Source organism: Ferrimonas sp., assembly GCF_048263965.1.
GTDB lineage: Bacteria > Pseudomonadota > Gammaproteobacteria > Enterobacterales > Shewanellaceae > Ferrimonas.
In genome coordinates this window covers 1-41,527 of sequence record NZ_JBLXDO010000030.1, presented here as the reverse complement: position 1 = coordinate 41,527, position 41,527 = coordinate 1, and the positions used below count along the sequence as shown (strand labels likewise).

General features: G+C 56.1%; 40 protein-coding genes. 28 read left to right on the top strand and 12 right to left on the bottom strand.

Translation table 11 applies throughout. The features are described 5' to 3' along the window. Positions 1 to 489 precede the first annotated feature (489 nt). Together ACN0RV_RS18470 and ACN0RV_RS18465 are read left to right on the top strand one after the other, a co-directional pair. Positions 490 to 792 carry a hypothetical protein gene (locus tag ACN0RV_RS18470; RefSeq protein ID WP_417349955.1) on the top strand — a complete coding sequence of 101 codons (303 nt, stop codon included), beginning with the start codon at positions 490 to 492 and terminating at the stop codon, positions 790 to 792. A 222-nt stretch (positions 793 to 1,014) separates the two neighbouring features. After that, a complete protein-coding gene (locus tag ACN0RV_RS18465; protein WP_417349953.1) occupies positions 1,015 to 1,287 on the top strand; it encodes a hypothetical protein in 273 nt (90 codons plus the stop codon). 368 nt (positions 1,288 to 1,655) lie between these two features. Here the strand turns inward: ACN0RV_RS18465 and ACN0RV_RS18460 are convergent, their stop codons facing one another. Next, positions 1,656 to 2,783, bottom strand: a complete 1,128-nt coding sequence (locus tag ACN0RV_RS18460; RefSeq protein WP_417349952.1) for an IS110 family transposase — start codon at positions 2,781 to 2,783, stop codon at positions 1,656 to 1,658. 529 nt (positions 2,784 to 3,312) lie between these two features. Between ACN0RV_RS18460 and ACN0RV_RS18455 the strand changes: the two genes are divergently transcribed. From ACN0RV_RS18455 to ACN0RV_RS18380, 16 genes are all read left to right on the top strand, one after another. Continuing rightward, positions 3,313 to 3,807: a hypothetical protein gene (locus tag ACN0RV_RS18455; RefSeq protein WP_417349951.1), complete on the top strand. Its 495-nt coding sequence runs from the start codon at positions 3,313 to 3,315 to the stop codon at positions 3,805 to 3,807. A 643-nt stretch (positions 3,808 to 4,450) separates the two neighbouring features. Continuing rightward, the gene (locus ACN0RV_RS18450) at positions 4,451 to 4,654 is read left to right on the top strand and encodes a hypothetical protein (protein ID WP_417349949.1); all 204 of its coding nucleotides are present in this window, start codon (positions 4,451 to 4,453) and stop codon (positions 4,652 to 4,654) included. 109 nt (positions 4,655 to 4,763) lie between these two features. Beyond that, positions 4,764 to 5,141: a hypothetical protein gene (locus tag ACN0RV_RS18445; RefSeq protein ID WP_417349947.1), complete on the top strand. Its 378-nt coding sequence runs from the start codon at positions 4,764 to 4,766 to the stop codon at positions 5,139 to 5,141. Positions 5,142 to 5,667: 526 nt separating this feature from the next. After that, positions 5,668 to 6,108 carry a hypothetical protein gene (locus tag ACN0RV_RS18440; protein WP_417349946.1) on the top strand — a complete coding sequence of 147 codons (441 nt, stop codon included), beginning with the start codon at positions 5,668 to 5,670 and terminating at the stop codon, positions 6,106 to 6,108. Between the two features lie 105 nt (positions 6,109 to 6,213). Continuing rightward, positions 6,214 to 6,846, top strand: a complete 633-nt coding sequence (locus tag ACN0RV_RS18435; RefSeq protein WP_417349944.1) for a hypothetical protein — start codon at positions 6,214 to 6,216, stop codon at positions 6,844 to 6,846. Between the two features lie 39 nt (positions 6,847 to 6,885). Beyond that, positions 6,886 to 7,176, top strand: a complete 291-nt coding sequence (locus ACN0RV_RS18430; protein WP_417349943.1) for a low molecular weight protein tyrosine phosphatase family protein — start codon at positions 6,886 to 6,888, stop codon at positions 7,174 to 7,176. 421 nt (positions 7,177 to 7,597) lie between these two features. Next, positions 7,598 to 7,936, top strand: a complete 339-nt coding sequence (locus tag ACN0RV_RS18425) for a hypothetical protein (protein WP_417349942.1) — start codon at positions 7,598 to 7,600, stop codon at positions 7,934 to 7,936. Positions 7,937 to 8,049: 113 nt separating this feature from the next. Then, positions 8,050 to 8,352 carry a hypothetical protein gene (locus ACN0RV_RS18420; protein WP_417349940.1) on the top strand — a complete coding sequence of 101 codons (303 nt, stop codon included), beginning with the start codon at positions 8,050 to 8,052 and terminating at the stop codon, positions 8,350 to 8,352. Positions 8,353 to 8,433: 81 nt separating this feature from the next. Then, entirely contained in the window at positions 8,434 to 8,886 is a 453-nt protein-coding gene (locus ACN0RV_RS18415) for an energy transducer TonB (RefSeq protein ID WP_417349938.1), read from the top strand. 437 nt (positions 8,887 to 9,323) lie between these two features. Further along, positions 9,324 to 9,707 (top strand): hypothetical protein, encoded by a 384-nt coding sequence (locus tag ACN0RV_RS18410; RefSeq protein ID WP_417349937.1) that lies wholly within the window; start codon positions 9,324 to 9,326, stop codon positions 9,705 to 9,707. A 34-nt stretch (positions 9,708 to 9,741) separates the two neighbouring features. Next, on the top strand, positions 9,742 to 10,212 hold the full coding sequence (locus ACN0RV_RS18405; protein ID WP_417349935.1) for a GNAT family N-acetyltransferase: 471 nt from the start codon (positions 9,742 to 9,744) through the stop codon (positions 10,210 to 10,212). A 232-nt stretch (positions 10,213 to 10,444) separates the two neighbouring features. Then, positions 10,445 to 10,660: a hypothetical protein gene (locus tag ACN0RV_RS18400; protein WP_417349933.1), complete on the top strand. Its 216-nt coding sequence runs from the start codon at positions 10,445 to 10,447 to the stop codon at positions 10,658 to 10,660. A gap of 135 nt (positions 10,661 to 10,795) precedes the next feature. Further along, positions 10,796 to 11,431 carry a hypothetical protein gene (locus ACN0RV_RS18395; RefSeq protein WP_028109124.1) on the top strand — a complete coding sequence of 212 codons (636 nt, stop codon included), beginning with the start codon at positions 10,796 to 10,798 and terminating at the stop codon, positions 11,429 to 11,431. Between the two features lie 115 nt (positions 11,432 to 11,546). Further along, positions 11,547 to 12,476, top strand: coding sequence for a serine hydrolase domain-containing protein (locus ACN0RV_RS18390; protein WP_417349930.1), 930 nt, complete (start codon positions 11,547 to 11,549; stop codon positions 12,474 to 12,476). Between the two features lie 61 nt (positions 12,477 to 12,537). After that, positions 12,538 to 12,897, top strand: coding sequence for a hypothetical protein (locus ACN0RV_RS18385; protein WP_417349928.1), 360 nt, complete (start codon positions 12,538 to 12,540; stop codon positions 12,895 to 12,897). After that, the gene (locus tag ACN0RV_RS18380; RefSeq protein WP_417349926.1) at positions 12,884 to 13,408 is read left to right on the top strand and encodes a GrpB family protein; all 525 of its coding nucleotides are present in this window, start codon (positions 12,884 to 12,886) and stop codon (positions 13,406 to 13,408) included. The genes ACN0RV_RS18385 and ACN0RV_RS18380 overlap by 14 nt, the downstream gene beginning before the upstream one ends. 19 nt (positions 13,409 to 13,427) lie before the next feature. Here the strand turns inward: ACN0RV_RS18380 and ppk2 are convergent, their stop codons facing one another. Then, the gene (gene ppk2, locus ACN0RV_RS18375; RefSeq protein ID WP_417349924.1) at positions 13,428 to 14,255 is read right to left on the bottom strand and encodes a polyphosphate kinase 2; all 828 of its coding nucleotides are present in this window, start codon (positions 14,253 to 14,255) and stop codon (positions 13,428 to 13,430) included. A 163-nt stretch (positions 14,256 to 14,418) separates the two neighbouring features. On the opposite strand from ppk2, the gene ACN0RV_RS18370 reads away from it, so the two are divergent. Next, positions 14,419 to 15,177 carry a TIGR01458 family HAD-type hydrolase gene (locus tag ACN0RV_RS18370; protein ID WP_417349922.1) on the top strand — a complete coding sequence of 253 codons (759 nt, stop codon included), beginning with the start codon at positions 14,419 to 14,421 and terminating at the stop codon, positions 15,175 to 15,177. A gap of 55 nt (positions 15,178 to 15,232) precedes the next feature. Here the strand turns inward: ACN0RV_RS18370 and ACN0RV_RS18365 are convergent, their stop codons facing one another. Then, complete coding sequence (locus tag ACN0RV_RS18365; protein WP_028109118.1) at positions 15,233 to 15,718, bottom strand: DUF1097 domain-containing protein; 486 nt, start codon at positions 15,716 to 15,718, stop codon at positions 15,233 to 15,235. 303 nt (positions 15,719 to 16,021) lie between these two features. Here ACN0RV_RS18365 and ACN0RV_RS18360 point away from each other — a divergent pair, with 303 nt between their 5' ends. Genes ACN0RV_RS18360 through ACN0RV_RS18350 form a run of 3 tightly spaced genes read left to right on the top strand, consistent with a single transcriptional unit; the run spans position 16,022 to position 17,865 of the window. Beyond that, positions 16,022 to 17,050: a hypothetical protein gene (locus tag ACN0RV_RS18360; protein WP_417349920.1), complete on the top strand. Its 1,029-nt coding sequence runs from the start codon at positions 16,022 to 16,024 to the stop codon at positions 17,048 to 17,050. A 16-nt stretch (positions 17,051 to 17,066) separates the two neighbouring features. Continuing rightward, on the top strand, positions 17,067 to 17,474 hold the full coding sequence (locus ACN0RV_RS18355) for a hypothetical protein (RefSeq protein WP_417349919.1): 408 nt from the start codon (positions 17,067 to 17,069) through the stop codon (positions 17,472 to 17,474). Further along, on the top strand, positions 17,464 to 17,865 hold the full coding sequence (locus ACN0RV_RS18350; RefSeq protein WP_417349917.1) for a hypothetical protein: 402 nt from the start codon (positions 17,464 to 17,466) through the stop codon (positions 17,863 to 17,865). The genes ACN0RV_RS18355 and ACN0RV_RS18350 overlap by 11 nt, the downstream gene beginning before the upstream one ends. Here the strand turns inward: ACN0RV_RS18350 and ACN0RV_RS18345 are convergent. Further along, the gene (locus ACN0RV_RS18345) at positions 17,862 to 18,563 is read right to left on the bottom strand and encodes a pseudouridine synthase (protein ID WP_417349915.1); all 702 of its coding nucleotides are present in this window, start codon (positions 18,561 to 18,563) and stop codon (positions 17,862 to 17,864) included. The genes ACN0RV_RS18350 and ACN0RV_RS18345 overlap by 4 nt on opposite strands. Before the next feature lie 155 nt (positions 18,564 to 18,718). On the opposite strand from ACN0RV_RS18345, the gene ACN0RV_RS18340 reads away from it, so the two are divergent. Continuing rightward, positions 18,719 to 20,260, top strand: coding sequence for a hypothetical protein (locus ACN0RV_RS18340; protein WP_417349914.1), 1,542 nt, complete (start codon positions 18,719 to 18,721; stop codon positions 20,258 to 20,260). 97 nt (positions 20,261 to 20,357) lie between these two features. Here the strand turns inward: ACN0RV_RS18340 and ACN0RV_RS18335 are convergent, their stop codons facing one another. The 6 genes from ACN0RV_RS18335 to ACN0RV_RS18310 all read right to left on the bottom strand — a co-directional run bounded on the left by ACN0RV_RS18335 (position 20,358) and on the right by ACN0RV_RS18310 (position 28,003). Further along, entirely contained in the window at positions 20,358 to 20,870 is a 513-nt protein-coding gene (locus ACN0RV_RS18335) for a GNAT family N-acetyltransferase (protein WP_417349912.1), read from the bottom strand. A gap of 87 nt (positions 20,871 to 20,957) precedes the next feature. Then, positions 20,958 to 21,683: a helix-turn-helix transcriptional regulator gene (locus ACN0RV_RS18330; protein ID WP_417349910.1), complete on the bottom strand. Its 726-nt coding sequence runs from the start codon at positions 21,681 to 21,683 to the stop codon at positions 20,958 to 20,960. Positions 21,684 to 21,818: 135 nt separating this feature from the next. Continuing rightward, positions 21,819 to 24,998: an efflux RND transporter permease subunit gene (locus ACN0RV_RS18325; protein WP_417349908.1), complete on the bottom strand. Its 3,180-nt coding sequence runs from the start codon at positions 24,996 to 24,998 to the stop codon at positions 21,819 to 21,821. Between the two features lie 11 nt (positions 24,999 to 25,009). Further along, complete coding sequence (locus ACN0RV_RS18320) at positions 25,010 to 26,254, bottom strand: efflux RND transporter periplasmic adaptor subunit (RefSeq protein WP_417349906.1); 1,245 nt, start codon at positions 26,252 to 26,254, stop codon at positions 25,010 to 25,012. A 17-nt stretch (positions 26,255 to 26,271) separates the two neighbouring features. Next, positions 26,272 to 27,495, bottom strand: coding sequence for a TolC family protein (locus tag ACN0RV_RS18315; protein ID WP_417349904.1), 1,224 nt, complete (start codon positions 27,493 to 27,495; stop codon positions 26,272 to 26,274). 169 nt (positions 27,496 to 27,664) lie between these two features. Continuing rightward, positions 27,665 to 28,003: a hypothetical protein gene (locus tag ACN0RV_RS18310; protein WP_417349902.1), complete on the bottom strand. Its 339-nt coding sequence runs from the start codon at positions 28,001 to 28,003 to the stop codon at positions 27,665 to 27,667. A 188-nt stretch (positions 28,004 to 28,191) separates the two neighbouring features. On the opposite strand from ACN0RV_RS18310, the gene ACN0RV_RS18305 reads away from it, so the two are divergent. The 5 genes from ACN0RV_RS18305 to ACN0RV_RS18285 all read left to right on the top strand — a co-directional run bounded on the left by ACN0RV_RS18305 (position 28,192) and on the right by ACN0RV_RS18285 (position 38,927). Then, positions 28,192 to 28,977 carry an efflux RND transporter periplasmic adaptor subunit gene (locus tag ACN0RV_RS18305; RefSeq protein ID WP_417349900.1) on the top strand — a complete coding sequence of 262 codons (786 nt, stop codon included), beginning with the start codon at positions 28,192 to 28,194 and terminating at the stop codon, positions 28,975 to 28,977. Further along, on the top strand, positions 28,974 to 31,958 hold the full coding sequence (locus tag ACN0RV_RS18300; RefSeq protein WP_417349899.1) for an efflux RND transporter permease subunit: 2,985 nt from the start codon (positions 28,974 to 28,976) through the stop codon (positions 31,956 to 31,958). Before ACN0RV_RS18305 ends, ACN0RV_RS18300 begins: the two co-directional genes overlap by 4 nt. Positions 31,959 to 32,184: 226 nt before the next feature. Next, entirely contained in the window at positions 32,185 to 33,210 is a 1,026-nt protein-coding gene (locus tag ACN0RV_RS18295) for a DUF2860 family protein (RefSeq protein WP_417349897.1), read from the top strand. A gap of 8 nt (positions 33,211 to 33,218) precedes the next feature. Beyond that, entirely contained in the window at positions 33,219 to 37,910 is a 4,692-nt protein-coding gene (locus tag ACN0RV_RS18290) for a response regulator (RefSeq protein WP_417349896.1), read from the top strand. Further along, positions 37,911 to 38,927: a response regulator gene (locus ACN0RV_RS18285; RefSeq protein WP_417349895.1), complete on the top strand. Its 1,017-nt coding sequence runs from the start codon at positions 37,911 to 37,913 to the stop codon at positions 38,925 to 38,927. A 98-nt stretch (positions 38,928 to 39,025) separates the two neighbouring features. Here ACN0RV_RS18285 and ACN0RV_RS18280 read toward each other — a convergent pair whose 3' ends face one another. Continuing rightward, positions 39,026 to 39,670: a TorF family putative porin gene (locus ACN0RV_RS18280; RefSeq protein WP_417349893.1), complete on the bottom strand. Its 645-nt coding sequence runs from the start codon at positions 39,668 to 39,670 to the stop codon at positions 39,026 to 39,028. A 463-nt stretch (positions 39,671 to 40,133) separates the two neighbouring features. Further along, positions 40,134 to 41,078 (bottom strand): LysR family transcriptional regulator, encoded by a 945-nt coding sequence (locus ACN0RV_RS18275; RefSeq protein ID WP_417349892.1) that lies wholly within the window; start codon positions 41,076 to 41,078, stop codon positions 40,134 to 40,136. Between the last annotated feature and the right edge of the window lie 449 nt (positions 41,079 to 41,527).

Here is a 41,527-nt window from a genome sequence, read left to right as displayed (position 1 = left end):
CCTTCAGTCTGAAGAAGAAAAATACAGCTAAAACATAACAAGGCACTGTAGGCGGATTTCAGCCAGCCCGGCTGCGCTCGTGCCTCGCGGAGTATAGCCGGGCAGCCCGCTCCCGCTAAGTGGGGCGTTATATACACAAGGATGGTTCAATGAGCATTAATGCCACCTTCATGGGGCAAGTGATCTTCATTTGTATGATTGTCATAGGATTACTGAGTTACTTACTCGGCCGAAAGAAGACGACAACGCCAGTTCTCACAGGTGTGATTGGATCTCTTCTAGGCTTTATTCCGCCAGTAGGGATGATTTTTCTCTGCATTCTAGTTTTGAAAAATGATGTAAATCCAATTAGTCCAAACAGTTAATGTGTATATAACAAGGCACTGTAGGCGGATTTCAGCCAGCCCGGCTGCGCTCGTGCCTCGCGAAGTATAGCCGGGCAGTCTGCTCCCGCTAAGTGGAGCGTTAGCAGTACACAGGATGTTGAACATGGATGCGTATAAAAGGCTTCTGAAGTATAAAGACTCTGATTTCACTTACAAATCACAATTTAAAAGGCATATACCCTTAATTCTATTTCGTTTATTTGCTTTGGTTCTATTAGTCATTTTCTGGAAGCCTATAGGTGTAGCTACTTATGCAACTAAGTTTATTTTTGTTGGCGTGCTAATTGGAGCTCAAACTCAAGAGCTAATTTGGATCAAAAAGCATTGTGATACATGGGGATTGTTAGTTAAAACAACTGATTGGGGTAAAGTTAATACCCTAGCAAACAGTACTGCTAACAAGTAATTAAACAAGGACAAAAAGCAGTTGGTTTTGCTCCTTCGTCGCTAATTTTAACCAACTGTTTTTTGCCTGTTAATTAGGCGTTAAATGCCATTGGTGAATATGCATAACCTTTCTAAATCAGACATAAGTCAATTCATAGCGCCATACATAGGAAAAGTGGTTCGAGAAGTTCGCAGAGGGCATGGGAGCGCTATTTTCCTAGAGGTCGAAGATCTAACTATCATGATCGAGTGGAGCTGGAGAGTTGAGAAAGGCAAAGAAATTTACTTTGGTAGTTGGTCCGATGACAGTGATATCAGCTCAAAACTTGCAGGATTAAATGGACTGATTGTCTCCGGTGTCACATTTCAAGCTAGGCTTCCTGAAATACAAGTGGAGCTGAGTGGTGATACTTGGGTGTGTTCATTTTCCACGGTTGAAGGTGATCCTGAATGGGCAATGATTACTCCCCAGCGAACCTTAATTTCTCAAAAAGGTCATTTAAGATTTGAGTAGTTAGCACTTAACAAGCCACTGTAGGCGGATTTCAGCCAGCCCGGCTGCGCTCGTACCTCGCGGAGTATAGCCGGGCAGTCTTCTCCCGCTAAGTGGAGCGTTGATATGATTCCCCCTGTCAATAGGCGCAGATCTGTCCATGCCGGGCCGTATAAGGCCGGCTTGGACACCCTGGTGAGAGACCTTAGGCAAGTCAATGTTCGGCGGTTGACCTTGCTGATATTCGCGGGTTTGGTTATCCGCATTACTTGTTTGCGCCGCTGGAGCCTTGCCTCATTCTATGTGCGCGCGTGTAAACGCCTAACGCTCTCGAGGGTTGCTCTCACCGCTGCCGCCGGTCTGCATCACCAGGATGGTTTTCCAAATTGTCAGCCTATGTGGACACGTCGATCCGGTTCAAAACGCTGAGCGATGTCCCACAGGTAGCCCGTGAGCTCTCTGGCCACGGCGGTGACCACTTTGTTGTACTCCTTGCCTCGTGCTTGCAACCGCCGGAAGCGGGCACACAAGCGCAGTTGTACCTCCCAGGAGCGTTGTTGCAGTTTGGGAGAATGGTGCTGCTGACGTATCTGCATTTCTCGGGAGACTTTGGGGCTAAAGCGATAGGCCCAGGCGGCTTCAATGAGGATGCGCCGAGCGTGGGTATTGCCACATTTGGTGATGTTCCCGCGCCTTTCCCTAGTACCACTTGAACGTTCACTGGGGGTTAGCCCTACGAAGTTCATGAGCTGCCTGGGGTTGGTGAAACGCCGCAGGTCCCCCAGTTCCGCCATCAGGGTGATGGCCGACAGGAAGCGGATGCCTCGCAGCGCCGTGAGTTGCTGTACCAAGGGATACCAGCGCCAGGATTCGGCCAGGGTCTCCATTTCGAGTTCGAGGCGTTGCAGGCGCTCGTAACGCTCGGTGACGGTGTGAATATAGTCCTGAAAGGTTATCTTCTGTGCTGGCTCGGAGAAGTGGATGTCAGCCAGGTGGCGCTTATAGGCGTCGGTCCAGTTTTGTCGACCGCTACAGGGGTGGCCATTGCGTAGTAGAAACGACTTGAGCCGCTGACGAGCTTGGCGCAGGTCCAGCATGGCGTCCTCGCGACAGCGAATGAGATCGCGAATGGCCTCGTCTCTGGCGTCAGGTATGTATATGGGGGCAATGTCCCCCGAGCGAGCCAGACGTGCCAAGGTGCACGCGTCGCGTTTGTCGGTCTTCACTTTATCGCCAGGAGCTCTTGGGATGAGAGCAGGTGCAATGACCCAGCAGTCGATATCGCGCTTATTGAGATGGCGGTAGAGCCAGAAGCCGCAAGGGCCGGCTTCATAGACAACACAGAGTTTATTGGCCTTGGTCGCCTGCTGTTTCAGCAGCTTGTCGAAGGCCCTAATGTTGGTGGGAACGGTGCCGTAGTAGCGAACGGTGTCACCCATCGAATCGGAAATCAAAGCGACATCCGTGGTTTCCTTGTGCACATCCAGTCCGACAAAAAGTGTGTTAGCTTTAATCATGTCGACCTCCTGTTGTGTTTGATTGCGTGATACAACAAACAGTGTGGCTCTGGTTTTACTAACCCACGATAAAACGCAGGAGGTCGACCTTTGCACAGGGAATCATGATGTCTAAGTTCCTATGAAGATAAGTCTCAGTCAACAATGCCGCGCAATAATTAAGCAGAGGAACCTCGCTTTGATTGTGTTTTTTGCGACAATCCCAATGACGATCATTGTTGGGGTATCACTAGGTGCTCTATTCGGTGAGATAGTAACGTTAGTGTGTTTTGGCGTAGGTGTGGTGAGCGCTTTTGCCATAAATGTCAATTTAGCGCTATACAAACGGTGTCCTAAATGTGATTGGCCAGAGTTTCTGGGTTGGTCGAGTTTTTATTGGCCGTTAGACGTCAAGTGTAAGCATTGTGACCTCAATCTCAGCGACCAAGCTAATAAGTGATGTCGGAACTTAACAAGGCACTGTAGGCGGGTTTTTAGCCAGCCAAGTTGCTCCCCTAAAGTAGAGCGTTAGAAATTAATGGGAATCCCAATGTTGAAAAGAATATTAATTGCTTCATTATTCATGTTTTCATTTAGTTCTATGGGGAACGAACAGCAACATTTCGAGGCAGCTCTTGATACTGTTGCAATTCCTCAAGGCGAAGAGCTCGACCAGATGATAAACGGGCTTTTAACAGCTCAAATTCAAAGCAATCCTAACATTGCTATGCTTAGAGGGGCTTTTGAGACATTTTATAGAGAGACATTCCAGTCGGAAGAGTTTATACATGGCTGCGCTAGAATTCAGATGGAATTATTCACATATGAAGAATTGGTTGAAATCAAGGAAATGATGGATTTACCAATTTTTAAGAAATATCAAAAACAAACGCCTCTTTTCATACAGCGGAATATGGAATTGGGGAGTCAGGTTGTTGAATCTAGAAAAGAACGCCTAATATTCTTGATCGAAAAAGAAAGAGCACGGATAGAAGAGCTTAAGGAATTGGATGAGCAGTTGAACTTGACGGGATCGGATAATTGATTCTTAACAAGTAGACTAATAATCGAATGCAAAGCGCTTGGTTTTGCTTGTGCTTGGCTAATTTTAGCTAAATACTGTTTTTAGCCGCTAAGTGGACTGTTAGCCATCCAAGGGTTTTAATATGAATAAGTATAAGCTCAGGCTTATTGTGATATTGCTCGTTCAAGTGACTATTACAGTGGTCCACAGGTACAAGACCAGCACTTTTGATGATTCAAACTTCTATTATCTGTCCAATTGGTCCTACTGGTTAGGGATGTCCTGGGGTATATTTGTTATGCTGTATGCACTTAGATTGGGTTGTTCTAAATGTGGTGCTAGACAGGTAATGCGTGGGTTGTTATTAACTTCTTGGCGATGGCCTGAGGACAATTGTCATAATTGCGGCTCAAAAATAGAATAGCTTGATTATAACTGCTCACTTCAATCAAATATATCGGCACTAAGTTCTTACGGGCATGTAGTGAAATCATTTAAGAAGCTCTACTTTTATTATCCTAGGTATGTTTTCTTAGCATACTTGGTTTTCCAATTAGTACAGGTACATCATTCTCCAGAGTACGACCTGAATTTTGGAGGAGTGCTTCTGGCCCTCACATTTCCGATGGTGCCGGTTTGGTACTCATTTAAGTTCGCGAGAAAGATGTCGAATGATATTGAAGGGTCCTATTTAAATGTCATTAATTATTTGGCTCCTATTATTGTTGTGTCTGGCGAGGTGTATGCTTTTCACTATATAGAAAACTTGGGGCTGGCGTTTGTTGGTGCTTTTTTTGCTGGTGGTTTTCTTTTTCCTGCCGTACTGTGCATAAACCTGACAATTGCATTGTTTGCTAAAGACACATAAGCGGTGCTGTTACTGAACGGTGATACGGTGACAACAATGGGGCGCTTAGACTTTAGCGAGGTAGTTGGTAGATGGGACAGAAATTTTTAGCTTTCAAGGAGTGTCGTTTATGTTGGTGATTCTTAGTATCCTAGCAATAATCCTGGCTTATTTTGTGGCCTGCAAGAGAGTTGAGAAGGTTGAGTCGGATCCCGAGTCGACGGAAAACACTTACCTTTGGTGCCCTTGGTTTGGCTATATTGTACGAATTCAGGGAGCGCTAACCGTGGCATTTGCGGCATACGAACTTATTGTAAAGGGTTACGATTTGGTTCAGGTCGTTACTGCGGTAATTGGTTTTGGACTGGTTATTTTATCAATTCCTGTATTGAATAAGAGTAAGATCGGATGGTTTGTGGCTACGGCAATTACTTTTAATCCATTGTATTGGATTGTGAATACCGTGTATTACTTCAAAAATAAGGATTGCTTTTCTAAAGCAGCATAGCTTAACAATTGACTTAGGCACCGATAGACGTCTCCTTTTATCAAAGTAAGTTTCTAGTCGCTTGGTTAATCGCTGCGGCTAGCCGTCAAGATTTTTAATGTAGAGTTTGTGTTTTGCGTTCACCTACTTATGAAAATGATCACTACGTCCTGGATGATGCGGAGGAGCGTCATAAGGAACACCCAGAGACCTTTTGGGTTCCTGATAAGGGTGTCAGAGAATCACTGAAGATAGGAAGCCTGGTTAAGTTAGTTTTCAGTATGGAAGTGGAAGCGGGCTCGGACGAAGTCTCAGTTGAGCGAATGTGGGTAGAAGTGACACAGGTTAAGGCTGATCACTATGTCGGCCGCTTAGATAACACCCCTTATGGGTCCTCATGCGTACATTGCGACCAGCCCGTTTACTTCCAGTCCTGTCATATTATCGATGTATACGAAGATGAGATTTAGACAGGTCATCTATGTGAAGCCGCTCGGAGGGCGGTTGATCATCATATGTTGTTCGTTATTAGGAAAATGGAGTTTCAATGAGATATCTGCTGACCATTTTAATCGTTCTAACGTTGGCTGGCTGTAATCCAGGTGATGAGGCTCAAACTGCCAAGTCCCTAGCGGGTGGGGAGAAAGTTTGGGTTTTCGCTCAGTTTAACGTACGCGAGGAGACTGATGATCTGGAGTCGTACTATTACTATGCCCAGATCTCCAAGTCCCTGTATGAAGCGATGGCCAACAACGAAGTAAGCAGTGGGTTCATCTATCTCGAGAGTGTACGCTATTGGGGAGAAGACGATCTTGTTCATGAGTACAGGGACAGTCAGAACTCAGGAGAGATCATCTTTCGTATCGAAAACGCCGTAAAGATCGACTTGGTGACGGCAGAGCCCATTGCTGGCCAAGGTCTGGAGCAGTTTGAAGAGCCCGCCTCAAAGAAAGAACAACAAGCAGAACTCGAGGCAACTAAAGTCTGAGAAGTTTTGGGTTTTTGACTGTTCTCCAATCACAATTTTGGTATGTGCCGTTAGTCAGAGAGTTGGCTCTGAGCTAGCGCTGCAGTCGTAGTCAGTAATTGTTCTATGAGTAAGTTAGCAACTGTTTGTTTGGCGCTTTGGCTTGTGCCTTTTGTCGGCGCGAAGATGATGCCTGAAGTGTTTTGCGCCTGGTATGTGTATTGGCCGTTGTTCTGCGCCCTCTGTTTTTTGCTGCCCTATGGTTTTGCTAAGAGCCTGGGTAATCATTTAAACAGAGCGTATTCCAGTCTGTTTTTGGCGGTTTTCCTGGTAGTGATTTTCGCTAACGCCTTGGTGGTTGTCGGTGCCAGTGGGATTGGGAGAGTGGTGACCATACCCACTCAAGGTGTGCCTGAAAACCTATCTGTAGAAGCGGTGCGTAACGACAGCCCTATGGTGCGTCTTCAAGTCGCCCAGTCAATCTACGTTGAGTACGGTCAGTCCATTACCTATCTGGATGCTGACAATACGCTTAAGTTGTACGTTCCAAGTGAAGAAGACAAAGAACGTTTCCAAGAGAAAGTATCTCTTAGCGAACAGGCAAGAGAGGTTAATAAGGTCGTCAACAGCAGAGTTCAGAATTCGGTTGTTGCTTTGGGATTGGCCTGTGCTTCGTTTTTTGTCGTGTTCTTTTGCATTTTCGGTCGAGAAAGTCGACGCCTTAGCAGGCGTCATAAGAGCCAGGAGTCTAACCCGTGAGGTGGTATGAATCTGCTGTTCGTTTGTAGTGAGAATCGGTTGAGAAGTCCTACCGGAGAGGAAGTGTTCTGTACCTATGATGGTGTGGACGCCATTGGTGCCGGGACCAACTCTGACGCTGATACCGTTGTCAGTGGCGATCTGATTGAGTGGGCCGACATCGTCTTTGTGATGGAGCGGATGCATAAGAGCAAGGTGTCCAGGAAGTTTAAGGCGTTGCTGAAAGGGAAAAAGCTCGTTTGTCTGGATATTCCTGACAACTACCAGCGAATGGACCCTGAACTTATCAGGTTGCTGAAGGCCAAGGTGTCTCAGCATGTGCAACTGTAATAGAGACTAGGTTGCCGAGTGATGCCGCTGTTGATGTCTGAGCATAAGAGAAGGGAATGTATGGAAAAACTGTCAGAGGGCGTAATCAAGGGACTGCTTTGGTTCGTTAGGGCCGTTATTATCGAAGGCTTTTGTGAACGCCTTTGTTTCTGGATTGGGTTTGGTACGCTCCGGCTCATGACTCTGGGAGCCTACCCTAAGGATAGAAAGTTGGCAGATCACGAAACTTTCATTGTGCTCTTTGGCTTGGTTGTTGCCTTGGTATCAGTTATCGGAACCGGAGTATATCTAAGCTAGCGACAATACTCAGTCGAATGGTTGCAGCCGGACCATAGTGGTCGTTTAACGCCTGCTTGCAGTAATTGATGGAGCACTTTCTAACGCGATGCATGAGGAAACCAAACGAGTACTGGACAGAGAGATGGCAACAGTGACGCGACATAAGTATGGCGTGCTGCTGCTGGTTGTTTTGATGCTCGGTTTCGGTGTGTGGTCTGTGTTTCACACCAAGGTTCAAGACACAGAGATTCTGACCGGTGTGGTTGATGGTCATCACGTGTTTTTGCATGACGAAGGGCATACACGCTATCTGCTGGTCCGAGTGCCTGATAGGGAAAGGTTGGTTCGGGTTGTACTACCGCAACGCTCGCCGTTTTTGGAGGGAGCTCGGGTGGAGCTTTATCGCAACCATGCTTCGGACTCCTCTAACGAGCGCTATCTTTTCAAAGGCTATTTGAATCAGTCCAACGAACAGAAGTGAAGGTGGGTTGATATCTAGAGCGGCAAAGTACAGCCACATTTTTATGGCGTCTAGAGTTCTTGAAGGGCGCCAGTTTATCTAAGTATTGCAGTCATTCTTTTAAGGAGTATGGAATGAGAAAAGAGTTTAACTTCAAGGTGAAGGGCCACGATGTCAGGGTCACCAACTCATGGTTACGCGGGGCCAAGCTCTATGTGGATGGAGACCTGAGAGATTTCGATAAGAGCTTTATTGCTACCGGCAAGACTGCCCTGATGTCGGCGAATCTGGAAGATGAAGGGGTTTTGGAGATCTTCCCACTTTCAGGGCTGTTCTCTGTGGAGCTGGATGCGTATCTGACAAAGCAGGAGGTCAGGCAGCAGGTATACAGCTCTCATGAACGCCTTAGCCTGAAAGAGAAGCGGCTGGCTCAATAACCAAATAATAATCAAATGGAAAGCGAATTTCGCTACTGATGGACGTCTTTGACCTTTTGGTGATTGGCATGATGTTTTGACATGGAGGTGTTTGTGAAATTAGTACCGATGGCCTTGGCGGCAGTAATGAGCTTTGGCGCCAGTGCGACAAATAAGCAAGTGTACCTGGATGTTCAGGTGTCTGATTTGGCGCCTGCCCAGGGCGCCAAATGGAAGCGGAACGCGGAAGAGGAAGTGCTGTTCCCCATCGAGCTGGCACGCCTAAAGGGGCGGGGCTGTACTGTGCTCTCTTTTGATATTTCAGATGAGGGGAAAACCGAGAACGTAGAGATTGTCGAATCGATTCCAAAGCGGGAGCTGGGAATCTACGGCAGGAAGATGGTGCGCAACTGGGATTGGGTTCCTGTCTCGGCGACCGATAAAACCGCTGAACAGAAGAGGCTGGTAAGACTGGACTTCTGTATGGGTGCAGAGTCGGCAGAACAGGTTGAGCAGTACTGTAAACAACAGGCCCAGCTTGGTTGCCGCCTTTAAGTCTGCGTGGAAACCGCTTATGAGCAGCTCGTAATCGTGCCGAGCGGTATCACTTTCCGAGATTCTCCGGAACCACAGTCTTGGTGGTGGAGCAGGGCTGCTATTCAGTCCGTGTTGTTCGCCAATTTTTCTGTTTATAGAGGTGTTATGTGGGATAAAACCATTCCCAAGCGAGCGCTCAGAATTTCATGTCTGTTCACAGTGCTCGTCTCATTGATTGCGTTGACCAGAGCAGTCATTGGCCCATCCGTCGAGCCTGCCACTGAGCTGATCACCCGGTTTGCTGTGTTGGTGCCGTCGCTGCTTCTGATATTCTGGGCCTTCTTTTGTATCTATCTCTACTTGAGTCCCGAGGCGGATGGCTTTTTGAACCGCCGTGGACACCATTAGGCTGCTCTGAGGCATGGGAACTATGGGGCGTCGAGTGAGGAGTCGTCATGATCAAACTCTATTCCTACTATTTTGAAACCCTGCTGTTTAAGTTCTCATTTGGGCCTGAACAGGGGGCGGACACCCCCGCCTGGGCAGAGGAGGCACCGTTTCCGCCACTTGCCCCCAGGGCGGCGATAGCGGCTTCCAGCGAAGCGTTGGCTGAGATGCTCGCTGATTATCCCTGCGCCGAGCCAAGCTTCGATGCCTGTGCCCTGAAGCGCTCCGGCCCCAATGGCTGGTGGTATTACCATGTCAGCTGGATGGTGTGGCCACCAGAGTGCGACGGCGGTGATCGCAGCGAGATTCACCTTCCCGTGATGCTCAACGGCCAGGTTCCGCCCTATCAGGTGTTTGATTTTGAAAACCGGTTTGAAGCATGGTCAGATTGAATTTCTGCCCGTTATCAACGAGGTATCCGTTGAAATGAGTAAATTGGATTTGCAGTTCAGGCCCGCCGAGAAGGGCGACCTGGAGGCGCTGGTCGCTCTGCTGGCCGATGATGCCCTGGGGCAACAACGAGAGCACAATGTACATCCCCTGCCTGAGAGTTACCTCAAGGCATTTGATGCGATAGAGAGGGATGACAAGAACCTGCTTCTGGTGGCCACCTGCCAGGGACAGTTGGTGGGGATGTTGCAGCTCACCTTTATTCCCTATCTGACGCATCGGGGCAGTTGGCGCTGTCTGGTGGAGGGGGTGCGCATCGCCTCTGAGTATCGGGGCAAAGGCTGCGGCGAGCAGATGTTTGAACACGCCATCGAGCTGGCGCGTCGGCAGGGATGCTCTATGGTGCAGTTGACCAGTGATAAGCAGCGCCCGGATGCCATCCGCTTCTACGAGAAGTTGGGTTTTGTCGCCAGTCACGAAGGCTTTAAGCTCTCTATCTTGGATTAAGAGAACCGTGAAACGGAGGGGCAAAACCAAGACTGCAGGCTCTTTCAGGTACTGCCACTGGGGCTATATTGCCCTGTTGCCGCGTACTCATGCCGCAGCCGGGCAGGCCGGTGGCTGATGATAGGGGTAATGGGGCTGAAGATTGGAGTTACTGGCAATGCTTGGCTACAGTCACTGATATGATCAAGGTTACTGCGGCCTCGCTTCAACTAATTGAATTCAGGATGAATCAATGAAATATCTAGTGCTGTTGCCCAGTCTGTTGTTGGTGGGATGTTCCTCTCAGCCTTTTGAACAGCAAACCCAGGATATGTTGTTGGAGATGGTGACCGGCAAGTCATACTCTCGCAATGCTGGCAGCTGTCAGATCATCAAACATGAGTGTGGAGAGGGTAACTACACCGAGTGGGTGCAGGAAAATGGTCAACTGGCCTGTGCCTGCAACTGAATCGTGCTCTGTGACTCCGCTGCAGAGGTAAGCGCTTTGACAGGAAGCTGGAATGACATCAGTAGTTTGGTTCTGGCTAAGAGGCTGCCACAATGACCCTAACCAAAGGTGATATCCAAGGAACAGGAGAGAAAAGTGAAGGCAATCATTACTTACAGCTCCCTTAAGGAAGCCCTGGCGGACCTGGATAACGGTGGCCGCTTCTACAACATCCTTACCGAGGCCGATGATGGGGTGGTGGAGCAGGCCGAGCTGGCTAAGGTGGCCGGGGTGTTCAGCGATTCCCAGACCATGTTTCTCTATCTGGACATGGCGCTCTCCGAACTGGCACCGGAGGAGGTGGTTGCACTGCGCCGCAGTCTCAGTGAGGAGCTGCAGCAAGACTATCAGACGCATAAACCCCATAAATATACTCCGGTGCAGGCCAAAGTGGAGGGTCGGGCCGGAGAGCCCGCCATCATCGGCGGCGTACCCAGGCTGGTGAAGTCCATGGAGAATTTCGGCGGCATGATTCTGGTGCCCATTGCCGCCGGTACGGTGAACACCTTTACCATGATCCCCATAGTCGACCAGTACGATGTTTATCAGGTTCGGGATACTCAGAGTGAGCGAGAGTTCGTAGTGGCTCATGCTCACAGTGAAGAGAAATTGCCGGAAACTTACACCCTGTTCGGTGGCATTCTCAAAGAGATGCACAACGAAGAGGGCAATAGCGACTCCCTATTCCTGGAAGCGGTCTATTTTGCCAACCACCAAACCCTGAGTGCCTGATGTGTTAATTGCTCGACTCCGATATTGGGCCAGGCGCTTGTCCTGGCTTTTGCTGCTGGTGACCGCCGGCAGCCATGCCTCACCCTGGCTGAGCAGCCGGCCTTTTCATCTAGTGATGCAAACTGAGATTGTGCGCCCCTTTGCTGCCGAAGTGCTGATCAGCCCCACAGACGCAACTGCCCTGATGTTTGCCTCTTCCAACAACGCCAGCCAGCAATTTGTCATCGGTTCATTGAGCAAGCAGATCACCGCCGCCCTGTTGCTGCGTCAGGTGGAGCAGGGCAGGGTAAGCCTGACCGATCGCCCAGAGCAGTACCTGCCTGAGCTGCCCGAAGAGTGGCAGGGACGCATTACCCTGGCACAGATGCTCAATCACACCAGTGGCATTGTCGCCCTGAGCAAGCCCTTGGCCGAGCAGCCCGGACAGTTCCGTTATTCCAACCTGGGTTACGATCTGCTGGGGCAGATCATCGAGAAAGTTGGCAAGCGCCCCTATTCCGAGCAGGTGATGGCGCTGTTTCGTCTGTGTGAGATGAGCCACAGCTTTGCGCCGGATCAGCGGCGCCCGCTGAGCAGTGCTGCCAACCTGGCGCCCGGACAGACAGAGCGACAGGATGGCACCCTGGTGGTGGTGGCGCAGTCACTGCCACAGGCGTCGGTGCCCAGTGGCGGCATCGTTTCCAGTGCGCCAGACCTGGCGGCCTGGAATCGCTGCCTGTATCAGTCGGACAGGGTGCTGGCAGACAACGGCCGCATGCTGATTCCCACTTCCACCCGCCAGCACCGCTGGGGCAAGCTTGGCTATGCAGCCGGGCTGCAGGTGGCTGAGACCGACGCGGGCCTCGAGTACAGCCACAGTGGCTATGTGCCAGGGTACATCGCCACCATGAGTTACTACCCGCAGCATCAGGTGACCCTGGTGATCCTGGAGAATGTCTCCTGGTACCCGGGAAACATGCTGCGGGTCTTCGGTATTCATGACCGGCTTCGCAACGAGCTGATTCGTCAGCTGGCCAATAAATTCATATCTGAGGAGCAGGGCTGAGGCAATTGAGTGCTTTAGACACCCCCTGTACCGAGATTTTCCCCTTGGAGCATTAGTATCTATGAGTCGTCTCTATCGAGTGGCTGAAGCGCTGCTCTGTGGTCAAGGCTATCTGCTGGTAGCATGGCTCTATCTGCATATCGTGCTTTCGCCCACGCTGTTATGCCTTCTTCTGTTGCTGCTCGGTGCCTCTGTGGTCGAGCAGTTTCCCTCTATGACCCTGGTGTATGGGGTGGGCGGCGCCGGTGCCTTGGCGGGGTTGTTTTGGGCCGAGCGTATTCGGCGGACTCTGGGCATCATCAACTTTCATGCCTATCTGCTTTCTACTCCGGAGATCGATGGTTGGCGTGATGGTCAGGGACGGAAACTGACCCGGTCATCTTGGTCAGATCGCGCTAAGGGGCAGCATGGCCAGCCGTGAGATCATCGTCGTGCCCTATTGCCGGGCCTGGCCGGTGCAGTTTCAGCAGGAAGCTGACAGCATCACCGCGCTTCTGAGGTTGGGTGGGGCCAGGTTGCACCACATTGGCAGTACGGCCGTCCCCGCACTGGCGGCCAAGCCGGTGATCGACATGCTGATGCAGGTACCCTCTCTTACCGAGCTGGATGAAGTCAGCCACAGGCTGGAGGCGTTGGGGTATCTGGCGAAAGGGGAGTTTGGCATTAGCGGACGACGCTACTTTCAGAAGGGCGGAGCACAGCGCAGTCACCACCTGCACTGCTATCAAGTCGGCAGCCCCGACATTGGTCGTCACCTGGCGTTTCGGGACTACCTGCGGGCTCACCCGGATGTGGCCAGAGCGTATGGTGACATCAAGTTAGAGGCGGCGGCGATGTGCCAATACGACATCCAGCGTTACATGAGCCATAAGAACGACTTTATCCAGCGTCATGAAGCTCTGGCGCTCATCTGGTATGGCTCGGCCAGCTGAGGCTCCCCAGGCTTGATCGTCAGAACGGCTCCTTGATGAAGGGGTAGTCGGCAATGGATGCCTTATCGTCATACTCTCCGTTGAGTAAGCGTTTACCCAGTTTCACCTTGTCTCTGTCCACCTCTTCATAGGGGAACTGGCTGAGGAAGTGGGAGATGCAGTTGAGCCGGGCGCGTTTCTTATCGTCCGAACGAACGATGTGCCAGGGGGCGTGCTTGTTGTGGGTGGCGGCGAACATGGCGTCGCGGGCTCGGGAGTACTCATACCAGCGATGGTAGGACTCCAGGTCCATCGGGCTCAGCTTCCAGGTTTTTCTGGGGTCCTTGATGCGGGCCTTAAAGCGGCGCTCCTGCTCCTCCATGCTGATCTCAAACCAGTATTTGATGAGGATGATCCCCGAGTCGGCGATGGCGCGCTCGAAGATGGGGGTGTACTTCAGGAAGGTCTCGTATTGCTCCTGGGTGCAGAACTCCATCACCCGCTCCACCCCGGCCCGGTTGTACCAGCTGCGGTCAAACAGCACCACCTCGCCGGCGGCGGGGAAGTGAGGAACATAGCGCTGGGCAAACCACTCGCTCTTCTCCCGCTCGGTGGGGGCGGGCAGGGCCACCACCCTGAATACCCTGGGGCTGACCCTGTCGGTGAAGCGTTTGATCGCTCCGCCTTTGCCTGCCGCGTCGCGCCCCTCAAACACCACCACCACCTTAAGCCCCTTCTCCTTAATCCAGTACTGAAGCTTCACCAGCTCGGCGTGCAACTGGTACAGCTCCTCTTCGTACTCCTCCCGGCTCATCTTGGGTTTGGGCTCATCATTCGAGGCTTTGCTGGTCGCTTTCTCTGTGGCCATGCTTGCTATCCTTTTCCTGTCTGGGCACTCGCAGCGCTTTCCTGCGCCAACCTATTGAGATTAAACCTTAATCAGTTCATTTTTCCACCCTTCTCCGTTTTTGCTTCTGGCCGGTGCTTATACTCATAGAAGGATTTACCGAGGTAGCTCCGGGGAGGAGTTCATGGTTAGGGGGCTGTTTTTTGACATCAGCGGCGTGCTGTACGACGGCCATCAGGCCATCGACGGTGCCGTGGCGGCGGTGGCCCGGGCTCAGGCCAGCAGCCTGGAGGTGCGCTTTCTCACCAACACCTCTCGCAAGACCCGGATGAAGGTGTTTGACGACCTGACCAAGCTGGGCTTCGACCTGACGCTGAATCAGATCATTACCGCCCCTTCAGCCGCCAAGGCGATGATTCTGGACAGGGGCTGGCGGCCTTTGTGTCTGGTTCACGAGCGGGTGATGGAAGAGTTCAGTGACCTGCCTCAAGATGATCCCAACGCCGTACTGCTGGCGGACGCGGCAGAGGGGTTCACCTATCAGGCCCTGAACCGGGCGTTTCGCCTGTGTCTCGAGGGCGCCCCGCTTATTGGTATAGGCATGAACCGCTATTTCAAACTCGATGGTCAGATGCATCTGGATGCGGGACCCTTTATACGAGCCCTGGAGTATGCGGCGGGCACCCAGGCCCTGATTGTCGGTAAACCTGCGCCCGCCTTCTTCTTGCAAGGGGTCTCGGAGACTGGGTTGTTGCCCGGGGAGGTGATGATGGTGGGAGACGATGTTCAGGGCGATGTGGAGGGGGCCATGGGGGCGGGCCTGTTGGCTTGCCTGGTTCAGACCGGCAAGTACCGCGACGGCGATGAAGCCCGCTCTGATCTGACTTTTCCCTGTGTCCCTTCTGTGGTCGACGCGGTGAATCTGGCACTCAAGCCGGCATAACAAAAAAAGAGGCCGCACGGGGCGGCCTGAAGATGAGAGTCAGGAGAGTTTATAGTTATTTGGATTCTGCTGTTTCGAGTTCAGCACGGCCCTGGTTCACTTTCTGGTGTAACCAGAGGCCAGTAGATTTCATCAGGAAGCCAAACAGGCCGCCGACCAGCAGGGCGGGCACCACGGCCATCCAGTCGCCGCCAGCGGCAAAGGTGGCGCAGCAGCCGACAAAGGTGCCGGGGATGTAACCCAACCAGCTCTGCTTGGCTTGAACACACATCAGGGTGGCAACCACACCAGTAATCACATAACCCACCACTTCGGCTCCTGCGATTGTGGAGAGCTGAATGATCACCATGGCCCAGAACACACCACTCATATTGGTGATCATGCTGGTTGCCAGCCCTTTGACGCCATCCTGGGGGGAGGCGAAGTAGCTGGTACAGCCAAGAAAGCCAGCCCAGGTCAGCAGACCCAGGGTCACGGATACCCAGCCCCACAGGGCAGACAGGATCCCGGTTGTGATTGCGATGGCCACCAATACAGACATGAAAGTTCACTACCTTTGTCTAGGAAAGGTAACGCAGTGTAGCGAACCAGGCTCCATTTGCTAGTGATCGTGATCACATTAAGCCGCCTTTGTAGCGTTTTTTTGATCCAAGTATTGGTGCTTGTGTGACCTTGGTGAAAAAAAATTACATGGGACGCAGAGGCTTATGAAGTGGCGCCATCTCAATCAGGCCGCGGAATTCTGAAGCCGGTGGAGAGCGCCGATGTGTGAAGCCGGATCGGAAACAAAATCCCCGCCAATGTTAAAATGCTGTTAGTTAATCAAGGGGTTAAAGAGGAATCTATGAGGCTACTTTTGACATTGCTGTTGTCTCTGTTGGTCACCGGCATGGCAGGAACTGCGTCGGCCGCCGATGATGGCATGGCGCCCTTGGAGAAGCCGACTACTCAGGTGTTTAACAACAAGCGGCGGTCCAACGAGCCACAGGTCTTGTACAACAACAAGTTCTGGCGCTGCAGCCGCTATCGTTCTGACGGCAGCTGCGTGTCGGTGGAGGAGGTGCCCGAGGACGAGGTGACCCTGTTTGATGGTTTGGTAAAACCCAAAGATAAGGCTCCAAAGAAATCCCGGAAAATCGGTGAACCCAGTGATACTCCCTGCGCCTGTGTCTTCAACAATAAGCGGATGTGGAACCCTGAGAAGGTTCTCTGGAATGACCAGCATTGGCGTTGTACCCACTATCGGGATGATGGCACCTGCAGCGGCGTGGAAGTGATTCCTCCGAAAGAGCTGGAGTTGATGAAGCAGGAGGAGGAAGCCAAGAAAGCCAAGGAGCTGGCCAGCCAGGACAAGCCCACCCCCGGCGTATTCCATAAGAAGAACAGTATGTGGACGCCCGAGAAGGTGAGGTTTAAAGACAAGGAGTGGCAGTGTGCCTCCTACAGTGATGACGGTCTCTGCCTTGGAGTGGAGGAGGTGGTGGAGCAGCCTGAACCGGAATCCGTCTCTTTAGAGTTTGATGGCATCGATTTTGCCAAGTTAAGCCCCTTTTTTAGCTGTGAGGCGTTTGGAGAGCGTCAGATGCGTGAAAAATTAACCCTGGCTGAGTTCGACCGGTTCCTGGCGATGGCCAAAGAGCGCGAGATGTGGAATGAGACTGACATCCAGGCGATCCGGTCAGACAAGATCATGATAGGGATGAGCCCCTGCGGTGTCATGTCCCTGATGGGGTACCCCAAAATGGCGGGTGGTGATGCGATGGGGGGATATGCAGAGGGCTGGTCAGAGTATCACTATAAGGGCGACGTGATGATTGTGAACTTTCTCGATTACCTGGTTACCGAATTTCGGGATGTGGGGGATGTGCAGTGATTGAAAGGGCATTGTTGTGAGCCATCGAGTGGTGGCCAGGGCTCTGGTGCCGTGTGATTGCGGCAACGACGGGTTGATTCGGGTGGACCTGCTGGATCATGGGGTGAGTCTGGATTGCTACTGCCTGGGCAGCGAAGAGCAGATAAGCCGCGCCTTTCCCCTGGAGCAGGAGCGCCGCGCCCGGCTGACTCTGTGGCACGGTGAGGTGCTTCCCACAGAGGAGCGGGAACGCGCCCTTGGGCCGCGCATCACCGGGGTCTATTTGGGTGCCAGGCTGAACAGTGACGGCGATGTGGAGTACCTCATCGATTCCGTCATACCGGTAAAAACCGACAACGAGCTGGGTGATTTCCAGATCCCCGCCGCCGAAGGGGACTGGGTTCAGTGTCGGGGTCAGTGGGTGATCGATCTCTGTGAATATTGAATCGGTAAGAAGCGCCGTGCTTGGCCTGGCTTTGTTGAGTTCGCCGTCGGTGCTGGCGGACTGGTCCTGCTCCAATGACTTTGAGTCCAGCTGCAGCGGTGACGGTTGTGTACTGCTCCAGGGAGAGGATTTTACCCCCCTTAGCATCAGTGTGTCGGATGCCGGTGAACTGACTGTGTGCGCCTACACCGGTTGCTGGCAGGGGCAGGGCAGGGTGCTGGCGCGCTCTCCTTTTCTGGTGGTGTTGGGGGAACAGCTCGAGTGGAACCATCCTGGTCAGGATAATCCGGTGGATCTGTTGCTCAGCATCAATCTTGTTAAGAGCACCGGGGCGCTGAGCTCCCCTCATTTTGATCAACCCCTTTACTGCAAGGGCCGCCCTGGTCCCTAGACCCCCTCTATCTCCTGTCGGGACAGGGGCCGGCACTGGCCCTCGGCCAGTTGCGGCTCCAGGGCGATGTTGCCCATCTGCTCCCGGTGCAGGGCCACCACAGGGTTGTGGTACAGGGCGAACATGCGCTTCACCTGGTGGTGCATCCCCTCGTAGATGGTCAGCCTGGCCTGGTTGCTTGAGAGCTGTTGCAGCTGGGCCGGCGCCGTCGTCACGCCCTCTTTCTCAAACCAGACTCCCTTGGCAAAGCGGTCCCTGGCCTCATTGGCGATGGGCTGCTCCGTGGTCACCAGATAGGTTTTGGGGATCTTCTGCTCCGGACGGGTTAACGCCTTGGACCAGGCGCCGTCGTTGGTCAGCAGCAGCAGGCCGGTGGTGGCCCGGTCCAGGCGTCCCGCCAGGTGAACATCGCTGGTGTCCAGTTGGGGATATTGGGCCTTAACCAGGTCGATGGCGGTGGTGTGCTCCCTGTCCTTGGTGGCACTGAGCACGCCGGCCGGTTTGTGCATCAGCAGGTAGAGCGGGGTGTCGTGGGGCAGCAGCTTGCCGTCAACCTGGATGCGGCTGAAGCGGTTGATCACAACCTCCCCCTGAGCGCAGGGGCTATTGTCCAGGGCAACCTGGCCACTCTCTAGCCAGAGTTTCACCTGCTTGTTGCTAACTCTCAGGGCTTTACTGAGGTATCTGTCCAGTCGCATCGTTGACTCCAAATCGGGGTGGACAATGGTACACCCAAGGGAAAAAACGCCCAAATGGATTGATCGGGATCAGGGTTGATTGACCTATCCCCCGGACGGGGGATGAACCTGTTTTTCCTTGCGAGTATCAATGGGGTGACTAGCAGGAGGTAAGTATGAAAAAACAACATGGATTCAACCAATTTCTGATACTGGCCGCCGCCGCAGCCCTGATGGGCGGATGTGGCAGCGATTCCGATTCCGACCCCAAGCCCCCGATTGAGCCCGATGTGCTGACCGGTGTGTTTGTGGACAGCCCGGTTGGCGGGCTGACCTTTGCCACCGACACTCAGGGCGGTACCACCAATGCTGCCGGTGAGTTCCTGTACGTTGCCGGGGAGCAGGTGCAGTTCAGCCTGGGGGGAACCCAGTTCCCGGCGGTGGCCGGTGGCGAGCAGGTGACCCCATTGGACCTGTTTGATACGGACGACCCCACCACCCAGGCGGTGGTGAATACCCTGAGGTTACTGCAATCTCTGGATGAAGACGGCAACCCGGACAACGGCATCAGCATCCCAGCAGCGGTGGTCACCGCCCTGGGTGAGGTGACCATTGATGTCACCGGTGACCAGTTTGAGACTCAGATGACCGGCGCCATGGAGACGGCGGGCCTGGACGTTGAAGATCTGGTCAGCGAAGAGGAGGCCCTCGACCACTTCGATGAGACCGTCAACCCGGGCTTTAGCGACATGGACCTGAACGGCAAGTGGGTCTCCATGGAGTGGCTGACACCCAGATATGGTTTCTACAACGCCGACTACATGGACTACCGCCTGGCCAATTGGGCCATAGCCGACGCCACCCTGACCGTGGATGAGTTTACCTTGAGCGGTGAGCAGTACGATCCGGAGAGCTACGCCGTTGCCATTGATGCCCAGGGTAAGGTTCAGTTTGAGGACGATGAAGAGCTGGCCCAGATGGACACCGGTGAGCAGATGCTGCTCTGGTATGCCGGCGAAGAGGAGCGCCAGCGCATTGCGGTCGCACTGAAGCAGGCTGAGTCCTATGAACTGGCTGACCTTCAGGGCGAATGGTTCGTCGGTAGCCTGTATACCCCGGCCCACAAGGTGGGGGACCCTGCCCAGTATGGCTTCGGTGTTTATCACCTGGACATCGACGACAAGGGCGCGGTGAATTTCCGGGACATTGGTGGCACCGACAATGACGCGACCGACCAGTTCCCCATGGGGCTGGATGCCACCGGCCGAGTCCTGGATGAGGAGGAGGGCTACATCCAGCTGTCCGCCAACAAGGACGTCATCATGCAGGTGGCGGTTTGGGACGGCGTTGAGCAGGAACTGATGCTGGGCGTGAAGCAGCCTGACGAGCTGGGACTGGCGGGTCTGGAAGGCCGTTGGTACAGCGTAACCATCACTGTTCCTGCGTCAGAGAACGACGCCTACGCCTTCAACTACAGCCTGGACGAGGTGGTGTTTGACGCCGAGGGCAACAGCAGCTGGCATCAGAAGGCTACGGACGATCCCGAAGCGGACCTGGAGATTGTCGACACCATGAAACTGACCCTGGCTGACGGCATGATCAAGGATGAGTACAACGGCTACTGGCTGGTTAACGCCTCCTATGATGTGGCCATCAACCTCTACCCCGAGGATGACGGTGCCTATGTGTATGCCCTGCTGGTGCGTATGGAAAAATAGTTGCGTAGTCTGCTAGTACCAAAGGGCGTCGGGCCTTGTGCCCCTCGCCCTTTTTTTACCTCTGACAGTGGTGAATCAGTCTGAGACACTGAGCTTGCTACCGCTTAACGTCCGGGGCGAAAAGCTCGTACTTGACCCAGTTGACCCCATCCTCGGCAAACGCGCCGCAGCGGGTCATGCCCAGTTTGTTGATCACGGCGTGGGAGGCCTGGTTGTCCTCCATGGCGCGGGCAACGACCCTGTCCAGTTGATATCGTTCGAAGGCAAGCTTTAGAGTCGCGAGGGAGGACTCCAACGCGTAGCCCTTGCGCCAGTGCTTGCGCATAAACCGGAAACCGATGTCCACTTCACCACCGGGCTCCGCCCTTCGAAGGCCACAAAACCCCAGGTATTCCCCGGTCTCTTTCAGGTACACCGACCAGCGGCCAAAGCCGTTTAACTGATACTGGGTGTAGTCGTTGATAAAGGCCGCAACTTGGCCTCTGTCTTTAAAGGGCTTATCGCCGGTGTACTTCAGTACAACCGGGTCGTTATTCAGCTCAAAAAAGCCGTCCACATCCTCCAAGCAAAACCGCTTGAGGGTCAGCCTCTCTGTTTCCAACTCGATCACTGCCGTCTTTCCTGCGAGACCCTATCCCAAAGAGACCACTAAAGCGCAACTGGGGGGCAGATTCAAGGCAAAGGGAGAATGCCGAGTTCAGGCGAAGCATGTTTCCCGCAACTGGCTGAGGAGGTGGTTCTGGTGGCGGCTGTCGGTTTTGTGGAGCAGGGACTTAATCTGGCTTTTCACCGTCTCCTTGCTGACGCCCCGGTGACGGGCGATTTCGCTGCCGTCCATCCCCTGAGCCAACAGTTGCAGCACCTGGCATTCGGCGTGGGTGAGCCCTTCCGGCAGAGCGGGGAAGCTCAGCTGAGGATTGAGCTTGGGGGCCAGCCTCAGTTGTGCCCAGGGCAGCAGGGCGGCGCCCACACACTGCAGGGTGTGCTCAATCCCCTTGGGAAACGGTGTACGCCGGCGATGACAGGAGAGACCCAGTTGACGGCCGTTGACCAGCGGCAGCAGCAGGCCCATGGAGTAGAGATAATCAAAGTGAGGGGCGAAGCGATCCAGGAAGCCGTCCTCCTCCGCCTTGGGGCGGGGCAACAGTTCCTGCAGGCAGACCGCATGACCGAACTGGTTCTGCTCGATGTAGGTATGCAGGTAGCGGTCCTCCTTGCTGTGACTGGCCATAAAGGCCAATGAGCGCTGGGATAGACCGGCGGCAAAGCTTTGTGGTTGCCCGGTCTGGGGATCCACCAGAAACAGCAGGCTGCTGTCCGCCTGAAGAAGGTGAGTCAGCTTGTCCAGGGCGTGACACAGGGCGTCATCGCTGTCTGCCTGACACAGTTCGTTGATCCAGTAGTAGAGGGGCTGCCAATCCATAGATTCTCCTTATCACATAAAGTGTAAAGGACGGAAACTGCTCGGATTTTGACCTGGGTCAGGGTGTTAACCAATTGTTGCGAGCGGAGGGGTGAAGACGCCTCCCGAAGGAGGCGCCTGAATGGGTGAGTCCGGTTAGTGCTGCTTAGGGGCGAACCTCTGGTAGAGGGTGGGCAGTACCAGCAGGGTCAGGGCGGTAGAGCTGACCAGGCCGCCGATGATCACCATGGCCAGGGGACGCTGGACCTCGGAACCGATGCCGGTGGAGAGGATCACCGGCAGCAGTCCCAGGGCCGAGGTCAGGGCGGTCATCAGCACCGGCCGCAGCCGGCTGATTGCCCCTTCGAAAGCGGCTTGGGCCACGCTCTCGCCAGCGGCCACCCTCTGATTGATGGCGTCCACCAGCACCACACCGTTGAGCACCGCCACCCCAAACAGGGTGATGAAGCCGATGGAGCTGGGGACCGACAGGTAGGTGCCGCTGAGATAGAGCGCCAGCACCCCGCCAATCAGTGCCAGGGGCACATTGGCCATGATCAGCAGTGCCTGACTGATGGAGCCGAAGCTGAAGTAGAGCAGCAGGGCGATCAGGGCCACCGACAGCGGCACGACGATGGCCAGTCGCTGCTGGGCCCGTTGCTGGCTCTCATACTGGCCACCGACCTTGACCCCGTAACCGGCGGGCAGCTGGGCGTTGTCGGCGACGGTCTGGTAGATGTCGGTCACCACCGAGCCCATGTCCCGGCCCGAGACGTTGGCCTGAATGACGACTCGTCTTTGTACATCATCACGGCGGATGTTGGGCGGGGCACTCTCCATGCCAATCTCGGCCACATCACCCAGGCGCACCTGGCTGCCATCCGGGGCGTAGATCAGCAGGTCGGCCAGCTTCTCCGGGCTGCTGCGATACTGCTCGGCGAAGCGCAGCTGGATGTCGTAGCGGGCGTTGCCGTCGATCACCTGGCCCGCCTCTCGGCCGCCGATGCCGTCGGACACCAGTTGCAACACGCTGTCGACGCTGATGCCATAACGGGCCAGTTTGGCCCGATCAGGGCGCACCACCAACTGCAGCTCACCCTGGATCTGCTCCATGGCCACACCCACGGCACCGTCCACCTGCTTCACCAGCTCCTCAATCTGCTTACCTTTGCTGGCCAGCACCTCCAGGTCCGGGCCAAACAGCTTGATGGCCAACTGGGCACGAACACCGGAGAGCAGCTCATCCACCCGGGTGGCGATGGGCTGGCTGAAGGTAAACAGCAGTCCGGGGAACAGGGAGAGTTTCTCCTCCATCTTCTGTTGCAGTTCGAAGCGGTCGCCGGCGGAGGTCCACTGGTCGATGGGTTTCAGGCCCACATAGATCTCGATGTTGCTGATGGGCTCGGGGTCGCCGCCGAGCTCGGCGGCGCCGATGCGGCTGAGGGCATACTCCACTTCGGGGAACTGAAGCAGGATCTGCTCCAGCTTGGGGGCCACCGCCAGGCTGGTCTCCAGGTTGGCGGTGGGGGCCAGGGTCACCCGGATGTTGATGGTGCCCTCCTCAAGCTCAGGCACAAACTCGGTGCCCAGTTCAGGCACCAGGCTGAGGGTGGCTATCAGGGCCAGCAGGGCTGAGATGATCACCGCCTTGGGCCGGTGGATGATCTTGCCAAGCAGGGTGCGGTAGCCCTTCTCCAGTGGCGTCACCAGGGGGCTGGGACGGAAGCTGACGCCCCGTCTGAAGGCGAGGGTGGCTAGGGCGGGCACCACAAAAAGCGCCACCACCAGGGCGGCCAGCATCGCCAGGATGATGCTCACTGCCATGGGCTGGAACATCTTGCCCTCCACCCCTTGCAGGGTGAACAGCGGGGCAAACACTACGATGATGATGCTGGTGGCAAAAAACACCGGGCTGGCGACCTCCTGGGCGGCGGCCTTGATGCGCATGGCAATGCCCTGATGGTCGTCACTGGCATGATGAGGATCGGCCTCATCGCTGCGGGCCTGCGCCTCGCCCAGGTGGCGGCGATCCGGCTGACTCAGGTGTTTGAAGATGTTCTCCACCATCACCACCGAGCCGTCCACCAGCATGCCGATGGCCACTGCCAGACCGCCCAGGGACATCAGGTTGGCCGACAGGTTGAAGTAGGCCATGATCATCAGGGCGATGCCGATGGCCACCGGAATGGAGAGCAGCACCAGCACCGTGGCGCGCAGATTCAGCAGGAACAGCGCCAAGATGACGATGATCAGCGCAAAGGCGATCAGCAGGGCATCGGTTACCGTTTTCACCGCCTTGGCCACCAGATCGGCGTTGTCGTAGTAGGGCTCGAAGGTCACGCCCTCGGGCAGGGCCTGTTGGATCAGGGGCTCACGCAGTTTGATGTCGTCGATGGTGGCCTTGGTGTTGGCCCCCATCCGCTTGAGCACCACTCCGGAGACCACTTCGCCCAGGGGCTGGGGCACGCCCTGAGCATCCCGGCGGGTCATGGAGACCGCACCGACGCGGATCTCCGAGCCATAGCCGACCTCGGCGATGTCGCCGATGGTCACCGGGGTGCCATCGATGGCTTTGAGTGGCAGCAGCCGAATCGCCTGAAGCCCTGCATCCCCGGCGGGGATAAAGCCGTAGCCACGGACCACGAACTGCTCCTGTCCCCGTGGCATAAACCAGCCGCCGGTATTGCGGTTGTTGGCCTCCAGAGTCTGCTGGACATCCTCCAGGGTCAGCTCATAGGACTGCATCTTGTTGGGATTCAGCTGCACCTGATACTGGCGCACTTCGCCGCCGAAGGAGAGCACCGAGGTGACCCCGTCCACCGGCATCAGCATCAGCTTCACCAGATAGTCGTTAAGGCCACGCAGCGCCATGGCATCGAAGCCGCTGCCGGGCTCGGCGCGCAGCAGGTACTGATACACCTGGCCCAGACCCGAGGTGTTGGGGCCCATCTCTGGTGTGCCGACGCCCTGGGGAATGTTCTCCTGGGCCGCCTGCAACTGCTCAAACACCTGCTGGCGGGCAAAGTAGATGTCGGTTCCCTCCTCGAACACCACAGTCACTATGGAGAGGCCGGTGCGTGACAGGGAGCGCACTTCGGTGACGCCGGGCAGGGAGTACATGGAGGCTTCGATGGGGTAGGTGATCAGCTGCTCCACCTCTTCCGAGGCCAGGCCCTCCGCCTGGGTGTTCACCGTGACCTGGACGTTGGTGACGTCCGGGAAGGCATCCAGGTTGAGCCTGGGTAGCATAAAGGCTGCCGCCACCAGGGTGGTCAGCAGCAGTATTAAAACAATCAGCCGGTTACGAACCGCTGATGCGATCAATGAGTTCAGCATACGCGGTCCTGTTAGTGGTTGTGGATCTCAAAGCCAGACTTGGCCTGTTCAGAGGCGAGGAAGAAAGCGCCTTGCACCGCCACCTGACTGCCGGGCTGGATGCCGCTGACCAGGTTCATCCCCTCCAGGGTGCTGAGTACCTGCACCTCGGTGGCGCGGTAGCGTTCGCCGTCATAGAGGTAGACCATCCAGTCACCGTCCGGGCTGCGCGCCAGAGCAGTATCCGGCAACACGATGCCGCGGCGCTGGCTCTGACTGAGGTAGGCGGTGGCAAACTGGCCCGCATGGAGGCGGTGATCCGGGTTGGCCAGCTCCAGGCGCACCGATTCGGTGCGGGTCCGGGGATCCAACTGGTGGTCCCGGCCGATCACCTGTGCCTGCACCAGTTGGTCATCCACCCTCAGGGTGACGCCTTTGCCTATGGTCACTAGGGCAGACTGGCTGGGGGTCACCTGAGCCTTGGCCCACAGGGTGTGTTCGTTGGCCAGTACCATCAGGGTGCTCAGCGCCGGCTGGTTCTGCTGCATCACTGAGTTGTCCTGCTGTACCGTACCGGCGTGGGGGGCCAGCAGAGTGAACTGGCCGAGACGGTTTTCCTGTTGATCCAGGGCATCGATCTGGGACTGGGTCATCCCCAGGGCCAGCAGATCCTGCAGGCTGGTTTCCAGATCGATTCGGGCCTGCTGATAGCGGCTGGCGGAGACCGCCTGCTTGCCCAGAGACTTGACCCGGCGCCACTCGGCCAGGGCCAGCAGGTGTCTGCCCTGGGTGTTGGCAATGGCACTGGAGGCCAGGGTCAGCAGCTTGGTGCCCCGCTCAACCTCCTGGCCCGGAGCGACATGGCGGGCGATCACCCGGGCATCCACCGGCAGTGACAGGGCACTGGTTTGGTTGGGGTTGGCCAGTAGCTGCGCTGGCAGGGGATGCTGAAAGTCCAGGCTGGTCTCGGTCACCGTCGCTACTTCGATGCCGGCAATGGCACTCTGGGCAGGGCTGAGCAGCAGCCCCTCCTCATGCTCTTCATTTTCATCATGGTCGTGTTCGCCGGACTCATGGGCGTGCCCCGGCCCCTCGGACCGGTGATCATGGCCCTCTTCGGCAATGCCGTGGTCATGGTCATCCAGGTCCAGTTCGATGCGGGACAGGTCAGTGCTGACCTGGGGCTTATGGTCATGATCGTCACTGGCCAGGGCGGGCGTCTGGGTAAAGGCCAGCAGCAGGGCGGTCATCAGGGGAGTCAGTGTTTTGCGGTTCATGGTGCAGTTCCTCAAATTCAGTGTGTCTGGGCCTGGTCAATAAGCCAGGTCTCCAGTTCGCCGCGCTGGGCCATCATCTCGATCCACAGGGCACTTTGCTCCGCCGCCAGTTCGGCGCCGGTGGCCAGGGTGTCGGTCAGCTGCTGCTGGGATTGCAGGTACTGACCGGTGGGCATCTCGCCGCCACGCCATAGGGCCTGCATCAATGTCTGGCTGCTTTTCAGCGAATCCCGGGTCAACTGCTGCCAGCTTAAGTAGCCTTGAGCGACCGCCTGGTAGCGCTCGGCCAGCGACGCCAGGGTGATCTCCAGGGTGCGGGAGTCGTTGAGGAACTGGGTTTCGGCGACCACGATCGCCTGGCTAGCCTGGGCGATTTCCCCTTGGTAGCGGTTGCGAACATTGAGGGGCACGGAGACCCCCAGCTGCAGGCTGCTGTCGTCGCCATCGGTCTTGGCACCTATGGAGAGGGTGGGGTCCGCCATGCCCTCGGTTCGGGCCAGATCCAGGCCGGCGCGGGCCGCCAACACCTGCTGGTAGGCGCCCTTGAGCGCGGGAAGCTGTGGCGTAACCTCGGTGGAGGGCAGGGTAAGGCCCGCCGACCAGGCGGGGAGCGTCAGCTTAGGATTGCCACCGGAAAGCCTGACCTGTGCCTTGGCCTGGGCCAGGGCCTGCAGGGCATCGGCGTGGTCGCCTGTGACCCGGGCCAGCTCCAGGGTGATCAGCTGCCGGTCCAAAGGTGCCAGTTCACCCACCTGAACCATGCGCTCGGCCAGGGTCAACATGCTTTGGGTGCGCTGCTTCTGCTCGGTGGCGTAGCGGGTCAGGGTTTGAGCTTGATTGAGATTGATCCAGCCGGTGAGCAGCCTGGCCAGTGCCAGGTTGCGACCCTGGTGATACTGAGCCTGGGCCTGGAGCTCGGTAAGCTGAGCCATTCGGGTGCGGTAGCCCCGTTTGTCAGACCAGTCGAGGGTCTGGGACAGCCCCAGAGTGAACTCCTCTTTGGCGGCTGAGGCGCCAATACCCTCCACGTCGAGGGAGAGATCGGGGTTGTAGAGGGCCTGATCGGCGGTGTCGACGGCCAGGCCTGAAAGCTCAAGTTCGGCTTGCTGGGCCTGAATCTCGGGCAGTGCCTCGAGGCTGTCCAGTGCCTGCTGGGCAAACTCGGACCAGGGGGTGGCCTGAACACCTTGAACGGTGCACAGGCCCACTGCCATCAGGGCAGTGCGGATGGTTGTGTGCATAGGGATAAGATCCTGCGACAAATTGATGATCAAATTGACTTAAGGGCCAGTCGCAGTGGGGCTCGGGCAGACCAAAGTTGGCATACAACCACGGGGCCACGGACGAAAGAGTCAGTGACGCCGATGGGCAATCTGGGTCTTGGGAGCGCCTGCGCTGGCAGAGGCAGGATCAGGCGATTGGGGGTCTGAGCAGCTCGTTGGGCCTAGGGTCTGGGTAGCCCCGCAGGTAGAGGTAGTGCTGAGTCTGGGGGCCGGAGTCCGGCGTTGCCGAGGTCACGGCAATGGCCAGGTGGCCGGCATGACAGTGATGATGCAGACAGGTCTCCCCGTCTGAATGGCTGTGCTCCTGGGTCTCATCGTGATCGCCATCGTGGTGATGGCTGCCAGTATCGAAGTGAAATTCGATGCTTTGCAGATCAGCGCCGATATGCACATGACGCCCCTCCAGCACCGCGTTGGCGGTCTGGCTCAGCAGGGTCAAAACCATGAGCAGGATCAGTCGTTTCATTCCAGGGTCAGCGGTCCAAGATCGGTAACAGCCAGAAAATGCTATCAGCAAACCGGGGCCCGGGAATAGGAGTATTTTGCTTCTGGGCGGGAGTTGGTTCACAGAATCGCCGTCTATGGGTCATTGACGTTTTTTCAACGCCTTCTGGGAGAGACTGACCCTGTGAATGAATAACAGGGGAAAACAAGATGCTCAATCCCAGGGGAGCCATAGGGGCCGCCTTTCTATCTCTGGCGGCCTTTGTCAGTCAGGGCGCCGATTACCTGGTGGGAGAGGTGAAGGCCTGCCGTCAGGTGGTGGTCAGTGCCCAGAGTGAAGGGGTGGTGGAGAGTTACCGGGCGGAGATCGGTGACAGGGTTGAGGCAGGTGCGCCCCTGGTGACCCTGGATCCCGAAGACGCCGAGCTGGCCCTGGACATGGCCAAGGCGCAGTTGGCGCTCTCTGAAGCAGAGCGCGACAGCCAGAGGCGCCAACTCCAGCGCATGAGTGAGCTGGCAGGGAAGCAGTCCCTGGCCGAGAGTGAGCTGGACGAACAGCAGCGCAAGTTCAGCGTCAGCGCCGCCCAGGTCCAGGTCGACCGCAGCCTGGTGGCCCAGGCCCAGCGCGCCTTTGACAAGACCCGCTTAACCGCGCCTTTTGCCGCCCATGTGTCTGCCCGCTTCGTGGAGCAGGGGCAGTGGGTCGGTGCCGGAGACCCTCTGCTTGAGTTGGTGCAGATGGACAGGGTCAAGGTTCAACTGGTGCTGATAGAGCAGGACTCTCTGTCCCTGGCGGTGGGCACCCCGATGCGGGTGTTCATTCCAGCCCTGGAGCGCAGCTTTGGGGCCAGGGTCAGCCGCATCTCGCCGTCGCTTACCAGTGACGGCAAGGGCTACCTGGCGGAGCTGGATCTGGACAATGCCGAACTGAGCATTCAGCCAGGATACCGCGCCGAGGTCTACCTCGATGCCATCGCCGCGGAGTCCGGTCAATGACGGCGCTGCTGAACTGGTTCTGTGGTCGCCGGTTGGCGGCCAACCTGATGAGTCTCTGCCTGGTGATTCTGGGCATACTGGCCCTCTACCGTCTGCCCCTGGCAGAGAAACCGCGCATCGATCTTGGCAAGGTGACGGTCACCACCCAGTACCCCGGCGCCTCCGCCGAAGATGTGGAGGCCAACGTCACCGGTAAGCTGGAGAAGGAGCTGTTGTCGGTAGCCGGTATCCGCAAGTTCACCTCTCGCTCAGCCTCCGGGTCCTCCAGCATCTACATCGAGCTGGAGCCGTCGGTCAAGGATGTGGCCTCGGTCTATCAGGACATTCGTGATGCGGTCAACCGGGTCACCAACCTGCCGGCTGGGGTGACCGATGCCCCTCTGGTCCGGGTGGCCAAGTCCTCCAACCTGGACTTTATGGTGGTGGGGATCAGCGCCGACAAGCCCTATGCCGAGCTGCGGGAGCAGGCGCGGCTGCTGGAGCTGAAGCTGCGCCGGGTCAAGGGGATCAGTGAGGTGCACCTCATCGATCTGCGTGATCGGGAGTTCTGGATTGAGCTGGAGCCTGAACAACTTAAACGTCATCAGCTGACCCTGATTGATGTGGCCGACGCAATCGCCAAACGCAATGTGCTGATCACCGGTGGTGCGGTGCAGACGGCCCAGGGTGAGCTGGAGCTGATCACCTCGGCCCAGATGCTCCAGCCCGATGAACTGGCGGGTCTTCAGCTCAAAAGTGTGCCTCAGGTGACCCTCAAGGACGTCAGCGGTGGCATCTCCCAGGGGTTTGAGCGGCGCAGCAGCATCGCCACCATCAATGGTCAGGTGGCCATCGGCTTTGATCTGCGCGCCACCGAGGAGGCGGATGTGCTGACCACCTCAGATGCGGTGCGCTCTGTGCTGGCCAGCGAAGGTCAGAGAATCGGAGAGGAGTACCAACTGAGTGTGGGCTTCGACATCGCCGAGGAGATCCGAGCCCGCTTCGACATCGTCAAATGGAATGGCCTCAGCGGCCTGGCCCTGGTGGTGGTGGTGCTCTCCCTCTGCCTGAATCGCAGTGTGGCGCCCTGGGTGGCGTTTTCCATCCCCTTCTGCCTGCTGGGCACCATGACGGTTCTGCTGCTCTCTGGCCAGATCCTCGACAGTTACACCATGGCGGCGCTGATCCTGATCATCGGCATCATCGTCGATGACGCTGTGGTGGTCAGTGAGCGCATCTCCGCCCGCCGGGAAGCGGGGGAGGGAGTGACCGAGGCGATCAGCAAAGGGGTTCAGGAGGTGTACCCCGCCATCGTGGTCAGCATACTGACCACGATGCTGGCATTTCTGCCCATGCTGTTTCTGCCGGGGCAGATGGGCAAGATGCTCTATGTGTTGCCCCTGACCATTACCGTGGCCCTGGCGTTCTCCTTTATCGATGCGCTGATCGTTATCCCGGCCCACATGAGGACGGTGCTGGCCAAGCCGCAGCCTTCACCCCGGCCGGTGGGGCAGTCATTCACACCGATCATCGCCTGGGCCCTCAATCACAGCCGGGCCCTGCTGGCCACCGTGGTCCTGGGTTCCCTGGCGGCGGCCTGGGGTTTGCAGAAACAGCTGCCCATGCTGTTTTTCCCCACAGACGGGGCTTATCTGGTGGAGATCTCCGCCCAGATGAGCGGCAATCAGACCCTGGAGCAGAGCTGGTCCAACGCCCAGGCCATCGACCGGATGCTGGCCGGTACCGAAGAGGTGGTGAGCTGGTATGGTGAGATAGGGGAGAGTGAAGCCAACTGGACCGTCAGTTTGACGCCAGCGGGGCACCGCAAGGTGACCGCCGGAGAGGTGGTCAGGGGTTGGCAGACGCTGACTCAGGCCCTGCCGGGAATTCTCGAAGTGGAGTACGACGTCGACAGCGGTGGCCCTCCAGGGGCGCGCCCGGTGGACTTGCAGATAGCAGGCGGCAGCGATCAGGCCCGCCAGCAGCAGGCCGAGGCCATAGTTCAGTGGCTGGAGCAGCAGCCCGGGGTGATCGCTCCGCACCTGTCCATGGCGGATGAAGTGGCGCAGATGAAGGCGGATCCGGTGTACCCCTGGCTAAGCCGCTATGGGGTGGATACCCAGTCACTGGGCAGGACCATACGTCTGGCCATCGAGGGGGAGCGGGTTACGCGGGTGTTCAAGGAGGATGAGGAGATCTTCTATCGGGTGGTGCTGGAACCCGACGACCGGGAGATATCCGAGATGAACCATCTCTATCTTCGGGGGGACAGCGGTGAGCTGGTGCCCCTGGACCGCCTGGTACGTTGGCACTCCGCCAGTAGAGACGAAGTGATCAACCACTACAACGGCGAGCGGGCGATTCGGGTATCCGCCAGCCTGGATCCCAACATCACCGACCCCATCGCCACCGAAGACGCGCTGATGGCCGCCTTTGCTGGCAGAGGAGAGCCGTCGGTGTCCATCTACAGCGCTGGTCAGGCCAGGGAGACCCGGGAATCGATGACCGGACTGGCTGTTGCCATGGCCCTGGCGCTGCTGGCCATCGCCATGCTGATGGCCCTGCTGTTTGATCGTTTGGGAGAAGCTCTGGTTGGCTTGGCGGTGGTTCCGGCGGCGGTGGCCGCCTCTCTGTTGGTGCTCTGGAGTCACGGCAAACCTCTGAGTTTCTTTGCGGCGGTGGGGATCATCGGCATGACCGGGGTGGTGGTCAATAACGCCCTGGTGCTGCTCTATCACTATCACGGCATGGTGTTCTCCGGTGACCCGCGGGAGCGCAGGAAGCAACTGCTCGAGGGCGCAGCCAGCCGCGTCCGCCCGATGATGGTGACCACCCTGACCACGGTGGCGGGCCTGTTACCCCTGGCCTACGGCTTTGGCGGCTATGACAACCTGATGTCGCCCATCTCCCTGGTGATTGGTTGGGGAGTATTGTTGTCCGCGCCTCTGGTGTTGCTGCTGGTGCCTGCGGGCTACAACCTGTTGCTTGAGCGTCGAGACTAGGGCGTTTTGCTCACTCTAGGTACCCATTCATTTTGGGCACAACGTCGACACATCGAGGCCTTAGTGGCTGGATGTTGGCGCCAAAATACTCAGCAAAGGTTAACACGGCCTAATGGCCGACGCGACCCGCGGGTCGCGTCATTTTTTCAATCTGAAGCAATGGCTTCCTGAGCGATGGCTATACTCAAACCAGGGTCGATACTCACTTCATCCTGGAGCCTTTGCCATGCCCGCTCGCCTTACTCTGCTCTCTGGTCTTCTCCTTGTCTCCCCTGTGTACGCCGGTGATCCGCTCTCCATGCCAGATCTGCCTGGCTGGAGCGGTTACCTGGGCGCAGGAGCGGTCTATTACGACGTCAGTTCCAACTTCATTACCGGCAACCGTTTTGTCGATCTGAACAACGAGCAGAGCCAGGGGCTGGACAGGGCACCGGGCTCCGACTCCGTCACCTCTCCGGATATCCTGCTGGATCTGCGTTACACCTTTGAGGGACTGAAAACCCAGTTTTTCGTGGGGAATCTGGTGCAGGACATGGTGCGATTGGATCTCACCCATCAGATTGGAATACGTCATAGCCTTGATGAGTGGGGCATCCTCTCCGCTGGCTATGTGATCTCGGCGTTGCCCACCGAAGTGTGGGAGGATCCGTTTCTTGATGAGGGCAAACGCACCAGAACGGACCGTGACTCTCAGGGCGCCCGGCTGGGGTGGAGTGCCATTGCCGGGTCAACCCTGGGGCTAAGCTACACCTACCGCCGCATCGATGTGGACAAGGACCGGGCGGGAGAGGAGCTGCGCATCAACGGTGAACTGACCATGGAGGAGCAGGCCCACCTCCGTCGCGATGGTGACCATCACCGGTTTGAATTCAATGCCCTATGGCAGATCAGTGACAATCAGAGCCTGATCCCCGCCCTGCTGTTTACCCAGCGCAGTATCTATGGTCAGGCCAATGAGGGGCAGAGCAAGGGGATGCAGATCACCTACCTCTATGAGGGCGCCAACTACAGCGCCGCGGTGACCGGTTACTACGGCGACCGTGACCATGACGCGGTCAATCCTGTCTTCGACGAGCCACCGGATGCCGATGAGTACGGCTTCGGTGCCAACCTGTTCTGGCACAAACCTATGGGATTGAATCAATGGGACATTAGATTGGGATTGCTCTATTTTGAATCCGATGCGAGAGTAGAGTTCTACGACTCTGATCTTATCGGTGCCAGTCTGACACTCTTGTACCGATTCCGCTGAGGGCCGGCATGGAAGTAATGGTACGACTTTGTCTGATGATTCTCCTTGTCTGGCTGCCGTCCGCGTATGCGGTGCCAGAAACCAATGGGCGGGTGGCCCTGACCATGGCCGAGCGGGCCTGGTTGGCGCAAAATCCGGTGGTGACTGTGGCGGTGGAGGACTGGCCTCCCATCGTTTTTGAACAACCCAATGGCCAGGCCGGGGGCTTGTCTGCCGGTTTTCTCGACATCATCGCCAAGCGAACCGGGCTGAGGTTTCGCTACGAGTCCAGGCCCTGGCTGGCTATTCTGCAAGGGGTGAAGGACGAGGAGCTGGACATCATTCCGGCGCTGTTCCACCTGCCTGAGCGGGAAACCTTCGGCATATTCACCAACTCCTACTTTATGGTGAAGGAGTTTCTCTACGTAAAGTCGAGCAACACCCAGATCAGCAGCTTCGAGGATCTTCGAGGCAAACGCCTGGCCCTGATTCGGGGCTACACCAGTTGGAACCGGGTGGCGGCAGCCTTTCCCGATATTGAGCTGGTGCCCGCCGATACCCTGCTTGAGGCGATAAACCTGGTGCTCAACGGGGAGGCCGATGCCACCTTCGAGGCTCAGGTTGCGGTGGAGCACACCCTCAATGCCTCCCTGATTGGTGGTCTGAAAGGGATGCCCCAAAACGCCTTCGAAGACATCCCACTGCGGATGTTGGTCCGCAAGAGTGCGCCTGAGCTGGCGTCCATACTGCAGAAGGGGCTGGACTCGGTCAGCGCCGAGGAGAAGCGGGCGATCATGGGACGCTGGCTGCACTCGGCGGCCAGTGATGTGGAGCCAGAGTTCACCACCTACGAGAGCCTGCGTTGGTTGACCGCCTTGTTGGTGGCCATCATCACCGCCCTGTTTGTTATGGGTAAGCTGATGCAGCGTTTTGCCCACTCGGAACGGGCCGAACTGCAGTTTGGCAGCCCCAGATTCAGTTATCTGGTGGTCACCGGTCTGGCGGTGTTTGTCACCTTCGTCATCGCCATGAGCCTGTTGATGATGGATTACAATCGGCGGGTGCTGGAGGAGCGTAACCAGATCTCCATGGAGGTGATCGCTTCGTCGGTGCTCGAAAGCCTGGAATCCATGGTCGAGGGCCGCAAGCAGGCACTCTCCCTGGTGGCGCAAAAGCCGGACTTTATCGCCCTGGTGGAGAGTCTGCTGCAGATCCCCCGTCACCCCCAGCTGTTGCTGAACTCCGATGAGCAGCAGGCCCTTCGCCACGAACTTGCCGCACTCAACTCCATACTCGGCGACCTGGGCTTCTTCGTCATCGCTCCCGATGGTACCACCCTGGCGTCGGCCCGGGATATGGCCATCGGTGAACGTAATCTGATTGCGGCTGCCCGTCCGGGGGAGTTTATTCAGCTGCTGGCCGGACAAAGCCTGTTCATCCCACCGCTGCCGTCTGACATCGCCGATCACGGCTTCACCATGTTTGTGGCCATCCCGGTCTTCAACCGTTACGGCAAGGTGATCGCCGTACTGGCGGAGCGGCTGGATCCTCAAAAGGATTTCAATGCCATCATTGGCGCCGGCCGGGTCGGGGAGACCGGGGAAACCTATGCCCTGGAGCGTAAAGGCCTGCTGCTCTCCAGCAGTCGCTTCGAAGAGATGCTGGTAAAGACCGGACAGATCCCATCCGGGGTGCCCAGCATCCGGGCCATCGAAGTGCGCGATCCCGGCGGGGATCTGACCCAGGGCTTCATTCCTGAATCGGGTCAGAGGCCATTGACCAAGATGGCCCAGTCCATCTCCCTGGCACAGAGTGGTTCCTCACTGGAACCCTACCGAGACTACCGCGGCGTGCCCGTGGTGGGGGTGTGGAAATGGAGCGAGTCTTTGGGGGTTGGCCTGGCCACCGAGATGGATGAGACCGAAGCGATGCTCTCCTACACCACGCTCAAGTCCACCCTCTCCCTAGTGCTGGGCGTGACCCTGTTTTTCGCCGTGGTGGCCATCCTCTTTACCCTGAGTCTGGGTAAGAACGCCAATCGCCGCCTGTCACGGGCCAAGGCGTCTCTGGATAAGCGGGTGCGCCAGCGTACTCTGGAGCTATCCCTCTCCGAAGAGAAGGTGCGGCTGCTGCTGGGCTCCGTGGGGCAGGGGATCATTGGCACCGATGTGGAGGGCCGGATCAACTTCGTCAATCCGGCGGCTCTGTCGATGCTGGGGTATCAGGAGGAGGCGATGGTGGGCCGGGCCCTGGAGCCTCTTCTGATGCTGGAGCCCGCCCAGGAAGGGCCACCAAGGCCCAGCCCCCTTGGGCTGACCCTGAGCCGTGGTTCCAAGGAGCAGCTGGACGATGTGCTGCTGAAAAGGCGCAGTGGTCAGAGCTTCTCCGCCGAGTACGCCACCCACCCTGTGGTCAAGGAGGAGGAGATCGTCGGAGCCGTGGTGGTGTTCAGCGACATCACCCAGCGTAAAACCATGGCCCGGGATCTGGCCCAGGCCAAGCAGGAAGCGGAGCAGGCGTCCGAGGCCAAGAGCGAGTTTCTGGCCAACATGAGCCACGAGATCCGCACCCCGATGAACGCCATCATCGGCATGTCCTACCTGGCCCTGGAGACCAATTTGGACCGCAAACAGCGCTCCTTCATCGACAAGGTGCATCGCTCTGCCGAGGCGCTGTTGGGGATCATCAACGACATCCTCGATTTCTCCAAGATTGAAGCGGGCAAGATGACCCTGGAGCAGACCCCCTTCTATCTGGATGACGTGCTGAGCAATTTGAGCAACCTCATTGCGCTGAAGGCGGAGGAGAAGGGGTTGGAGCTGCTGTTCAATGTGGAGTCTGATGTGCCCCAGGCCCTGATTGGCGATCCCCTGCGCCTGGGGCAGATTCTCACAAACCTGGGCAACAACGCCATCAAGTTTACCGACAAGGGGGAGATCGTTATCTCCATCCGCCTGCAGGAGCGCCACAACAATCGGACTCAGCTGCTGTTCACCGTGCGCGACACCGGCATCGGCATGAATCGGGAGCAGCGCCAGAGGCTGTTCCGGGCCTTCAGCCAGGCGGACAGCTCCACCACCCGCAAGTACGGCGGCACCGGACTGGGGCTGACCATCAGTAAGACCCTGACTGAGCTGATGGGAGGCGAGATCTGGGTAGAGAGTAAGCCTGGAGAGGGCAGCGCCTTCAACTTCACCGCCTGGGTGGAGATGCAGGAGAACGCCGAACCCCGCACCCAGTTTGATGCGGAGCGGCTCTCTCAACTCAAGGCGCTGGTGGTGGATGATAACCCCTCTGCACGGACCATTCTGGTGAGCATGCTGGAGAATTTCGGCATTCAAACCGACAGCGCCGAAGGGGGTGAGCGAGGGCTGGCCATGTTGCCCTCGGGCCGTTATGACCTGCTGTTTATCGACTGGAAGATGCCGGACCTGGACGGGTTTGGCTGTCTTCGCGCCATGCGCAACTTCAAGCTGGATCAGGAGCCCAAGGTGATCATGGTGACCGCCTATGGCCGCGAGGAGGCGATGCAGGAGGGGATGGACAACGGTCAGCTGCTTCATGGGGTGCTGAGTAAACCCATCACCCCCTCGACCCTGCTCGATGCCATAGGAGAAGCCCGGGGGGAAGCGGTGCTGCGCACCAATCGCAAACTGGACAAGCGCAGCATGATGAAACGCTCCCTGAGCCAGCTGCAGGGGGCACATCTGCTGCTGGTGGAGGACAATGAGTTTAACCAGGATCTGGCCAGGGAACTGCTGGAGCAAAATGGCCTGACGGTCGAGGTGGCCGGCGACGGCCAGCAGGCGGTAGATCGGGTCAACCGGGGGCAGGAGTTTGACGCTGTGCTGATGGATGTGCAGATGCCGGTGATGGATGGCTATCAGGCCACCCAGGCGATCCGGGCCATTCCGGGGCTGGAGGCGTTGCCCATCATCGCCATGACCGCCAATGTGATGAGTCGGGATATCGACCGGGCTCGTGAGGTGGGTATGAATGACCACATAGGCAAACCCATCGACGTTGAGGAGATGTTCGCCACCCTGGCCCGCTGGGTCCACAAGGGAGAGTCGGAGGTGATGCTCAAGGAGGAGGCGCCCCTGCAGAAGCTGGACGTTTTGTCGCCCCACATCGAGGTAGATCACCTGATGGCGGTCACCCAGGGCAACCACGGGTTGATTGATAAACTGCTGCGTCATTTCGCCGCCGACCACCTGGCCTTTGCCGAAAGCTTTGCCCTGAGGCTGAAAACCGGCAACCAGGATGCCACCCGGCTGGCCCATACCCTCAAGGGGGTGGCGGGTAACCTGGGGGCCAATCAGGTGTACCAGGCCGCAGAAGCCCTGGAGAGTGCCTGCCAGATCCCCCGGAGTGATGCAGAACTGATGGTGATGGCCGAGGAGGTGGAGAAACAGCTGCAGCCGGTGCGTCTTGCCATTGCGGGTTATTTGGGTCCGGAGGCGCAGGGGCCGACTACAATGAAGGAGTGCGATCCCCAGGCCCGCCTTGAGCAACTGGAGTCTTTGCGGCAGTTGCTGCTGGACGATGACACCGAAGCGGTAGAGTTATTGGATGAACTTCTGGCCCATGCACGGGAACCCGGGATTCGCCGGCGCCTTGGGAAGATCGCCCAGGCGGTGGAGCAGTTTGATTTCCAGCAGGCACTGATTCTGCTTGATCAACTGGCGGAAACACAGGGGTGGACCCTTAAGGAGGGCTAGGTGCAAAACGCGGCAATCTTGGTGGTGGACGATAACCCGGAGAACATCAACTTGCTGAGCAGCGTGTTGCGCCACGATTACAAGGTGAAGGCCGCCACCTCAGGTGCCAGGGCCTTGGAAATCGCCTCCAGGCAGCCCCGTCCCGACATGATCCTGCTGGATGTGATGATGCCGGAGATGGACGGCTATGAGGTGTGCGAGCGCCTCAAAGCGGACCCCACCACCGCCTACATTCCGGTGATCTTCGTGACCGCCAAGATCGCAGTGGAGGATGAGACCCGCGGCCTGAACATCGGCGCCGTGGATTACATCACCAAGCCGATCAACCCCACCCTGGTGAAGGCCAGGGTCAAAACCCACCTCGCCCTGTCCGATCAGAACCGGGAACTGGCCCGTCAGGTGGCACAGAAGACCGAAGAGCTGGCCCATACCCGCCTGAAGGTGATCCAGACCCTGGGGCGGGCGGCGGAATATAAAGACAATGAAACCGGCATGCACGTTATCCGCATGAGCTACTACTCCAAGCTGATTGCCCAGCAACTGGATGTGAGCGATGAGTGGATAGACCTGCTGTTTAATGCCTCCCCCATGCATGACATTGGCAAGATCGGCATTGTCGACGCCATCCTGAAAAAGCCGGGCCGGCTCGAGGGAGAGGAGTGGGTGGAGATGAAGCGCCACTCTGAGTATGGTGCCGACATCCTCAGCGGCCACGATTCCGAGCTGCTGAACATGGCCAGGGACATCGCCCTGGCTCACCATGAGAAGTGGGATGGCACCGGCTACCCCAAAGGGCTTAAGGGCGGGGAGATCCCGCTGTCGGCGCGCATCGTGGCCATCGCCGATGTGTTCGATGCCCTGACCTCGGAGCGCCCCTACAAACCGGCCTGGAGCGTGGAGGACGCGGTCGCCTTCATCGACCAGCACTCCAATATCCATTTTGATCCGGCTCTGGTGGACATCTTCCATCAGTGCCTGCCTCAGATCCTGGAGGTCAGGGATCAGTTCAGTGGCTGAAGTGGATGAAGCAGAATTAGATTGGGTGGGGCTAACAGGCAGCCTTGTCGCCTACTGGGGAAACTGTAACGGGGCATTGCCCCGTTACTTGTTTGAAGTTAGAAATTGTAGGAAAAACCAAAGAGGTAGTTGTCATCTTCAAATTCTTGATAGCTGGCTTCTAGCATGAGCTCAAGGTTTTCGAGAATTGGATAGTTAAACCTGACTGCCACATCATAGAATTCGCTGTTTTCGTACCCATAAGACTCGGAGTCCCAAAACAGTCCAGCATGCAAGACCATTGTGGCGTCACTGAGTATTGCAAAGCTTTGATTGATCTCTCCATACCAAGCCTTGTAATCTTCATCGTAATTGACCGTGGCGTTTGTGCTGTTGTAGTCGACGGTCAGCGTATACTCTTGAGTGTCGCCGCCATCACCGTAGGTGTATCTGAGTGCACTGATGCCGATACCAAGTTCATCTGATACGGATTGGTAATATCCTACGTAATAGTCGGTTTCATAGTCTTTCACCTCTCCACCCATACCATCATCATAACGATAGGTTTCGTAAGATACTCCGGCGTATAGTCCCAGCTCATGGGATACAGTGAGGCTGGATTGCCAGGAGGGTTCGTCCATGCTGAGGCTTTGTCCTCGCCACAAGTAGTTGCTCACTCCCATCATATAACCAGAGAAATAGATATCCTGAGCTGAAACTTGAAGGCTTACTAAGGGGAGAGTGAGTACAATTATCTTCTTCATCTTTTTCCTCATTATTCCCAGCGGAAATTTGTAGTTGTAAACTGACTAAGGCACGGCGTGTGAGCCTTTAGGCTAGATATCACTCGCGCTTTCCGGCCTCGGGTCCGGCTAAGGGCAAGTTTGATATAACGGTAATTGCGGGGCGTGGATATTTCATCTGAAGCATGAGTGATTTGTGATATTTATAACATTGACTCTTGTTACTCTCTTGTTTTTGATTGATTGGTTGGACTTTTTTGATTTCGAAAAATTGATTTTATTGAAGCGGTTTGTTAGAAAATGAAATAAATGTACGCTTTCTTGATGGTGGTGTGCAATTACTAATGGCTCCATAAGCGTGCAAAGTTGAGTACTTTGTAAGTGAGTTGTGAGAAATCACCCCTGACTAATAACTGCTCAGGGGTGTGCCAAGGTTGAGTCTAATAATGGTGTCTGTATATTATTAATATTTGGATTGCCTGTTCTAGTTTCGTATGAGCTTATCTCTGAGGGATTGATAATTGATATTCAGTGATTCTCGGAGCTTGTTTGTCAAGCTGATAACTTGTTCGTCCCTTCGGAGTTTGTTGGTACAGATGTAGTAGTCTTCGTTTTTAGAATGACAAGGTTTATTATTAGGGATGGCATCACTTGTTGACACTTTGACCTTAAAAAACTTCGCGAGGTAACTTGCTACATAAATGTTTTGAGTAATTAGTGCGTAGTTTCTCCGCTCAATTAGGTTAATAGCATACATTGCATCGGGTTCATTGAAGATCTCCAGTGAGGTACGACTAACTCTTGTTAACGATGAGTCAAAAGAAGACAATGACATATAAATATATCTCAGGCCACCGTGAGTAATTGAATCGTGTTTGCTATTAAATGCTTCGTGACCTTCTTTAGCGATGAGGTAGTATTCGTCCGGAAACATTAGGGAATGTAATGATATTTTCTTGTTGTCAGGTATCGCATTAGTTATAACTATGTCTGCTTCATCTTCTAGAAGGCTGTTGATACTTTCATCTCTGGTGGTGTAAATATCAAATTCGATAAGGTTCCCGGAGTGAAGATAATCGTTTTCCAATGTTCTGAGTAAATCGTACTTGAGCCAGGATGGCGTATGGATAACCAACTTTGCTTTTTCTTCATTGCTGGAAACTTTGTTTATTTTACACTCCATATATTGATAGTCGGTCAAGATGGTACTGATTAGCGGCATCAACTCATCTGCGACTGGAGTTGGCTCGAACTTCCCAAATCTTCGAAGGAACAGTTCGTCGTTAAAGTCTCTTCTTAGAAGATTGAGGTGCCTGCTCACCGATGAGTTACTTACCCCCATGATTTTCGCAACCTTTCCTGCGCTCAAGTGTATGTGAAGGTGATAAAAAACCGCTAGGGATTGATAGTCCAAGTTACGCAGTTTCAATTTGCAAATCCTTTTAATGGCTAGTGCGAATTAACATGCCAGGTCGGGTGATGTCTCCCTGGTTTAAATCATTAAACTCTTTGTATTTAAAATAGCTTGGTGAGAGTAAATGAATGGTGAATGAGTGTGGGTGTAGAGGTGGTTTTTCATAATGCTTTTCTATTTTAAATCTAGATATATTTTCGAACTTTGATTCTCTTTTTGACCTTAAAATCCGGAGACAATCTCCGGATTTTTTCTATGAGAGTTGAACGTCCCTGTTCAAGCCCATCTCCTTAGACTTTGCGAATGCCCACAGGGACACCATGACGGCAGGTTGAGCCGAAGGTGCGATCCCGATAGAGGCTGGCACCCTTACGGGTGGGGTCGACCACGTTGAAGGGGTTGGGGTTGATGCCGCCGCCACGCTCCGGCTGACCGGCGATCTCGGTGCCATCGATGCTGATGGT

Excerpts from the sequence above, each read along its gene's own strand:
- ACN0RV_RS18455 (WP_417349951.1), top strand. The coding sequence starts at position 3,313 with ATGTTGAAAAGAATATTAATTGCTTCATTATTCATGTTTTCATTTAGT.
- ACN0RV_RS18465 (WP_417349953.1), top strand. The coding sequence starts at position 1,015 with ATGATCGAGTGGAGCTGGAGAGTTGAGAAAGGCAAAGAAATTTACTTT.
- ACN0RV_RS18330 (WP_417349910.1), bottom strand. The coding sequence starts at position 21,683 with ATGGATTGGCAGCCCCTCTACTACTGGATCAACGAACTGTGTCAGGCA.
- ACN0RV_RS18320 (WP_417349906.1), bottom strand. The coding sequence starts at position 26,254 with ATGAACCGCAAAACACTGACTCCCCTGATGACCGCCCTGCTGCTGGCC.
- ACN0RV_RS18345 (WP_417349915.1), bottom strand. The coding sequence starts at position 18,563 with ATGCGACTGGACAGATACCTCAGTAAAGCCCTGAGAGTTAGCAACAAG.
- ACN0RV_RS18460 (WP_417349952.1), bottom strand. The coding sequence starts at position 2,783 with ATGATTAAAGCTAACACACTTTTTGTCGGACTGGATGTGCACAAGGAA.
- ACN0RV_RS18360 (WP_417349920.1), top strand. The coding sequence starts at position 16,022 with ATGAGGCTACTTTTGACATTGCTGTTGTCTCTGTTGGTCACCGGCATG.
- ACN0RV_RS18385 (WP_417349928.1), top strand. The coding sequence starts at position 12,538 with ATGAGTCGTCTCTATCGAGTGGCTGAAGCGCTGCTCTGTGGTCAAGGC.
- ACN0RV_RS18370 (WP_417349922.1), top strand. The coding sequence starts at position 14,419 with ATGGTTAGGGGGCTGTTTTTTGACATCAGCGGCGTGCTGTACGACGGC.
- ACN0RV_RS18305 (WP_417349900.1), top strand. The coding sequence starts at position 28,192 with ATGCTCAATCCCAGGGGAGCCATAGGGGCCGCCTTTCTATCTCTGGCG.
- ACN0RV_RS18310 (WP_417349902.1), bottom strand. The coding sequence starts at position 28,003 with ATGAAACGACTGATCCTGCTCATGGTTTTGACCCTGCTGAGCCAGACC.
- ACN0RV_RS18420 (WP_417349940.1), top strand. The coding sequence starts at position 8,050 with ATGAGAAAAGAGTTTAACTTCAAGGTGAAGGGCCACGATGTCAGGGTC.
- ACN0RV_RS18445 (WP_417349947.1), top strand. The coding sequence starts at position 4,764 with ATGTTGGTGATTCTTAGTATCCTAGCAATAATCCTGGCTTATTTTGTG.
- ACN0RV_RS18405 (WP_417349935.1), top strand. The coding sequence starts at position 9,742 with ATGAGTAAATTGGATTTGCAGTTCAGGCCCGCCGAGAAGGGCGACCTG.
- ACN0RV_RS18300 (WP_417349899.1), top strand. The coding sequence starts at position 28,974 with ATGACGGCGCTGCTGAACTGGTTCTGTGGTCGCCGGTTGGCGGCCAAC.
- ACN0RV_RS18400 (WP_417349933.1), top strand. The coding sequence starts at position 10,445 with ATGAAATATCTAGTGCTGTTGCCCAGTCTGTTGTTGGTGGGATGTTCC.
- ACN0RV_RS18290 (WP_417349896.1), top strand. The coding sequence starts at position 33,219 with ATGGAAGTAATGGTACGACTTTGTCTGATGATTCTCCTTGTCTGGCTG.
- ACN0RV_RS18325 (WP_417349908.1), bottom strand. The coding sequence starts at position 24,998 with ATGCTGAACTCATTGATCGCATCAGCGGTTCGTAACCGGCTGATTGTT.
- ACN0RV_RS18315 (WP_417349904.1), bottom strand. The coding sequence starts at position 27,495 with ATGCACACAACCATCCGCACTGCCCTGATGGCAGTGGGCCTGTGCACC.
- ACN0RV_RS18380 (WP_417349926.1), top strand. The coding sequence starts at position 12,884 with ATGGCCAGCCGTGAGATCATCGTCGTGCCCTATTGCCGGGCCTGGCCG.
- ACN0RV_RS18280 (WP_417349893.1), bottom strand. The coding sequence starts at position 39,670 with ATGAAGAAGATAATTGTACTCACTCTCCCCTTAGTAAGCCTTCAAGTT.
- ACN0RV_RS18365 (WP_028109118.1), bottom strand. The coding sequence starts at position 15,718 with ATGTCTGTATTGGTGGCCATCGCAATCACAACCGGGATCCTGTCTGCC.
- ACN0RV_RS18435 (WP_417349944.1), top strand. The coding sequence starts at position 6,214 with ATGAGTAAGTTAGCAACTGTTTGTTTGGCGCTTTGGCTTGTGCCTTTT.
- ACN0RV_RS18470 (WP_417349955.1), top strand. The coding sequence starts at position 490 with ATGGATGCGTATAAAAGGCTTCTGAAGTATAAAGACTCTGATTTCACT.
- ACN0RV_RS18410 (WP_417349937.1), top strand. The coding sequence starts at position 9,324 with ATGATCAAACTCTATTCCTACTATTTTGAAACCCTGCTGTTTAAGTTC.
- ACN0RV_RS18425 (WP_417349942.1), top strand. The coding sequence starts at position 7,598 with ATGGCAACAGTGACGCGACATAAGTATGGCGTGCTGCTGCTGGTTGTT.
- ACN0RV_RS18415 (WP_417349938.1), top strand. The coding sequence starts at position 8,434 with ATGGAGGTGTTTGTGAAATTAGTACCGATGGCCTTGGCGGCAGTAATG.
- ACN0RV_RS18440 (WP_417349946.1), top strand. The coding sequence starts at position 5,668 with ATGAGATATCTGCTGACCATTTTAATCGTTCTAACGTTGGCTGGCTGT.
- ACN0RV_RS18390 (WP_417349930.1), top strand. The coding sequence starts at position 11,547 with ATGCAAACTGAGATTGTGCGCCCCTTTGCTGCCGAAGTGCTGATCAGC.
- ppk2 (WP_417349924.1), bottom strand. The coding sequence starts at position 14,255 with ATGGCCACAGAGAAAGCGACCAGCAAAGCCTCGAATGATGAGCCCAAA.
- ACN0RV_RS18340 (WP_417349914.1), top strand. The coding sequence starts at position 18,719 with ATGAAAAAACAACATGGATTCAACCAATTTCTGATACTGGCCGCCGCC.
- ACN0RV_RS18450 (WP_417349949.1), top strand. The coding sequence starts at position 4,451 with ATGTCGAATGATATTGAAGGGTCCTATTTAAATGTCATTAATTATTTG.
- ACN0RV_RS18295 (WP_417349897.1), top strand. The coding sequence starts at position 32,185 with ATGCCCGCTCGCCTTACTCTGCTCTCTGGTCTTCTCCTTGTCTCCCCT.